25 protein-coding genes (2 of these 25 cut by a window edge) are annotated in these 57,671 nt (G+C 75.0%); 17 read left to right on the plus strand and 8 right to left on the minus strand.

Annotated features, from left to right (window positions below):
• Together IE180_RS20395 and IE180_RS20400 are read left to right on the plus strand one after the other, a co-directional pair.
• A protein-coding gene (locus IE180_RS20395) for a sugar ABC transporter ATP-binding protein (RefSeq protein WP_190158347.1) crosses the window boundary here: on the plus strand, window positions 1-892 show its 3' portion. It extends 713 nt beyond the left edge of the window; 892 of the gene's 1,605 nt are visible here — the last part of the coding sequence; its start codon lies beyond the left edge, outside the window; it ends in the stop codon at window positions 890-892.
• Entirely contained in the window at window positions 889-1,917 is a 1,029-nt protein-coding gene (locus IE180_RS20400; RefSeq protein WP_190158348.1) for an ABC transporter permease, read from the plus strand. Before IE180_RS20395 ends, IE180_RS20400 begins: the two co-directional genes overlap by 4 nt.
• A gap of 542 nt (window positions 1,918-2,459) precedes the next feature.
• Here the strand turns inward: IE180_RS20400 and IE180_RS20405 are convergent.
• The 4 genes from IE180_RS20405 to IE180_RS20420 form a co-directional block, all read right to left on the minus strand.
• Complete coding sequence (locus IE180_RS20405) at window positions 2,460-4,211, minus strand: glycoside hydrolase family 35 protein (RefSeq protein WP_190158349.1); 1,752 nt, start codon at window positions 4,209-4,211, stop codon at window positions 2,460-2,462.
• 147 nt (window positions 4,212-4,358) lie between these two features.
• A complete protein-coding gene (locus IE180_RS20410; protein WP_190158350.1) occupies window positions 4,359-5,699 on the minus strand; it encodes an ABC transporter substrate-binding protein in 1,341 nt (446 codons plus the stop codon).
• Between the two features lie 97 nt (window positions 5,700-5,796).
• Entirely contained in the window at window positions 5,797-6,738 is a 942-nt protein-coding gene (locus IE180_RS20415) for a carbohydrate ABC transporter permease (RefSeq protein ID WP_373302803.1), read from the minus strand.
• 22 nt (window positions 6,739-6,760) lie between these two features.
• Complete coding sequence (locus tag IE180_RS20420) at window positions 6,761-7,687, minus strand: carbohydrate ABC transporter permease (RefSeq protein WP_190158352.1); 927 nt, start codon at window positions 7,685-7,687, stop codon at window positions 6,761-6,763.
• A gap of 275 nt (window positions 7,688-7,962) precedes the next feature.
• Between IE180_RS20420 and IE180_RS20425 the strand changes: the two genes are divergently transcribed.
• The 4 genes from IE180_RS20425 (at window position 7,963) to IE180_RS20440 (ending at window position 14,943) form a co-directional block, all read left to right on the plus strand.
• Window positions 7,963-8,961, plus strand: coding sequence for a LacI family DNA-binding transcriptional regulator (locus IE180_RS20425; protein WP_190158508.1), 999 nt, complete (start codon window positions 7,963-7,965; stop codon window positions 8,959-8,961).
• A gap of 433 nt (window positions 8,962-9,394) precedes the next feature.
• On the plus strand, window positions 9,395-9,991 hold the full coding sequence (locus IE180_RS20430; protein ID WP_190158353.1) for a DUF1349 domain-containing protein: 597 nt from the start codon (window positions 9,395-9,397) through the stop codon (window positions 9,989-9,991).
• Window positions 9,992-10,931: 940 nt separating this feature from the next.
• On the plus strand, window positions 10,932-12,377 hold the full coding sequence (locus IE180_RS20435; protein WP_190158354.1) for an RICIN domain-containing protein: 1,446 nt from the start codon (window positions 10,932-10,934) through the stop codon (window positions 12,375-12,377).
• Window positions 12,378-12,519: 142 nt separating this feature from the next.
• On the plus strand, window positions 12,520-14,943 hold the full coding sequence (locus IE180_RS20440) for an RICIN domain-containing protein (RefSeq protein ID WP_190158355.1): 2,424 nt from the start codon (window positions 12,520-12,522) through the stop codon (window positions 14,941-14,943).
• An 819-nt stretch (window positions 14,944-15,762) separates the two neighbouring features.
• Here the strand turns inward: IE180_RS20440 and IE180_RS20445 are convergent.
• The 3 genes from IE180_RS20445 to IE180_RS20455 form a co-directional block, all read right to left on the minus strand.
• The gene (locus IE180_RS20445; RefSeq protein WP_190158356.1) at window positions 15,763-15,933 is read right to left on the minus strand and encodes an MbtH family protein; all 171 of its coding nucleotides are present in this window, start codon (window positions 15,931-15,933) and stop codon (window positions 15,763-15,765) included.
• A gap of 24 nt (window positions 15,934-15,957) precedes the next feature.
• On the minus strand, window positions 15,958-16,797 hold the full coding sequence (locus IE180_RS20450; RefSeq protein ID WP_190158357.1) for an ABC transporter permease: 840 nt from the start codon (window positions 16,795-16,797) through the stop codon (window positions 15,958-15,960).
• Window positions 16,798-16,947: 150 nt separating this feature from the next.
• Window positions 16,948-17,859, minus strand: a complete 912-nt coding sequence (locus IE180_RS20455; protein WP_229860671.1) for an ABC transporter ATP-binding protein — start codon at window positions 17,857-17,859, stop codon at window positions 16,948-16,950.
• 183 nt (window positions 17,860-18,042) lie between these two features.
• On the opposite strand from IE180_RS20455, the gene IE180_RS20460 reads away from it, so the two are divergent.
• From IE180_RS20460 to IE180_RS20470, 3 genes are all read left to right on the plus strand, one after another.
• On the plus strand, window positions 18,043-20,379 hold the full coding sequence (locus tag IE180_RS20460) for a M20/M25/M40 family metallo-hydrolase (RefSeq protein ID WP_190158359.1): 2,337 nt from the start codon (window positions 18,043-18,045) through the stop codon (window positions 20,377-20,379).
• A gap of 67 nt (window positions 20,380-20,446) precedes the next feature.
• Window positions 20,447-20,947: a GNAT family N-acetyltransferase gene (locus IE180_RS20465; RefSeq protein ID WP_190158360.1), complete on the plus strand. Its 501-nt coding sequence runs from the start codon at window positions 20,447-20,449 to the stop codon at window positions 20,945-20,947.
• Between the two features lie 241 nt (window positions 20,948-21,188).
• On the plus strand, window positions 21,189-28,481 hold the full coding sequence (locus IE180_RS20470) for a non-ribosomal peptide synthetase (protein WP_190158361.1): 7,293 nt from the start codon (window positions 21,189-21,191) through the stop codon (window positions 28,479-28,481).
• A gap of 122 nt (window positions 28,482-28,603) precedes the next feature.
• Here the strand turns inward: IE180_RS20470 and IE180_RS20475 are convergent, their stop codons facing one another.
• The gene (locus IE180_RS20475; protein ID WP_190158362.1) at window positions 28,604-29,380 is read right to left on the minus strand and encodes a thioesterase II family protein; all 777 of its coding nucleotides are present in this window, start codon (window positions 29,378-29,380) and stop codon (window positions 28,604-28,606) included.
• Between the two features lie 222 nt (window positions 29,381-29,602).
• On the opposite strand from IE180_RS20475, the gene asnB reads away from it, so the two are divergent.
• From asnB to IE180_RS20515, 8 genes are all read left to right on the plus strand, one after another.
• Window positions 29,603-31,483 carry an asparagine synthase (glutamine-hydrolyzing) gene (gene asnB, locus IE180_RS20480; protein WP_190158363.1) on the plus strand — a complete coding sequence of 627 codons (1,881 nt, stop codon included), beginning with the start codon at window positions 29,603-29,605 and terminating at the stop codon, window positions 31,481-31,483.
• A complete protein-coding gene (locus tag IE180_RS20485) occupies window positions 31,480-32,232 on the plus strand; it encodes an aspartate/glutamate racemase family protein (protein WP_229860711.1) in 753 nt (250 codons plus the stop codon). Before asnB ends, IE180_RS20485 begins: the two co-directional genes overlap by 4 nt.
• A complete protein-coding gene (locus IE180_RS20490) occupies window positions 32,229-33,962 on the plus strand; it encodes a non-ribosomal peptide synthetase (protein WP_190158365.1) in 1,734 nt (577 codons plus the stop codon). Before IE180_RS20485 ends, IE180_RS20490 begins: the two co-directional genes overlap by 4 nt.
• Window positions 33,959-40,609, plus strand: a complete 6,651-nt coding sequence (locus tag IE180_RS20495; RefSeq protein ID WP_190158366.1) for a non-ribosomal peptide synthetase — start codon at window positions 33,959-33,961, stop codon at window positions 40,607-40,609. The genes IE180_RS20490 and IE180_RS20495 overlap by 4 nt, the downstream gene beginning before the upstream one ends.
• Window position 40,610: 1 nt before the next feature.
• Window positions 40,611-41,348, plus strand: a complete 738-nt coding sequence (locus IE180_RS20500) for an aspartyl/asparaginyl beta-hydroxylase domain-containing protein (RefSeq protein WP_190158367.1) — start codon at window positions 40,611-40,613, stop codon at window positions 41,346-41,348.
• A 282-nt stretch (window positions 41,349-41,630) separates the two neighbouring features.
• Window positions 41,631-46,256, plus strand: a complete 4,626-nt coding sequence (locus tag IE180_RS20505) for a type I polyketide synthase (protein ID WP_190158368.1) — start codon at window positions 41,631-41,633, stop codon at window positions 46,254-46,256.
• Window positions 46,253-55,036: a non-ribosomal peptide synthetase gene (locus tag IE180_RS20510; protein WP_190158369.1), complete on the plus strand. Its 8,784-nt coding sequence runs from the start codon at window positions 46,253-46,255 to the stop codon at window positions 55,034-55,036. The genes IE180_RS20505 and IE180_RS20510 overlap by 4 nt, the downstream gene beginning before the upstream one ends.
• Window positions 55,037-55,130: 94 nt before the next feature.
• Window positions 55,131-57,671 carry the start of a type I polyketide synthase gene (locus IE180_RS20515; protein WP_190158370.1) on the plus strand. It continues 3,240 nt past the right edge of the window, so only the first 2,541 of its 5,781 coding nucleotides appear in the window; it begins with the start codon at window positions 55,131-55,133; its stop codon lies beyond the right edge, outside the window.

The following is a 57,671-nucleotide window of genomic DNA, read 5'->3' on the forward strand; positions in this document are numbered from 1 at the left end:
CGACGCCGCGCACACCACCGAGGGCGAAGTCGTGCGGATGATGGTCGGCCGTGACCTCTCCTCGCTGTTCGTGCGGCAGGACGTCGCCCGGGACGAGGTCGTCCTGGAACTGGACGGCGTCACCACCGACGACGTCACCGACATCAGCCTCCGAGTCAGGGCCGGAGAAGTCGTCGCCCTCGCCGGCCTCATGGGCGCCGGGCGTTCGGAACTGGGCCTCGCCCTCGCCGGCGACCGCCCCCTGCGCTCCGGACGGATCACCCTCGACGGCCGGCCCCTGCGGCTGCGCAGCCCCAAGGACGCCATCGGGGCCGGCATCGGCCTGGCCCCCGAGGAGCGCAAGGCCCAGGCCCTCTTCCTCCAACGCTCCATCCGTGACAACACCTCCCTGGTCAGCCTGGAGCGGCTGCGCCGGATGCGCTTCGTCCGCAGCGGCCAGGAGAAGGCCGTCGCCCAGGACTTCTCCGACCGGCTCAGGGTGCGCACCCCGTCCATCGAGCACGAGGTGCGCAAGCTGTCCGGCGGAAACCAGCAGAAGGTCGTCCTCGCCCGGTGGCTGCTGCGCCGGCCGAAGGTCCTGATCCTCGACGAGCCCACCCGCGGCATCGACATCGGTGCCAAGGCGGAGATCTACCGGATCATCGCCGACCTGGCACGGGACGGCGTCGCCCTGCTCGTGATCTCCTCCGAACTCCCCGAGGTGCTCGGACTCGCCGACCGCGTCGTGGTGATGCAGAACGGCCGCATCACCGGCGAACTCGACCGGACCGAGGCGACCGAGGAGTCGATCCTCAACCTCGCCATGGCCGACGACCTCGCCCCCCTGGACGCCGCCCCCGCCCCGGCCGCCGACCGGCCCCGTACCGACTCCGCCCATGGAGGCCCCCGATGACCACCGCCACCACCTCCCCGGCCGAGACCGGGAAGGCGCCGGAAAAGGCTCACGCGCGTTCGCCGCTGGCCGCCCTCGGCGGACAGAACCTCAGCCTCATCGGCGCGCTCGTCGTGGTCCTCGGGCTGTTCGGCGCCCTCAACGAGAACTACCTGAGCTGGTCCAACATCCAGGTCATCGCGGAGGCCGCCACCATCACCGGCCTTCTCGCCGTCGTCCAGACCGTCGTCATCATCTGCGGCGGCCTCGACATCTCCGTCGGCTCGCAGGCGGGCCTGGCCTCCGTGGTCAGCGCGATGGCCTTCACCTCGGCCGGGTCCGACCCGTACCTCGGCATGGGCGCCGCACTCGTCATAGGAGTGCTCGTCGGCATCGTGAACGGCGTGGCGATCGTCTACGGACGCGTCAACCCCACCATCGCCACCCTCGCCGGACTCGCCGCCTACAAGGGCGTCGCCCAGCTGGTCTCCGACGGCCGCGCGCAGGGATACGTCCTCAACGACCCGGTCTTCGTGTTCCTCGGGCGCGGGAAGGTCGCCGGTCTGCCGGTGATGATCTGGATCCTCATCGCCGTCGCCGTCGCCGTGCACGTGATGCTCAGGTACACGGACATCGGCCGCAACCTCTACGCGATCGGCGGCAACGACACCGCCGCCCGCCTCGCCGGCATCAACATCAACAAGTACCTCGTCGCCGTCTACGCCCTCATCGGCGTCGTCGCCGCCGTCGCCGGCATCCTGCTCACCGCCCGCACCGGCTCCGGACAGCCCGTATCCGGCAGCGAAGGCCTGGAGCTCAAGGCCATCACGGCCGCCGCGCTCGGCGGCTGCGCCCTCAAGGGCGGCAAGGGAGGCGTCGGCGGCACCCTGCTCGCCGTCGCCCTGCTGGGAGCCCTGGAGAACGGCCTCACGGTCCAGGGCATCAACACCTTCTGGCAGAACGTCGCCCAGGGCGCCCTCCTGGTGACCGCCGTGGTGATCCAGCAGCGCCGCAACGGCGAACGGGCCGTCGGACTCCCGCACTGACCGCACCCCCGGACGAGGCCCGCCCCTGAGGGGAGCGGGCCTCTCGGCGTGCCGGCGACCGTCGGGAACGGCTGCCGAGGCGGTGCCGTCCGGCGGGAAGCGGATCGGGTCGGCGGGCCTTCCGCAGGGAGGTGGGTCGCCGGAGCCCGTCGCCGTCCTCGACGGTCGGCCCGTCGTACGGGGCGGCGTACACGGTACGCACCGCGGCGCCCTGGAGCCGTCGGTCCGCGAGCCACTCTCGCGGCGTCGAGAGCCGTGGACCGCCGGTCGCCGCCGCGCACGGGAGGCCCGGCGAAGGCGCGCCCGTGACGGGAGCGCGGCGTGCCGTCGGCGTCCTTCACGAGAAACGTGGCACGACACCCTCCGACCGGCACGACGGCCCTCACGGGCCGCTGGACCCGGCGTACACGTACCGCGCGAACCCGCGGAGACGGCGAAGACCCTCCCCACGGGGTGGGAGGGCCGGGGAGAGGAGGGGAAGGACGGAGCCGGGGCCCGGGCGCACGGGGGACGCGCCCGGGCCCCGGCGTCACCGGGGGTTCCTACTCCTCGGTGGGGCCGAGGTCGGGCGCGTCGCGGAAGTCGACGGTACGGCTCCGGGGGCCGGCGTGGAGTTCCAGGACGACGATCTCGTTCGTGCCGGCACGCAGGACCGGAGCCGGGACGTACAGCGACTTCTGGGGGCCGCGGGACCAGTAGCGGCCGAGCGGGAAGCCGTTGACCCAGGCGTTGCCCTTGGTCCAGCCGTCGAGGTGCAGGAAGGTGTCGGCCGCCTCGGTGACCTCGAAGGCGCCCCGGTGGAAGGCCGGGCCCACGGGAGTCGTCGTGGTCGTCGTGAAGGGCACGTCCTCCAGTGCGGTGAGCGGAAGCGGCCGGTTCGTCCAGGCCGTCGGCTCGACGCCGTCGATGAGGACCTCGCCGAGCAGGCCCTTGCGGTCGTGGATGCCCTCTCCGTAGTTCACCCGGCCCTGGTTCTCCACCAGGATCGAGAGCACGCTGCCGGCCCGGGGAACGGTGAAGGCCAGGGCGTGCTCGTGGTTCTCGCGTTCCAGGACGCCCGCCGGCTGCCCGTCGACGAAGACCTGGGCGCGGTCGCGGACGTGCTCGATCTCCAGCAGCACGGGACCGCGCAGGGGCAGGACGGTCTCGTACAGGACGAAGCCGAAGTCCTGCTCCAGCTCCTCCATGGTCAGCGGCCGTCGGGAGTCGATCCGCGGCGCCAGCCCGGCCGCACTCGGCAGGAGCTCGGCGCTCTCCGTCAACGCGACCGCCGGGACGGCGAGTTTGGCGCCGGGGGAGGGGACGGGGCCGTCCGGCACGGGCGCGTACTTGGCGATGGTGTCGCGGAAGGCGGTGTACTTCTCCGTCGGGTCCCCGGCCTCGTCGAGCGGGGCGTCGTAGTCGTACGACGTCACGGTGGGCCGGTAGGTGTGCTTGTCGTTGGCGCCGTTGGTGAAGCCGAAGTTGGTGCCGCCGTGGAACATGTAGAAGTTGACCGAGGCGCCGGTGGCGAGGAGCTCGTCGAGCTCGCGGGCGGCGTGCTCGGGGTCGCGGACCACGTGGCGCGCGCCCCACCGGTCGAACCAGCCGATCCAGAACTCCGTCGTCATCAGCGGCCCCTCGGGGCGCTGCGCGCGCAGGGCGGTCAGGTGTTCGGCCGAGCGGCTGCCGAAGTTGGCGGTGGCGAGGGCGCCGGGCAGGGCGCCCCGCTCCAGGTCGACCGGCTGGTCGCAGGTGAAGAGGGGGACGTCGACCCCGCGGGCGCGCAGCGAGCCGGCGATGTGCTCCAGATAGGCGGTGTCGTCGCCGTAGGCCCCGTACTCGTTCTCCACCTGCACGGCCAGGACCGGACCGCCCTGTGAGGCGAGGTACGGCCGGAGGGGGGTGAGCAGGCGGTCGAAGAAGTCGTCCACCGCCGCCAGGAACCGGGGGTCGCGGGAGCGCAGCCGGATGTCCGGTTCGGTGAGCAGCCACGAGGGCAGGCCGCCGCCCTCCCACTCCGCGCAGATGTACGGGCCGGGCCGCAGCAGGACGTGCAGTCCTTCGGCGGCGGCGAGGTCGAGGAAGCGGGGCAGGTCGAGTCCGCCGTCCATCACGAAGCGGTCGGGACGCGGCTGGTGCAGGTTCCAGGGGACGTAGGTCTCGACGGTGTTGAGGCCCATGAGCCGGGCCTTGCGGAGCCGGTCCTGCCACTGCTCGGGGTGGACCCGGAAGTAGTGCAGCCCGCCGGACAGGAAGCGGAAGGGCCGGCCGTCGAGGAGGAATCCGGCCTTGTCTATCTGGAGATCGGGCATGCGCTGTGTGCTCCTGTAGGTGAAGGGTCGTGCGGGGCCGAGAAGCCACTCCAGTATGTTTACGCAAACACAAAGGGTGTGGCAAGCCCTTTCGGCAAGCGTGCGGGGGCGGAACCGCGATGCGGCTCCGCCCCCGCGTCGCGTGGGTCACTTGTTGACGGTGAAGCCCTGGTCCTTGCCGTACTTGACGCTGGCGTCCTGCCAGGCCTTCAGGCCGTCGGAGAGCTTCGTCGGGGAGACGTAGGCCTTGCCGACGGTGTCGTTGAAGATCGAGTTCGCGTAGACCTGGAAGGGCAGGTAGGACCAGTCGGCGCCGACGTCGCGGGCGGACTCGGCGAAGATCTGGTTGGCCTGCTGGCCGCCGAAGTACGGGAACTCGGTGTCGAGGAACGCCTTCGACTCCAGGTCCGCGCGGGTCGCGGGGAAGGCCCCCGCGGCGACGCGGGCGCTCGCGCCGGCTCCTGTGGTGGCGTACTCGGTGAAGGCGTAGGCGAGCTCCTTGTTCTTGGCGGCCTTCGGGACGGCGAGGGAGCTGCCGCCGTTCTCGGCGCTGACCTTGTCGCCCTTCGCCCACTGCGGGAGCGGGGCGACGCGCCAGTCGCCGGAGGCGGAGGCGACGCCCGAGGTGAAGTTGGCGGGCATCCAGGCGCCGATGGAGAGGGTGGCGATGGAGCCGTCGGCCAGCCCCTTGTACCAGGCGTCGCTCCAGGAGCTGACGGGCGCGACGAGCTTCTCGTCGAGGAGCTTCTGCCAGGTGGCGGCGTACTTCTGGGTGCCCTCGTCGCCGAAGTCGATGGTGACGTCGGTGCCGTCGCTCTGGTAGGGGCGGCCGCCGGCCTGCCAGATCATGCTGGTGGTGGCCCCGGCGTCGCCGGTGTCGTTGGTGATGAAGATCTTGGGGTCGGCCTTGTGCAGGGCGCGGGCGGCCTCCACGTACTCGTCCCAGGTGGTCGGCACCTTGATGCCGTGCTTGTCGAACACCTTCTTGTTGTAGAAGAGCGCCATCGGGCCGGAGTCCATCGGCAGCGCGTAGATCGCCTTGTCCTCGGTGACCGCGTTCCAGGGGCCGCCGGTGAAGCTGGTGCCGTACTTCTGCGCGCCGTAGGGGGAGAGGTCCGCGACGGCCTTGCCGATGGTGAACTGGCCGAGGGCGTAGTACTCGATCTGGGCGACGTCTGGGGCGCCGGAACCGGCGGCTATCGCGTTCTGCAGGGCGGTGTACTGCTTGTCGCCGGTGCCGGCGTTGACCAGCTCGACGTCGACCTTGGGGTACTTCTTCTCGAAGTCCTCCGCGACCTTCTTGAGCGTGGGTTCCCAGGCCCACACGGTGATCTTGCCGCCCTTCTCCAACGCGGCGTCGACGTCCTTCGGACCGCTGTCGCCGGCCCCCGTGTCCGAGGCGTCGGAGCCGCAGGCGGTGGCGGTCAGCGTGAGCGTGGCGACAGCGGCGATCGCGCCGAGCAGTCTGCGGGTGGTGTGGATGCGCATGGGAGGTGCTCCTGGTCGAGGGTGCGGGTGGGAGGAACTTCCGGGAGAAGGGTGGATCGGGACGGTGCGGTCGTCGCCCGGCGCTTTCGGCGGCCGGTCATTCCTTGACGCTGCCGGCGGCCAGGCCGGACTGCCAGTACCGCTGGAGGAGGAGGAAGACGGCCACGATCGGGACGATCGTGAGCAGGGAGCCGGTGATGATGAGGTCGAAGACGGCCTCGCCGCCGGCGGTCTGGGCCTGGGCGTTCCAGGCGTTGAGCCCGAGGGTCAGCGGGTACCAGTCGGGGTCCTTGATCATGATCAGCGGCAGGAAGTAGTTGTTCCAGGTCGCGACCATGGAGAACAGCAGGACGGTGACGATGCCCGGAGTGAGCAGGGGCAGGGCGATGGTGAAGAAGGTGCGCAGCTCGCCGGAGCCGTCGATGCGGGCGGCCTCCAGGAGTTCGGTGGGGACGGCCTCGGCGGCGAAGACCCACATGAGGTAGAGGCCGAAGGGGGAGATCAGGGAGGGGATGATGACGGCCCAGGGGGTGTTGGTCAGTCCCATGGAGCTGAACATCAGGAAGGTGGGGACGGCGAGCGCGGTGCCGGGCACGGCCACGGCGCCGATGACGACCGCGAAGACGGCCTTGCGGCCGGGGAACTCGTACTTGGCCAGGGCGTAGCCGCCCAGGACGGCGAGGACCGTGGCGCCGCCCGCGCCGGCGGCGACGTACAGCAGGGTGTTGAGGAGCCAGCGGACGAAGACGCCGTCGTCGTAGGTGAGGGTGCGGCCGATGTTGTCCCAGAAGTGGGTGTCGTCGGCGAACCACAGGCCGAAGGAGTCGAGCAGGCCCTTCTGGTCCTTGGTGGCGTTGATGAGCAGCCAGGCCAGCGGGAGCAGGGTGTAGACGAGGACCAGGCCGGTGACGAGCGTCATCGGGACGCTGGGGCGGGGGTTCAGGGGGGTGTGCGGGTGCCGCTTGCGGCGCCGGGGCGCGGCGGGCGTGACGGCCGTGGCCGGCCGGCCGGCCACGGCGGCTTCGGTGTCCGCCGTCATGGTCAGGGAGGTGGTCATCGGCTCAGCCCTTCCGCATGCCGCGCAGCTGGACCGCGTAGGCGATGATCGCGGTGATGACGCCCATCACGATCGCCACGGTCGCCGCGTAGTTGTGCTGCTGGCCCGAGAAGGACAGCGAGTAGGTGTAGAGGTTGGGGGTGAAGTCGCTGGTGATGGCGTTGGGTGCGAGCTTCTGCAGGATGCTGGGCTCGTTGAAGAGCTGGAAGCTGCCGATGATCGAGAAGATCGTGGCGATGACCAGCGCGCTGCGGATGGCCGGGAGCTTGACCGAGCGCACCACCCGCCACTCGCCGGCGCCGTCGATGGCCGCGGCCTCGTAGAGCGAGCGGGGCACGACCTTGAGCGCGGAGTAGAAGATCAGCATGTTGTAGCCGACGAACTCCCAGGTGACGATGTTGCCGATGGAGGCCAGCACCAGGGACGGCGAGAGCGGATCGGGCAGCGAGGTCCCGAAGGCGTCGTTGACGTTCCCGACCAGGCCGAACTGCGTGCCGTACATGAAGCCCCAGATCAGGCCGGCGACGACGGCGGGCACGGCGTACGGCAGGAAGATCGCGACCCTGAAGAAGGTCTTGCCGTAGAGCCGGCCGCTGTCGATGGCCAGGGCGGCGAGGAGGGCGATGCCGAGCATGACCGGCACCTGGACCAGCAGGAAGAGCCCGACGCGGAGCAGTCCGTCCCAGAAGCGGGGGTCGGAGAGCGCCTCACCGTAGTTGTCGAGGCCGACGAACACGGTCCCGCCGACGAGCCGGTCCTGGAACAGGCTCAGGTAGAGGGCGTAACCGATCGGCGCGAGGAACACGAGACCGAAGACCCCGACGAACGGGCCGGCGAAACCCCATCCCACCCAGGCCTCCTTCCGGAGGCGGAAACGGGATCCGCGGCGGGGCGGTGGCACCGCCCGTGCTGACGTCGACAGGAGCGTCATGGCTTGGTCCTAGCGTCGGTGACCGACCGGTCGGGAGACGGGGAGCGAGGTGAAAGGGGCCTGAGGCCGAGAATCGACCCTGTGCGAAGGCTGGCCGATGCGAAATGTTTACGCAATCATCGGTAAGGTGATGGTGACATTCCCGCTGGGGGGCGTCAAGCACGAACTGGCAGCGAATGGGAGGGAATCGGGTGACCGAGCAGAACGCGACCGGCCGGTCGGTGGCCGTGAACGACGGCCGACGGGGAGCGAGGGGCAGGCCGCGCCGTGTCTCCATGGCGGACGTCGCCCAACGGGCAGGGGTCTCCTCGCAGACGGTGTCCCGCGTGTCCAATGGGGACGCGGCCGTCGTCGAGGCGACGCGCAAGAAGGTCCTCGACGCGATGAAGGAGCTGGGATACCGCCCCAACAGCGCGGCTCGCGCCCTCAAGCGGGGGGACTTTCGAGCCATAGGCGTCATCATCAGGGGGCTCACCAGCACCGGCAACGTCCGGACCCTGGACGCCGTCGCCAGCTCGGCGTCCCGCGCCGGCTACGCGGTCACCCTCATCCCGCTCGACGCCCCCACGCAGGACAACGTCAAGGGGGCCTTCACCCGCCTCGACGAGCTGGCCGTCGACGCCGTCGTGCTGATCATGGAGGTGCACCTGCTCGACGCCGCCGCCCTCACCCTGCCGCCGCACGTCAAGGCGGTCGTGGTGGACTCGGACGCCACGGGGCGCTTCCCGGTGGTGGACACGGACCAGCGGCAGGGCGCCCGCTCCGCGGTGCGGCACCTGCTCGACCTCGGCCACTCCACGGTGTGGCACGTCGCGGGGCCCGAGGAGTCCTTCGCCGCGGGCCGTCGTGCCGAGGCGTGGGAGGCGGCGCTGCGCGAGGAGGGGCGCACGGTGCCTCCCGTGCTGCACGGCGACTGGACCCCCGAGTCGGGTTACGAGGCGGGTCTCAGGCTCGCCGACGAGGATTCCTGCACGGCGGTCTTCGTGGCCAACGACCAGATGGCCCTCGGCGTGCTGCGGGCCTTCCACGAACGCGGCGTGCGCGTCCCCGAGGACGTCAGCGTCGTCGGCTTCGACGACATCCCCGAGGCGGCCTCCTTCATCCCGCCCCTGACCACGGTCCACCAGGACTTCGCACAGGTCGGAGCCCTGTGCGTCGACGCCGTCCTGCAGGAGCTGGCCGGCGAGACGGTGACGGGGGTACGGCTCGTGGCGACCACCCTCGTCGAACGGAGCAGCACGGCGCCCCCCGGCGCGCACGGACAGGAGCGCTGAGTGCTGGGACCGCACGCCCGGGGAAGGACCGGCCCGGGGAAGAAGAGGGGCGCCGGGAGAGCCGCGTCGGCCGGGTGCCACGGAAAAGGGCCGGCAGGAGGGCCGGACGGGCCGGGGGCGAAAGGGGCGCGGGCGGGAGAAGCGCGCGCGGACCTCAGGGCTTGACGGCCGGACGCGGCGGAGCCGCGCTCGGACCACCACGAGGGCGGGTGCCACCGCCTTGCGTCGAGGCCCGCTCGTACGGCTTTCGGTCCGGGGCGAGCGGCAGTGCTCGCCGAACGCCTCGAAGCCCTGGCGCAGGGCCGTCAGGGGCGGGCCAGGGAGGCGTGGCCGGGCCGGACCGACGGGGCCGCCACCCGGACTTTCGGATCACCTCTCGGATCTTCCCGGTCGCTTCTCGAACGGGCTCGCCGTCGACATCGGAGTGAACGACATGACCTTGGAACCCATCCTCGCCCACCCCCGGCACTGGCCGGTCCGCCCCGCTTCGCTGACGCTCGACGGCGAGGTGCTGACGGTGGGAGCAGGCGCCGGCACCGACGTCTTCGCCGATCCCTTGACCGGTGGGATCAGAAACGACGCGGCCCGTGCCCTCCTCGTCCCTCCCGAGGGGGACTGGCAGTTCTCGGCCCGCGTCAGCGTCGGCTTCCAGGCGCCCTGGGACGCCGGAGCCGTGGTCATCTGGTCCGCATCGGACACCTGGGCCAAACTCAATCTCGAACAGTCGCCCGACGGCCGGCCCACCGTGTATTCCGTGGTCACCCGGGGACTCTCGGACGACGCGGTGGGGTGGACCCTCGACAGCGGTTCGGCATGGCTGCGCATCAGCCGCATCGACGACGGCTTCGCCTTCCACGTGTCGCTCGACGGAAGTTCCTGGCGATTGGCGCGCCAGTTCGGTCTGGGACCCGTGACGGATCTGCGCGTCGGCATCGAAGTCCAGTCTCCGGTGGGGCAGGGCTGCACTGTCCGATTCGACCGCATGAGGCTGACCTCGACACGGTTGGCGCACCTCTTCGACGGGCGCTGATCGCGGCGCGGCGACCGCCCCGTTGCGGCGGGGCCCGGGGAGTGCGGCGCCGCGCCCTGCCGCGACGACCACGAGCGCGGTTCGTGCCTGCCGTCCGGCAGCACCGTGGATGACGGGTCCGGGTGGGCCGGCTTCTCGCGCTGGTACCCGTCGGACCCGGCTGCCGTCGGCCGGGCGAGGCCGCCACGGCGGCGCCGAGTGCGTGATCACGGGTCGGGCCCGGCCGCGTGCCCCTCCTCTCGGCTCCGGCCGCATGTCGGCGGCTCAGGGTGTGGGTCCCGGCGCCACCGACGGACCGGGTCGGCCGGCGTGAACGAGGGGAGGCGCGGCGAGGGACGCCGAGCAGCCGCGACCCGACCGGCACGGCGCCGTCGACGACCGCGGCGCCGGGCGCTGGAGCGCCGGGCGCGCAGCAGCCTCGGTCCGAGCGCGTACGCCCGTGAAGCTCACCGAGAAGCCGGCCTTGCGAGCGGTGTCGGCGATCGCGCCGGACGCGCGGGTGCCGTCGAGCGTTCGGCCGTCGGGGCGGACCGGGCGATGGCGTTCTGTCGTCCGTGACCATGCGTGCGAACTCCCGCCGGGAGACGTCGAGGGACGCCTGCAGGAAGAGGTCGCCCAACGGCATGTTGGCGTAAACATCGCCGATCGGTCAACTTCGCCGAGTCTTGTCCGAATCCTTGACAGTCCCCGTCGCCCTCCTCAAACTCTCGTCCCGAGCGCTCAAGTTAACGTGAACACGGCAAGGTGACATCTCGCTGTAACGCGGCGGTCACCTTCCGTCGGTGGCGCCGGACCCCACCCGGCGGCCACCTTCCGCCCGGCACGCGGTCTCGCCGGCACACCCCGCATCCGCAGGCGCCCCGCACCGGAGGTGCGTCCACGCCTGCCCCATTCGCCACACCAGACATTTCACTCCCCCCAGATCACGAGGTACGCGATCATGCGACGCACATCCTCGGGGACGGCCACCGTGCTCACCGCACTCTGTGCCGTTCTCCTGTCCTTCTTCGGTGCCACGGGCACGGCTCATGCCGTGTCGGTGACCATCGACAACGCCACCCGGTTCACCGATCCGGCGGGCAATCCCGTCCACGCCCACGGCGGTGGGGTGGTGAAGGTGGGCTCCTACTACTACTGGTTCGGTGAGGACCGCAACGCCGACAACAGCTTCCGGTACGTGTCGGCCTACCGTTCCACCGATCTGAAGACGTGGGAGTTCCGCAACCACGTGCTGAGCCAGGCGACGGATCCGGAGCTGCAGGGCGCGAACATCGAGCGGCCGAAGGTCATGTACAACGCCTCGACCGGGCAGTTCGTGATGTGGATGCACAAGGAGGGAAGCGCCACGGACTACTCCGAGGCGCGGGCCGCGGTGGCGGTCTCCTCGACCGTGGACGGGAACTACTCCTGGCGGGGCAGCTTCCGTCCGCTGGGGCACATGTCGCGGGACATCACCACGTTCGTCGACACCGACGGCACCGGTTACATGATCTCCGCGGCCAATGAGAACGCCGACCTGCACGTCTACCGCCTCACCGCCGACTACACGAACGTCGCCGCGCAGGTGCAGAAGCTGTGGGCGGGTCAGTCGCGGGAAGCCCCGGCGATGTTCAAGCGCAACGGCGTCTACTTCCTGCTGACCTCCGGCGCGACCGGCTGGGCGCCCAACCAGCAGATGTACGGCACCGCCACCAGCGTCACCGGCACCTGGAGCGGTCTGAAGAACGTCGGTGACTGGAACACCTACGGCTCGCAGACGGCCTACGTCCTGCCGGTGCAGGGCACCAGCGGGACGAGTTACCTCTACATGGGCGACCGCTGGGGCAACTCCATGGGCGGCATGGTGCAGGACTCCCAGTACGTCTGGCTCCCGCTGAAGTTCCCCACCAAGACCACCATGACCATGGACTACTACCCGCAGATCACCGTGGACACGGCTGCCGGGACGGTGCAGGGCCTCGGAACGTGGGAGACGCTGACCGCCTCGCACAGCGGCAAGTGCGCGGACGTGGCGGACCGCTCCACCGCGGACGGCGCCGCCCTCATCCAGTGGACCTGCGGCAACCGCAGCGTCAACCAGGAGTTCTGGCTCAAGTCCGCCGGCAACGGCCAGGCGCAGATCGTGGCCCGCTACAGCGGCAAGTGCCTGGCCGCACGGGACGGGTCGACCGCCGACGGCGCCGCGATCGTCCAGTACACCTGTGACGGCACGACCGCCCAGCGGTGGAACGTGATCGGCACCAGCAGCACCGTGCAGCTGGCCGCCGTCCAGAGCGGCAAGTGCCTCGACGTCACCAACACGTCCACGAGCGACGGCACGCCGCTCATCCAGTGGACCTGCAACACCGGCGCCGCCAACCAGAAGTGGCTCCGCACGGCTGTCTGACCGCCGCCCGGACCGCACGGGGCAGGCCCCGCCCCCCTCGGGGCCTGCCCCCTCCATGACCACGCGTCCCGCACCACCAGCCACGCCGGCCCGGCGCCCGCGGCACTCTCGGCGACCGGCGACCACCTCAGGGAGACCGACCATGCGCCCCACTCGTGAACGCCCCCCGACCCGTACGCCCAGAAGCGGCGCGCTCCTGGGCGCCGCCGCCGTGGCCGCGCTCCTCACGACCGGCCTCACGCCCCTGGCCTCCGTGGCGGCGGCCGAGAGCACCGAGCAGGCGGTGACCGTCCGCCCCGACCCCAGCTACCAGCAGCAGCCGTTCCAGGGCTGGGGCACCGCCCTCGCCTGGTTCGCCAACGTGACCGGCGGCTGGCCCGACGCCCAGCGCAACGCGCTCGCGGACGCCCTCTACGGCGCCGACGGCCTCGGCTTCACCATCGCCCGCTACAACATCGGCGGCGGCGACAGCCCCGAGACCGCTCCCTACATGCGGCCCGGCGCGGCCGTCCCCGGCTGGTGGAACCGGCCCGGGCCCGAGTCCCCCGACTGGTGGGACCCGAACGACCCCACGCACTGGAACCCGAACGCCGACGCCAACCAGCGCTGGTGGCTCACCGCCGCCAAGGCGCACGGCGCCACCACCTTCGAGGCCTTCTCCAATTCCGCGCCGTACTTCATGACCAACAGCGGCCTGGTCTCGGGCGCGACCAACGGCTGGCAGGACAACCTCCGCTCCGACCAGTACGACCGGTTCGCCGCGTACCTCTCCGGCGCCCTCCAGCGGGTGCAGAGCACCACCGGCGTCACCTTCGACTCCCTTTCCCCGATCAACGAACCGGGCACCGACTACTGGCACGCCGGCGGACGGCAGGAGGGCTCGCACTGGGACCCCGCCTCCCAGGCGCGCATGCTCACCACCATGCGGGCCCGGCTGAACGCCGACGGCATCACCACTCCCCTCGCCGCCATGGACGAGACCAACCCCGACGTCTTCCGCAGCAACTGGGACACCTACGATCCGGCGGTCAAGTCCGCGATCGGCAGGCTCAACACCCACACGTACGGCACCAACGGCCGCACCGGTGTCCGTGACATCGCCAAGGGAGCGGCCACCCCGCTGTGGATGTCCGAGGTGGACCTCGGCGGAAGCGTCGGACAGAGCTTCACCGACATGAGCCCCGCCCTCGACCTCACCCAGCACGTCAACGAGGACTTCCGCGAACTGGAGCCCCGTGCCTGGGTCCTGTGGCAGGCCGTCGAGGACTACGAGAACATGACCCCGGCGCACGAGAACTCCAACTGGGGCCTCATCCAGACCGACTTCACCCCGGCCGACGCGGCCACCGAGCCCCTGCGCAAGAACAAGAAGTACTGGGCGATGGCGAACTACACCCGGTTCGTCCGCCCGGGGGCCCGCGTCATCAACACCGACGACGCCGACACCTTCGCCGCCCTGCGACCGGCCGGTCAGGGCGCGGTCGTCGTCCACACCAACCCCACCGGTGCGCCCCAGCGGCTCACCCTGAACCTCGCCGGATTCCAGAACGTGGGCACGGGGGCCGTCGAGCGCTACACCACCGACGGCACCAAGAACCTGCAGCGCGAGAGCGACCTGACCCCGGCCGGCAAGACGCTCACCGCGACCGTGGGCGCGGGCTCCGTCACCACCTTCGTCCTGCCCGGCGCGACGGGCGTGAACGTCTCCGACACCACGGCTCCCACCGGCGCCGCGCGTCAGCTGCTCAACGACAACAGCGGCAAGGCCCTGGCCGTCTCCACGAGCAACGGCCAGAGCACGCTGGTCCAGCGCACTTCCAGCCCCGGCACCGCGGCGCAGCAGTGGAAGTTCACCAAGCTCGCCACGGCCGACTGGGGCAACACCGCGACCTACCGCATCACGAGCGTCGCCAACGGCAAGGCGCTCGCGGCCCAGGGCGACGCCCTCGCCCTGGTGACCCCGGGCACCTCCGCCGAGCAGACCTGGATGCTGTCCACCACGGGGGAGGGGCACCACACCCTCGTCAACAGCGCGAGCGGCAAGCTCCTGGACGTCGGCGGCCGGTCCACCAGCGACGGCGCGCCCGTGGGCGTCTACCGTCCGACGACCGGGTCCAACCAGTCCTGGACCTTCCGTTCCGTGGCCGCGGACACCTGGACGCCCCTGCGCATGCGCCACAGCGGCAAGTGCCTGGACGTGAGCGGCGCCTCCACGGCGGACGGCGCCCAGGTCGTCCAGTACACCTGTGGCGGCGCGACCAACCAGCAGTGGTCCATGCGTCCTGTGGGTGGTGGCTACGTAAACGTCGTCGCCCGGCACAGCGGCAAGTGCCTCGACGTCACCAACGAGTCGACGTCCGACGGCGCGGTCGTCTTCCAGTACGGCTGCAACGGCGGCAGCAACCAGCAGTGGTCGGTGCTCAGGTCGGCCGACGGCTTCATCACCCTGCTGGCCCGCCACAGCGGCAAGTGCCTGGACGTGAGCGGCGCCTCCACGGCGAACGGCGCCCAGGTCGTCCAGTACGCCTGCGGCACGGTGGCGAACCAGCAGCTGACCACCTCCTGACGGCCCTCGGCCGGCCCGGAAGCCGCTCGGCTTCCGGGCCGGCCGACCCCGTGCGGCCCGGTCCCGGCCGGGGCGCCGGATTCACCGAGCGCGACTGATCCGCCCCGGACGGCGACCTCGGCGACGGTACCCGCCCGGCTGAATCGCGGGGCGGGGAACCGGTCCTGGCCGACGCGCCGAGGGTCTGACGCTTCCGGAGCCCGGATCGCCACCTCCCCGTGCTTGCCAGATGCGAATCGGAAAGGAGTAAATATGGAACATGAGCGGAGAAACGGACCATAAGGTTGGGGAACATGCCGAAAGCCCCATCGAGGGCCCGCGGCGCCTCAGGTCCTGGCTGACCGGACGCAGCGTCCGCGGTCACCGTCGTGGTGGCGGTGCTGCCGCTCGCCGCCTCCGCCCACGCTGCGGGCGGCAAGGCGGTGTCCTCCGGCGCCACTGCGGTCACCGAGCGGCCAAGTCGCTGGTGACCGGCATCACCGCCGACCACGGCCACACGCCCGGCGGAGGTCACGGCGGAAACATCCCGCCGAGCGCCAGACGTTCGTCATCGCCAAGGGCACCGGCTTCGCCCCGGGTTCGGTCCGCTACGACGCCGAGGTCACCGACATCGCCCCGACGGTCCTCTGCCACCGGGGGAGTACCCCCGCCCCGGCCTGGCAGCTCGACGGCAAGCCGATCGGCACCCTCACGCCCGACGCCTTCGACGCCTTGCGTCCCTCCCTGAGCACCCGGGCCGATGAACTCGCCTTGCCCTCAAGAGCCCCGTCTCCGGGTGCCCACGGTGAAGGGGCGGCTTCACCGTGGGCCGACGCGCGTTCAGGACGCGTGTGCCTCGATCCAGGTGAGGCAGGACGCGCGGGAGTCCTCCTCGTGGACGACCCTCCAGCCGTCCGGGACCTCGATGCCGACCGGCCACAGGGAGTGCTCGGCGCGGTCGTTGCGGAGGACGGCATACGTGCGGTCCTCGCTGTCGAAGGGGTTGGTCATCGTGCGCTCCTGTCGGTGGCTCGGTCAGTCGAAGAGGCGGCGGCTCATCCCGCGTACGGCGAGGAACCACGCGGCGACGGTGAAGGCGGCGAGTACCGCCAGGTGCAGCAGGTCCACGGCGCCGAGCGTGCCGAACGCGGCGTGCCGGACGAGCTGCATGCAGTGGTGGATGGGGTTGACCGCCGCGACGACCTGCACCCAGCCGGCCAGCCCCGTCAGCGGGAAGAAGACCCCGGCGGCCATCACCAGCGGGGTGAGCACGCCCGACACGACGAGCCGCAACCAGTCGATGGCCGGGACCAGGGTGGAGACCCACATCCCGCACAGGGCGAACGCCAGCCCCGCCATCAGCGTGATCAGCGGCACGAGCAGCAGCGACGGGGTGAACGGCAGACCGATCGCGACCGTGACGAGCAGCGGTACCGAGCTGTACGCGGACGACTTGACGGCGATCCACGACGCCTCGGCCGTGACCAGCTCCCACACGTCGACGGGGCGGCTCAGCACCGCGTCGTACAGGTGCTGGTAGCAGCGCCTGTTGTAGCTCTCGAACATGCCCGCGAAGGCGGAGGCGAAGAGGACCGAGGTCACCACCATGCCGATGCCCAGGAACTGCGGGTACGGGCGGCCCTCGGCGGAGTCGACCAGGCGGCCGAAGCCCAGCCCGAAACCGGCCATGTAGACCAGGGGTTCGACCAGCGAGCCGAAGGTGATCGCCGGCCAGTAGCGTTTGAACAGCAGGAGTTCCCGCAGCCACACGGCGCGCAGCGACGGCATCAGCGCCGGGGCGGCCGGTGGGCCGCCCTCGGACACGGGCGCGCCGGCCGGCGGCCGCGCGGGTGGAGCCGGTGCGGCCCTCGACATGGAGTGGGTCCCTTCTGGTCGGCCAGGATCGGCGAACGGCTGCCGCCGCGTGGAGGAGGACAGGGCGCCCGCCGGCACCGGGGCCGGAACGGCGCCGCGCACCGGCGGGGTGCCGGTGGAGCGCCGCGGGAGGAGCGGCGGGCCTCCGGGTCAGACGAACAGCTCGCCCGTCAGCATCACGAAGACGTCCTCCAGGGTCGTCGGCCGCAGCACGTCCGGCGCGCCCAGCTCGGCGCGCAGCGACTCGGGCATCGTCTCGGCGCGGAGCACCGACACCGACAGGCCGGTGCGCCTGCTGGTGAGCCCCGCCCCCGTCACGAGCGCCTCCACCTCCGTACGGCGGGAGGCGTCCCCGCGGTACTCGGCGGCCTGCGCCCCGGCGTGGGCGCGCAGCAACTCGGCCGGGGTGCCCCGGGCGATCAGCCGGCCCGCGAAGACGATGGCGACCTCGTCGGCGAGGCGCTCCGCCTCCTCGATGTAGTGCGTGGACATCAGCACCGTCGTGCCGGTCTCGCGCAGCGCCTCGATGACGTCCCACAGGTCCTGGCGGATCTGCGGGTCCAGGCCCACGGTCGGCTCGTCGAGGAGCAGCAGCCGCGGGGACGTGAGGATGCCCCGCGCGAGGAGCAGTCTGCGCCGCATGCCGCCGGACAGCGCCTCGACGCGGCTGTCCGCCCGGTCCGTGAGGCGCACCGCCGCCAGTGCCCGGTCCACCGCCGCGCCGCACTCGGCGGGCGGCAGGGCGCTGAAACGGGCGAACACCTCCAGGTTCTGACGGACGGTCAGCTCGATGTCGAGGTTGTCCTCCTGCGGAACGACGCCGAGCAGCGAGCGGACCCGCCGTGACGCCGCGGGCATGGCGTGCCCCAGCACCTCGACCGTGCCGCCGGTGGCCCGGCTCTGCCCGGTGATCAGGCGCATGGTGGTGGACTTGCCGGCGCCGTTCGGTCCCAGCAGTCCGAAGAACCGGCCCGGGAGAACCTCCAGATCGAGCCCGTCGAGGGCGTTCGCCGTGCCGTAGGTCTTCACGACGTCCTGGAAATGGACTACGGGGATGCTCACCCGTGAATTCCCCCTTTGAAAACGTGGTGCGGCCCCGGGGCGCAGTGGCGTCATCCCAGGTGCATCGGCCATCCAACCGCAGGTGAAGCCCTTTTGTGAACCCCTTTCAACTCCCTTTGATCACTGATAGGTTTCGAATCGATCAAGCCCCCACGAGGGCGCTTCGTCGATTCCGGGGGCTTCATGAGGTCGCGCGTATACGCGCTCGTCGCTGTTCTGCTGCTCGTACTGACCGCCGTCGGCAGCGCGATTCTCGTGTCCGCCGTCCCGGCGCCCGTACGCGCCGATGCGGCACCCTCCGACTTCTCCGCCGAACGCGCCCGGGTCCACGTTCCGCATTTCGCGCGGGCCCCGCATCCCTCCGGAACGCCGGAAGCCGAAGCCGTAAGGGCTTATGTGCGGGGGCAGTTGACGCGCCTGGGACTGACACCCGTGCAGAGCGAGGCGACGGAGGTGCTGCCCGGCCGGAACTCCTCGCACCTCGCCGGGCGCGTCCACAACATCACCGCCACCATCAAGGGGACCTCCTCCACGGGCGGGCTGCTGCTGGTCGCCCACACCGACTCCGTCCCCACCGGTCCCGGCGCCTCCGACGACGGCCTCGGCGTGGCGTCCCTGCTGGAGATCGCCCGCGTCCTGACCGAGGGGCCCCGCCCCCGCAACGACGTGGTGGTGCTCCTCACCGACATGGAGGAGACCGGCCAGCTCGGCGCCCGCTCCTACCTGCGGAGCCTCGGAGCGGCCGCCCGGGAGCCGCACGTCGTCGTCAACCTGGAGGCCCGGGGCACCAGCGGACGCGCCGTCATGTTCGAGACGGGCGCCCACAGCGCGGCCCTGGCCGACGCCCTCGCCGACGCCCCGCCCGTGGCCACCTCCCTGTCCGACGAGGTCTACCGGCTGCTGCCGCACGACACCGACCTGACCCCGCTGCGCGCCGCCGGCATGACCGGGCTGAACTTCGCCGTCATCGGCGGCAGCGCCCGCTACCACGGGCCCGGCGACGACGCCGCCCACCTCGACCCGGGCAGCCTCCAGGACCTCGGCGACACCACCCTGTCCGCGGTGCGCGCCCTGTCCGCGGCGGACCTCCGGGAGGTCACCGAGGCACCCGAGGCGACCTGGTTCAACGTGGGCCCGCTGCTCGTCCGCTACCCCGCCGGGGCGGTGCTGCCGCTGGCCCTGCTGGCGCCCGCCGCGCTCGCCGCGGCCGCCTGGTACGCCCGCCGTCGCCGCGCCCTGCGCGTCCGTGCCGTCGTACGGACCGCGCTGACCTTCCCGCTCACCCTCGCCGCGGCCGCCGCGCTCGGCTGGGCCGCCTGGCAGGGCCTGCTGCTGCTCCGCCCCGACTACGCCCTGTTCCACCTCGGCGACCCGTACCGCACCGGCCCGGCCGTCGCCGGACTGCTGCTGCTCACCGCCACGGTGACCGGGCTGTGGGCCGTGTGGACGGCGCGGCCGGCCCGGGGCTCCGCGACGGAGGCGGCCGTCGGCGTCCTCGTGTGGCCCGCGCTGCTGGCCGTGCCCGTCGCCGTGCTGCTGCCCGGCGCCGCGTACGTGTTCACGTGGACGGCCCTCGGCGGGGCCGCCGGTCTGCTCCTCGCCGTCCGCGCCCCGCAGGACTCGCCGTGGGGAGCGGCCGCCCTCGCGCTGGGCGGGCTGCCCGGCGTCGCGGTCACCGCCCCGCTGGTCGTGCTGCTCTTCCCGACCCTCGGGCTGGCCTCCGCCGCGGCGCCGCTCGTCCTGGCGGCCCTCGGCCTCGCCGTACCGGCCCTCCTCGCGGCCCTGCTGCTGCGGACCGCCCCGCGCCGGAGGGTCGTCGCGGTCGGCGCGGCCGTCGCGGTCACCGGGACGGCGCTCGTCGGCGCCAACGCCCTCACCGGCCGCGCCGACGCCGAGCACCCCCGGCCCGTCAGCCTCATGTACGCGCTCGACGCCGACCGGGGCCGCGCCTACTGGGTGTCCGAGGACGCCGACGCGCACCCGTGGGTCACCGCCCACACCGGCACCTCCCGCACCGACGCGCTGGAGGCGTGGTCGCCCGCCCTCGCCGCCCCGCCCGGCGGCCTCCTGGCGGGCGAGGCGCCGGTCGCCCCCGTCTCCCGGCCGGAGGTCACGACCGTCTCCGACACGCGCAGCGGCGCCACCCGGACCGTACGCCTCTCCGTGAAGGCCGCGAACGGCACGCCCGTCCTGCTCGCCCTGTACGTCGACACCTCCGCCACCGAGGTCGTCGGCGCCCGCCTGAACGACGCGCCCGCCGGGACGCAGGACCTGCCCGGCGGGGAGAACCGTCCGCACGCCGGCTCGCCGTGGAAGTGGGGGCTGCTGTTCGCCGCACCCTCGCCGGGCGGCCACGAGGTGACCCTCACCGTCCGGGGCGGCAAGCCCCTGCGGGTGCTCGTCATGACGCAGGACGCGGGGCTCCCCGAGCGGGCGCTGAGACGGCCGCGCCCCGAGGACCTCACCTGGCTCCCCGACGCGGCGGGACTCTCCTTCGCGAGCCGCGTCCACACCGTCTGAGCACCGGCTGCCCGCTCCCGCACCACCGACGACACCCCTTTGCCCGCCACGACAGAAACGAGTCCCCATGACCTCCTCCGTCCCGCACGGCGCCGACCGGGTCGAGAAGCCGGAGACCCCGCGCATCCGCCGGGCGACCGCCGCCGACGGCGAGGCCGTCACCGCGGTCTTCCTCGCCTCCCGGACCGCCACCATGCCGTACCTGCCGCGCCTCTACAGCGACGAGCAGACCCGCGCGTGGATCGAGGCCGTCGTCCTGCCCGACACCACCGTCTGGGTGGCCGAACTGGGCGACCCGACGGAGATCGTCGGCTTCGCCTCCCTCGACGGCACCGTCCTCGACCACCTGTACCTGCACCCCGACGTACGGCGCCGGGGCATCGGCACGGCACTGCTGGAGACCGTGCGGGAGGCGTCACCGGAGAAGCTGTCCCTCCACGTCTTCCAGCGGAACACCGAGGCCCGCGCCTTCTACGAGCGGCACGGCTTCACCGCGGGCGAGCTGAACGACGGCAGCCGCAACGAGGAGAACGAGCCCGACGTGACGTACCACTGGACCGCCGGCTGACCGCTCCCCGGCCCGCCCCGGCGCCGCCGAGCACCACGGGGGCGCCAGGGCACCACCCGCATCACGGCACCACCCGCGCCACCAAGCATCACCAGCGCCACGTGTTACCAGCAAGCACCACGCACCACGCGCCACGCACCACCAGCACCACGCACCACGCACCACCACGACGCAGACCCATCGCAACGGCCTGACGCGGCAGCCCCCAGGGGCCGTCCGCGTCCACGGGGAGGAACAGCAAGTGCAGGGCGAAGGCACCGTGCCGGGCGAGATCCCGCTGTCCTACGCACAGCTCGCGCTGTGGTTCAACGACCGGCTCCAGGAGGGTGACGCCTCCTACAACATGCCGGTGGCGCTCCGCCTCAGGGGCCCACTCGACGTCGACGCCCTGCGCGACGCGCTCGGGGACGTCATCGACCGGCACGCCGCCCTGCGGACCGTCTTCCCGGAACGCGACGGCACCCCGTACCAGCGCGTCCTGGACCCCCGGGACGTTCCCGTGCCGCTGACGGTCCGGCCCGCCGACGAGGCGGACCTCCCGGAGCTGATCGCCGCCGCCTGCCGCGAGTGCTTCGACCTGGCCGCCGAACCGCCCCTGCGCATGCGGGTCTTCGTCCTCGGACCCCAGGACCACCTGGTCCTGATGCTCCAGCACCACATCGCGGGCGACGGCTGGTCGATGGCGCCGCTCGCCCGCGACCTGAGCGCCGCCTACACGGCCCGCTCCGAGGGGCGCGCGCCCGCATGGGCGCCGCTTCCCGCGGACTTCGCCGCGTACGCGACCGCACAGCACGCCGGCCTCGGCAGCCTGGACGACCCCGACAGCGGCATCAGCCACCAGCTGGCGTACTGGAAGGACGCGCTCGCCGGGATACCCGACTGCCTGCCGCTGCCCACCGACCGGCCGCGCCCCGCCGTCATGTCCCACGAGGGCGACTACTTCCCCTGGGAGATCCCCGCCGCCCTCCACCGTGACCTGCTCGCCCTCGCCCGGTCGTGCCGGGTCAGCCTGTTCATGGTCGTCCAGGCCGCGCTCGCCACCGTCCTCAGCCGGTCCGGCGCGGGCGACGACCTGCCCATCGCCAGCCCCACCGCCGGACGCGGCGACTCCCGCTACGACGACGTCGTCGGCTACTTCGTCAACCCGCTCGTCCTGCGCATCGACACCTCCGGCGACCCCACCTTCCGCGAACTGCTCAAGCGGGTGCGCCGTACCGACCTCCAGGGCTTCGCCCACCAGGACATGCCCATCGAGCGGCTCATCACCGCCCTCAACCCGCCGCGCTCCCTCGCCTGGCACCCGCTGTTCCAGGTCATGCTGGCCTTCCAGAACCTGCCCGAGGCCGCCCTCGCCCTGCCCGGCGTCACCTGCGAGGTCGTCGAGGCCGACCCGGGCGGCGCCAAGTTCGACCTGTCGTTCAACGTCATGGAGCGCCGCGGCGCAGACGGCGAACCGGCCGGGCTGACCTGCTTCGTCGAGTACAGCAGCGACCTGTTCGACCGGGCCGGGGCCGAAGCCCTCACCCGGCGGCTCGCCCTGCTCCTCGAACGGGTCGCCGACGACCCCGACCAGCTCATCGGCGCCGTCGACCTGCTCGCCGCCGACGAGCGCGACACCCTCGCCGCGCTGTGGGACGGACCCGCGCTCGACGTGCCCGCCCTCGCCTACCACCAGGCGTTCGAGGAGCGCGCCGCCGCCGAACCCGGCACGCCCGCCCTCGTCGCCGGAGCCGACCGGCTCACCTTCGGCGAGCTCAACGCCCGCGCCAACCGGCTCGCCCGCGAACTGGTCCGCCGCGGCGCCGCGCCCGACCGGCCCGTGCTCGTCGTCCTCGACCGCACCGCCGAGCTGGTCGTCTCCCTGCTCGCCGTCCTCAAGTCCGGCGCGGCCTTCGCCCCGCTCACCCCCGACACGCCCGCCGAGCGGATCGCCGCCGTCGCCGCGACCGCCCGCCCGGTCTGCGCCGTCACCACCACCGCCACCTCCGGGCAGCTGCCCGCCGGGGTCCCCGTGCTCGCGCTGGACGACCCGGACGTCCGCGCGGCGCTCGCCGCCCAACCGGACACCGACCTCTCCGAGGCCGACCGCGCCGCCCCCACCGGCCCGTCCGACACGGCCTACGTCATCCACACCTCCGGCTCCACCGGCACCCCCAAGGGCGTCGCCGTCGAGCACCGGGCGCTCGCCCACCTCGCGGAGCACCACCGCGTCCGCATGGTCGGCCGGTACGCGCCCGCCGACGGCACGCGGCTGCGCGTCGGGCTGGTCGCCTCCATCACCTTCGACACCGCCTGGGAGCCCTTCTTCTGGCTCCTCGAAGGGCACTGCCTGCACCTCCTCACCGACGAGGTCCGCCTCGACCCCGAGGCGCTCGTCGCCCACGTGCGGCGCGAACGGCTCGACTTCCTCGACCTCACGCCGACCTACGCGCAGGCCCTGCTGACGGCCGGGCTGCTGGACGACGGCGACCACCACCGGCCGCGCGCCCTGATGCTCGGCGGCGAGGCCGTCGGCCCCGAGCTGTGGGAGCGGCTCTCCGCCGTCCCCGGGACCGACGTCCACAACTACTACGGGCCCACCGAGTTCACCGTCGACGCGCTCTGCTGCGAACTGGGCGACAGCCCCACCCCGGTCATCGGCCGGCCCCTCGACAACGTCCGCGCGTACGTCCTCGACGAGCGGCTGCGGCCCGCCCCGCTCGGCGTGCCCGGCGAGCTGTACCTGGCAGGACCCCAGCTCGCCCGCGGCTACCTCGGTGCCCCCGCCCTCACGGCGGAACGATTCGTCGCCGACCCGTACGGCCCTCCCGGCAGCCGCATGTACCGCACGGGCGACCTCGCCCGGATCCGCCGCGACGGCCACGTCGAATACCTCGGCCGCGCCGACGAGCAGGTCAAGATCCGCGGCTTCCGCATCGAACCCGGCGAGATCGAGGCACAGCTCACCGGCCACCCCGCCGTCGCCCAGGCAGCCGTCACCGTGCGCGGCGAGGAGGACGGCGACCCGTACCTCGCCGCCCACGTCGTCACGGCGCCCGGCCGGCAGGCACCCGGCGCCGCCGAGCTCCACGAGCACCTGGCCGCCCGACTCCCCGCCTACATGCTGCCCGCCGCCTACGCCCACGTGGACCGGCTGCCGCTCACCGCCAGCGGCAAGCTCGACCGGCGCGCCCTGCCCGAACCGGACCTGCGCCTCACCGGCGGCCCCGGCCGTCCGCCCGCCGACGAGCGCGAGGCAGCCCTGTGCCGCCTGTTCGCCGAGGTGCTGCGACTGCCCGAGGCCGGCCCGGACGACGACTTCTTCCGGCTGGGCGGCCACTCACTGCTCGCCATGCAGCTGGTCAGCCGGGTCCGCGCGGCCACCGGCGCCGAACTGCCCATCCGCGCCGTCTTCGAAGCCCGCACCCCCGCCGGACTCGCCCGCCGCCTCGACGCGCCCGGCGGACGCCGCCCCGCGCTCGCCCCGGCGCGGCGCCCCGCCGAGACGCCCCTGTCGCACGCCCAGCGCCGGCTGTGGTTCCTCCAGCGCCTGGAGACCGACAGCCCCGCCTACCACATCCCGCTGCCGCTGCGCCTCGACGGCCCGCTCGACATCGGCGCCCTGAGCGCCGCCCTGCACGACGTCGTCGTCCGCCACGAGGCGCTGCGCACCGTCTTCCCCGACCGGGACGGCGTGCCCCACCAGCGCGTCCTCGACCCGGCGGAACTGCCGTCCCTGCTGGACATCGCCCCGCTGGACCCCGCCCGAGCCGAGGGCGCCGCCCTGGAGGCGGAGCTGCGCTCCGCCGCCTCCGCCCCGTTCGACCTCGCGTCCCGGCCGCCGCTGCGCGCCCGCCTCTACCTGCTCGGCCCCGGCCGGCACGTCCTGCTGCTGACCGTCCACCACATCGCCTGCGACGGCTGGTCCCTCCAGCCGCTCGCCGCCGACCTGAGCGCCGCCTACCGGGCCCGCGCCGGGGGCGGCGCCCCCGACTGGGCGCCCCTGCCCGTCCAGTACGCCGACTACACCCTCTGGCAGCACGACCTGCTCGGCGACGCCCGCACCCCGGGCACGCTCGCCGCCGCCCAGTGGGACCACTGGCGGGCCGTGCTCGACGGACTGCCCGACGAGATACCGTTGCCCGCCGACCGCCGCCGCACCCCCGAGACCGGCCACGAGGGCCGCACCGTGCCCGTCGAGATCGGCGCGGACACCCACCAGGCGCTCGCCGCGCTCGCGCGGGAGAGCGGCGCGAGCCTCTTCATGGCCGTGCAGGCGGGCCTGGCCGCGCTGCTGACCCGCCTCGGCGCCGGGACGGACATCCCCCTCGGCGCCCCGGTCGCCGGCCGCACCGACGCCGCCCTGGAGGACCTGGTCGGCTTCTTCGTCAACACGCTGGTGCTGCGCACCGACACGGCCGGCGACCCGACGTTCCGGGAGCTGCTGGACCGGGTCCGCGACCTCGACGTGGCCGCCTACGCCCACCAGGACCTGCCGTTCGAGCAGCTCGTGGACCTCGTCGGTCCCGAACGGCAGCCCGGCCGGCACCCGCTGTTCCAGGTGGCCCTCGTGGTGGACCAGGGCGCCGACGTGCGGCTCGACATCCCCGGCGTCACCGCCGGACGGCTCACCGTGCAGCTCGCGCCCGCCAAGTTCGACCTGACGGTCACACTTGCCGCCGAACGCGCCGACGACGGCACGGAGGGCCCGCTGCGGGGCACCGTCGAGTACCGCACCGACCTGTTCGACGACGCCACGGCCGCGTCCCTCGCCGAACGGCTCACCCGGCTGCTCACCGCCGCCGCCGCCGAACCGGACCTGCGCATCGGCCGGATCGGGCTCCTCTCGGACGACGAGCGGCGCCTCGTCCTCGACAAGTGGAACGACACCCGCCGCGAACTGGAGCCCACCACGCTCACCGCGTCCGTCAAGGAGCAGTTCGCCCGCACCCCCGACGCCACGGCCGTCGTCTTCGAGGGCTGCGAGACCACGTACGCCGAACTCGACGCGCTCGTCGACGAACTGGCCGGTCGGCTCGCCGCGCTCGGCGCCGGACCCGGCGCGGTCGTCGCCGTCGCCGTGCCCCGCTCCGTGGACCTGGTGGCCGCCGTGTGCGCCGTGCACCGGACGGGCGCCGCCTACGTGCCGCTCGACCCCGACTACCCGGCCGACCGGCTGGCGTTCATGCTGGAGGACGCCCGCCCCGCGGCCGTGATCGCCGCGCCCGGCGAGGCGGAGCGGCTGCGCGTCCCGGACGGCGTCGCCCTCCTCGCGCCGCGCCCCGCCGCTGACGGCGGCGAACGGGGGACGCCCACCGCACCGGCCCCGGACGACCCCGCGTACGTGATCTACACCTCCGGGTCGACGGGCCGCCCCAAGGGCGTCGTCGTCCCGCACGGCGCCGTCACCAACCGGCTCCGCTGGGGTCAGGAGCAGTACCTGCTCACCGACCGGGACCGGGTGCTCCACAAGACGCCGTCCAGCTTCGACGTGTCCGTGTGGGAGATCTTCTGGCCCCTGACGACCGGCGCCACCCTGGTCGTCGCCCGCCCGGAGGGACACCGCGACCCGGCGTACCTGTGCGACCTCATCCGCTCCGAGCGGGTCACCGTCGCCCAGTTCGTCCCCTCCATGCTCGACGCCTTCCTCCAGCACCCCGACGCGGGCCGCTGCGACTCGCTGCGGCTGGTCATCGTCGGCGGCGAGGCCCTGACGACGGCCACCGCCCGCCGCTTCCACCAGGTGCTGCCCGGCGTCCGGCTGGTCGACCAGTACGGGCCCACCGAGGCCGCCATCGAGGTGACCGCGTGGACCTGCCGTCCCGAGGACGACGACGGCCGCCCCGTGCCCATCGGCCGCCCCGTGTGGAACACCCGCGTCCACATCCTCGACGCGGAACTCCAGCTCGTCCCGCCCGGCGTCGTCGGCGAGCTGTACCTCGACGGCGTCCAGCTCGCCCACGGCTACCTGGGCCGCCCCGCGCTCACCGCCGAGCGGTTCGTCGCCAACCCGTACGGCCCGCCCGGTTCCCGCATGTACCGCACGGGCGACCTCGCCCGCTGGCGGCCCGACGGCGCGGTCGAGTACCTCGGCCGTGTCGACGGCCAGGTCAAGGTCCGCGGCTTCCGCATCGAACTGGGCGAGATCGAGGCGGCGCTGGGCGAGCACCCGGCCGTCGCCGCCGGGGTCGTCCTGGTCCGCGAGGACCGGCACGGCGCGCCCCGCATCGTCGCCTACGTGGTGCCCGCGGGCACCGCACCCGCCACCGAGGAGCTCCGCGAGCACCTGCGGGGCCGGCTCCCCGAGCACATGGTGCCCACCGGGTACGTCACGCTCGACGCGCTGCCCGTCACGCCCAACGGCAAGCTGGACCGGGCGGCGCTGCCCGAGCCGGACGACGCCCCCGCCTCGGCCGGGGGCGGCGCCCGGCAGCCCGCCACGCCGCTGGAACGCACCCTGACGGAGCTGTTCGCCGAGATCCTGGACGTGCCCGGCGCCGGACCCGACGACGACTTCTTCCTGCTGGGCGGCCACTCGCTGATGATGGTCCGGCTCGTGGAGCGGATCCGCGCGGAGACCGGGGTGGACCTCGCCGTCCGTACCCTCTTCGACCACCCGACCGCCGCCGCGCTGGCCGCCCGGATCACCGGGGACCCGGCTCTGCACAGCCGGTTCGCCGAGGGCCCCGGCAGCGGCGCCGGACCGGACGACGGCCCGGCGCCGTGGGAACCGGTGCTGCCGCTGCGAGCCCACGGCACCCGCGCCCCGCTCTTCTGCGTCCACCCGGTCGTCGGTGACGGCTTCGGATACGTGGGGCTGCTGCGAGCCCTCGGCCCGGACCAGCCGGTCTACGCCCTCCAGGGCGCCGGACCGGCCTGCGGACGGCCCCGCCCCGCCACGCTCGGCGACCTCGCCGCCGAGTACACGGCGCGGATCCGGGAGATCCAGCCGCACGGCCCGTACCGGCTCCTCGGCTGGTCCTTCGGCGGCGTCGTCGTCCACGAGATGGCCGTCCAGCTCCGCGAACAGGGCGAGCGGGTCGACCTGGTCGCCCTGATGGACAGCGTGCCGCCGACCGAGCACGACCGGCGCGCCCACGCGGCGCCGGTCGGCGAGACGGACGTGGTGAGCGCCCTGCTCGACGCGGTGGGCGCGCCGGAGGAGGACATCGCCGCCGTCTCCGACGGCACCCGCGTCCCGGAACCGGAGGAGCTGCTGCGGCTGCTCGCCCCGGCGATGGGCGCCTCCGCCCCGGCGGCCCCGGCCGAGCTCGCCGCGATGATCGACACCTGCCGCTACCACGGCGAGCTGATGGTGCGCTGGACGCCCCGCACGTACGACGGCGGGCTGCTCACCTTCACGGCCACCGCGGAGGTGCGGCGGGAGGCCGCCGTGGGCCGCGCGACCACCCCCGAGCTGTGGGCGCCGTACCTCACCGGGCCGGTCGCCGACCACCCCGTGGACGCCCAGCACCTCCAGCTCGTGGAGCCCGGCCACATCGATGCCATCGGCCGGGTCCTCGCGGCCGAACTGTCCCGCCTGGACGCCCGGTGACCCGCCGCCGCGCCGCCCGCCCCGGCCGCCCGGCCGGTCCCCGGGGCGTCCCGCGCCCGGCGCCCGGAGGCACCGCGCCCCGGGCGGGAGGCGCGGCGGCCGCCGGGCGCCGGGCGACCGGCTCAGCCGGCCGCGCCGGCGTGCTCCTCCGCGGCACCGGCGATCTCCTCCATGACCGCGTCGACCTCGTCGTGGAGGAAGAAGTGGTCGCCGGGGAGTATCCGCCGGCGGAACCCGCCCGCGGTCACCGAGCGCCAGCCGTCGATCCACTCCGGTCCGGAGAGCCGGTCGCCGTCACCGCCGAGCGCCACCACGGGGCACGGCAGCACCGTCGGCCGGACCGCCTCCATGTACCGGGAGAGCAGCCCCAGGTCCGCACGCATCACGGGCAGCAGCATCGCGAGCAACTCCCGGTGCTCCAGGATCTCGGCGGGCGTGCCGCCGAGTTCGACGATGCCCTTCAGCAGTTCGTCGTCGTCGCGGTCGTGCAGGGGCATCGCCACGGGCGAGCCGGGGGGACGGCACCCGGACACCACCAGGGTGCGCGGCAGCGGACGGCCCCCGGCCACCAGGCGGCGGGTCGTCTCGTACGCGATCTGGGCGCCCATGCTGTGCCCGAACAGCAGGAACGGCTCCCGCTCCGGCCGCGCCTCCAGCACCGACAGGACGCCGTCCACCACCTCCTCCATGGAGGCGGGCAGCGGCTCGGCCATGCGGGTGCCGCGGCCCGGCAGCTCCACCGGCACGAAGTCGAGCCCCGGCACCTGCCGGGAGCGCGCCCAGGCCAGGTACGAGCCCGCCGAGCCGCCGGCGTGCGGGAGGCAGTAGACCCGCACCGCTCCCATGCCGCCGTCGGTGACGGGGTCGGAGTCCCAAGGGGTCCATCGGTTGCGCGTCACTGCGTTCTGCCCTTCTGTCCTGGAGGAGTTTCCGAGCCGTCTCGGGGCTCGTATGGAGACCTTATTCAGGAATTCGTCCGGCGGACCAGTCCGACGGCCCGTCAAAGCCCCTGACCACGAAGGATGATGAATAAATTTCTGTTGACCCGATCATTTTGGTGGGCTAGCGTGGCACTCGCGTCCGGAAGTGCCGTGCGGATGTGAAACGGGGATTTTTCCAACGTGTGCGGAATTACGGGTGTGTTCTCCCTCGACGGGGCGCGTCCGATAGAAACTCGTGTCCTCTCGGAAATGATTTCCGAACTTGTCCACCGAGGCCCGGACGACGCCGGACGACATGTCGGCGAAGGAATCGCGCTGGGATTTCGACGACTTGCCCTGAACGATCTGGAACGGGGCAATCAGCCGCATTTCTCGGAGGACCGCGACCTCGTCTCCGTCTGCAACGGTGAGATCTACAACCACCGTGCCCTGCGCGAGGAACTGGCCCGCGCCGGGCACCGGTTCCGCACGGACTGCGACACGGAGGTGCTGGTCCACCTCTACCGCCGTCACGGCACCGGCCTCACCGCCCGCCTCGACGGCCAGTTCGCCTTCGCCCTGTACGACGCGACAGCCCGGCGGCTGCTCCTCGCCCGCGACCACGCGGGGATCGTGCCGCTGTTCTACACCGTCGTGGACGGCCTGCTCGTCTTCGGCTCCGAGATCAAGGCGATCCTGCGCCACCCGGCGGTGCGGCCCCGCGTCGACCTGCGCGGCCTCGACCAGGTCCTCACCCTCCCCGGACTCGTCAGCCCCCGCACCATGTTCGAGGGCATCCACTCCCTGCGCCCCGGCGAGCGGCTCGTCGCCGACGCCTCCGGCGTCACCGTGGAGCGGTACTGGGACCTCGACTACCCCGACGCGGGAGACCTCCCCCCGCTCGGCGGCGACCTCGACGCCGAACTCGGCGACGCGGCCGACCGCGTGGCCGCCCTCCTCGACGGCGCGGTCCGCGACCGGCTCGTCGCGGACGTGCCCGTCGGCCTGTACCTGAGCGGCGGACTCGACTCCAGCCTCCTCGCCGCGCTCGCCGCCAGGGCCCACCCCGGCCGCACCTGGCCCAGCTACTCCGTCGTCTTCCCCGGGCACGACTTCGACGAGAGCCCCCACCAGCGGCTCGTCGCCGCGAAACTCGGCACCCGCCACCACGAGGTGCCCGTCCACGACGCCGACGTCGCCGACCGGCTGCGGGCCATGGTCCGCCACGCCGAGACGCCCGTCCGCGAGTCGTACAACGTCTGCTCGCTCAAGCTGTCCGAGGCGGTCCGCGCCGACGGCACCGTCGCCGTCCTCACCGGCGAGGGCGCCGACGAGCTGTTCGGCGGCTACCCCGGATACCGGTACGACGCCGCCGGGCTCGGCGGCAGCCGCCTCACCGGCCTCGACGCCCATCTGGAGCGGGAGATCCGGGAGCGCATGTGGGGCCTCGACATCGGCTACGAACAGGACCAGATCACCACCCAGGAGATCCGCCGCGACCTGTACTCCGCCGACCTCGCCCCGTCCTTCGACGCGTTCGCCGTCACCTCCCAGCGACTCGTCGACGCCGACCGGCTCAAAGGCCGCCACCCCCTGCACCAGCGCTCCTACCTCGACTTCCACCTGCGCCTCGCCGACCACCTCCTCGGCGACCACGGGGACCGCATGGCCCTCGCCAACGCCGTGGAACCCCGCTTCCCCTTCCTCGCCCGGCCCGTCGTGGACCAGGCCGTCGCCCTCCACCCCGCGCTGATGGTGGCCGGCGGCGCCGAGAAGGCCGTCCTGCGCCGGGTCGCCGGGCCGCTCGTCCCCGGCGAGGTCCTCGCCCGGCCCAAGTTCGGCTTCCGCGGCCAGACCAGCGGGCACCTCCTGAACACGGGCGCCGACTGGTTCGAGGAGCTGCTCTCCCCGTCCCTCGTGCGGCGGCAGGGCTACTTCGACCCGGACACCGTCTCCGCGCTCGTACGCCACCACCGCGACCGGGGCGACCGGGTGCACGCGCACCTCGACACCGACTACCTGATGGTCATCGCGACCTTCGCGCTCTTCGTCGAGGAGTTCGGGCTGCCGTGCCTCGGATGACGCCCCTCGCCGCCCCCGCGCCCCGCACCGGCCCGGCGACGGCCGGCACCGCCCGGCCCGGCCTGCCCCTGGTCGGCGTCGTCGGCGGCATGGGCCCCCTCGCCTCCACCGAACTGCTCCGCAGCGTCTACCTGCCCGCCGACGGCCGCCCCGAACAGGAGTCGCCGCGCGTCCTGCTGTGGTCCGACCCCGCCGTCGTGGACCGCACCGAGGCCATCGGCACCGGCCGTCTCGATGCGCTCCGCGAAGCCGTCGAGCGGGCCGTGCGCGGCCTCGTCGCCGCGGGCGCCGAACGGGTCGTCGTCGCCTGCGTCACCGCCCACCGCGTCCTCGGCGACCTCCCCGCGGACCTCCTCGACCGCTGCGTCTCCCTCGTGGACGTCGTCCACGCGGAACTCGCCCGCACCGCCCGCCCCCACCTTCTGCTGTGCACCGAGGGCACCGCCCGCGCCGGGCTCCTCACCACCGGCCCGCAGGACGCCGTCCGCCACCTCGTCCTCCTCAGCCCCGACGACCAGCAGGCCCTGCACCGCGAGGTGTACCGCCTCAAGGCCGGCGGCGACCCGCTGCACGCCGTCGCCTTCCTGCGCACGGCCCTGCCCCGCTACGGCGTACGGGACTTCGTCGCCGCCTGCACCGAACTTCACCTCGTCACCCAGGCCATCACCGCCGCGGGCCTGTCCGCGGAGTTCCCGGCCATCGACCCCCTGGCCGTCGTGGCCGGGCGGATCAAGAACGGAGAGCTGTGAGCCACACCACGACCCTGCGCCACTGGGCCGACCACGTGGAGAAGGAGCCGGAGGCGGTCGCCCTCACCACGCCCTCCGGTGACTGGACCCGGCAGCGGCTCGCCGCCCACGCCGCCGGAGTGCGCGAACGCCTCGCCGACGGCGAGGGACCGGTGCTCGTCGCCTGCGCCGAGCCCGCCCCGGTGATCGCCACCCTCCTGGCCTGCGCCGCCACCGGCCGTGCCTTCGCCCCCGTCGACACCCGCCAGCCCGCCGCCCGCTGGACCGCCATCGTCGAGGACCTCCGCCCCACCGCCGTCGTCGCCGACCGCGCCGGACGCGCCGCCCTCGCCGCGGGCGGTCCCCATGACGACACCATCCGGTACATCGACGCCGAGGACACCGAGCACGGCACCTGGCACGCCGACGACTGGCGCGACCCCGGCACCCCCGACGCCGGATACGTCTACTTCACCTCCGGCACCACCGGCCGGCCCAAGGGCATCAAGGGCAGCCTGGAGGCCGTCGAGCACTTCCTCGACTGGGAGACCGCCGAGTTCGGCGTCGGACCGGGCACCCGCGTGTCCCTGCTCACCTCGCCCGGCTTCGACGCGTTCCTCCGCGACACGCTCCTGCCGCTCCGCGCCGGGGGCAGCGTCCACGCCGCCCCGCCCGGCGCCGTCCCCGTCGGCGCCGGACTCGCCGCGTGGCTCGACGCCCGGCGGATCGAGGTGCTGCACTGCGTGCCCACCGTCTTCCGCACCCTGCGCGCCGCCGGCCTCACCGCCGGGTCCCTGCCCGCGCTGCGGACCGTGCTCCTCGCCGGGGAACCCGTACGCCCCTCCGACGTCGCCTGGTGGCGCGGCCTGTTCGCCGACGACAAGACCCTGGTCAACCTGTACGGCCCGTCCGAGACCACCATGACGAAGGTGTACCGGCGCCTCGGGGCCGAGGACGCGGACGCCGGGACCGTTCCCGCCGGCCTTCCCCTGCCCGGCGTCGAGGTCCGCGTCCTCGCCGCGGGCGCGCCGGTCACCGGCACCATCGGCGAGATCGAGATCCACACGCCGTTCCCCCTCCGCGGCTACCTCGACGGCCGCCCCGGCGGGTTCACCGGCACCCACGCCTACCGCACCGGCGACCTCGGGCGGCTCCGCGACGACGGCGTCCTGGAGGTACTCGGCCGCCGCGACCAGCAGGTCAAGGTCAACGGCGTACGCGTGGAACTCGGCGAGGTCGAGGACGTCCTGCGCCGCCATCCCGGCGTCCGCGACGCCTGCGCCGCCGCCGTCTCCGAGGACGGCGACACCGACCCCGTGCTGTGCGCCTACGTCGTCGCCGACGACACCGTCACCGACGAGGAGCTGCGCGCCCACACCGCCGCCGGGCTCCACCCCGGCAGCCGCCCCTCCCTGTACGCGCGGCTCGCCGCGATCCCCCGGACCCTCAACGGCAAGGTCGACCGGCGCGCCCTGCCCGTGCCGTCCGCGGTGCGGGCGGCCACCGCCGACGACGCCCCCCGCGACGGCGCCGAAGCGGAGATCGCCGCGCTCTGGTGCGACCTGCTGCACCTGTCCGCCGTCGGCCGCCGCGACAGCTTCACGCTCCTGGGCGGCGACTCCCTCGCCATCGCCCGGCTCCTGGACCGGCTCCGCTCGCGGTTCGGCGTCGACGTGCCGCTGCGGGTCTTCGCCGAGGACCCCACCGTCGCCGGGCTCGCCGCCGCCGTCACCGGCGGGAGCAGCCGATGACCGCGCCCCTGCCGCCGCGCCCGCGCCGGGACCGCGCCCCCCTGTCGTACGCCCAGCGCGCCATCTGGCGGGCCGAACAGCTGCTGCCCGGCAGCGCCCTGCACAACGAGACCGCGGCGTTCCGCCTGACCGGGCCCGTCGACGCCGACGCCCTGGAGCGGGCCCTCGCCGTCCTCGCCGCCCGCCACGAGGCGATGCGGTGCGCCGTCCTCACCGACGACGACGGCGAGCCGTACCAGCACATCACCGACCGCACCCGCCCGGCCGTCGACCTCACCGACCTCACCGGCCTGTCCGAGGACGCGCGCGAGGACCGCCTGGCCGAACTCGTCGCCCGGGCGGCCACCGAGCCGCTCGACCTGGCGCGCCCGCCGCTCATGCGCACCCGCCTGTTCCGGCTCGGCGACGACCGCCACCTGCTGCTGTTCGTCGCCCACCACATCGTCGTGGACGCCTGGGCGTTCGGCGTGTTCCTGGAGGAACTGGCCGCCCAGTACGCCGCCGAGACGGGCGGCGGTCCTGCCCTGCCCGAACTTCCGGACGGACGAAGGGACTTCGGCGACTACGCCGCCTGGCAGCGCACCGACCCGTCCGCCGGGAGCGGCCTCGCCCACTGGCGGGAGCGGCTCGGCGGCGAGCTGCCCGTGCTGAGCCTCCCCGCCGAACCGGCGCCGTCCGGCGCGGCCCGCCCCGACGAGACCTCGGGCGCCGTCCACCACTTCACGCTCCCCGCCGACCTCGTCACCCGCCTCGCCGCGCTCGCCCGCAGCCGCGTCGCCACCCTGCCCGCGACGCTCCTCACCGCGTTCTGCGCGGTCGTCCAGCGCTTCACCGGCCAGGACGACCTGGTCGTCGGCATGCCCGTCGCCACCCGCAACCGGCCCGCGCTCGGCGCGATGGTCGGCCCGCTCCTCAACGTCATCGCCCACCGCGCCGACCTCTCCGGTGCCCCCACCTTCGACGAGGCCCTGGCCCGCACCAGGCGCGACCTGAAGGCGGACCTCGCCCACCGGGACACCCCCTTCGACCTGGTCGTCGAGGACCTCGCCCCGGCGGCGGGCGGCCGCTCCCCGCTGTTCCAGCTCATGTACGCGTTCCACAGCGGCCCCACCACGACCCTCACCCTGCCCGGCGTCGCAACCGAGCCCGCGCCCTCGCACAGCGGGACCGCCAAGTACGACCTCTCGCTGTTCCTGCGACCGAGGCCGTCCGGCGACCTCGACGCCGGACTGGAGTACCGGGCCGCCGCGCTCGCCCCGCACACCGTCGCCGCGATCGCCGAGGGACTGCTGTGCCTGCTGGAGGCGGCCGTCGCCGACCCCGGCCGTCCGCTCGCCGACCTGCCGGTCGCCGCCCCGGAGGCGTACGACCGCGTCGTGACCGGCTTCAACACGGCCGACCGCACCCCCGCCCCGTGGCCCACCGCCCCGCACGCGCTGCGCGCCCTCGCCGCCCTGCGGGGCGACGCGCCCGCCGTCGGGCACGGCGACGACGTCCTCACCCGCGCCGACGTGGACCGGGCGGCCGACCGCGTGGCAGCCCGGCTGGCCGGCCGGCACGGCGTGCGCCCCGGCGACCGGGTCGCCCTCCTCGCGCCCCGTGACAGCTCCCTCGTCCCGCTCGTCACCGGGATATGGCGGGCCGGGGCCGTCCTCGTGCCGCTCGACGACACGATGCCCGAGGAGCGGGCCGCGCACGTCCTCGCGGACAGCGGCGCCCGGCTGCTCGTCACCGGCCACCCGGACCGGCCCGCCCCCGACGGGGGCCCCGCCCTCGCCGCGTGCGCCGACCTGCTGGCGGAGACCGGGCCCGCCGGGACGGTCCCCTTCCCCGACGGCCCGCCTCCGGGCTCCCTCGCGTACCTCATGTACACCTCCGGCTCCACCGGCCGCCCCAAGGGCGTGGCCGTGCCGCACGACCGGGTCGCCAACCTGCTGCACTCCGTCGTCCGCGAACCCGGCATGGGCACCGACGACGTGCTGGTCGCCGTCACCGCCCTGACGTTCGACATCTCCGTACTGGAGCTGTTCGCGCCCCTCGTCGCGGGCGGCCGCGTCGTCGTCGCCCCGCACGACACGGTCCGCGACCCCGCCCGCCTCGCCGCGCTGCTGCGCGGCTCCGGCGCCACGCTCGTGCAGGCCACGCCGTCGCTGTGGCGGGCCCTCGTGGACAGCGGCTGGCAGGGCCTGCCCGGCCTGCGGATCCTCAGCGGCGGCGAACCCCTCGACCCCGCGCTCGCCGCCCGCCTCCTGGAGCGCGGCGCCGAACTGTGGAACCTGTACGGCCCCACCGAGACGACCATCTGGTCCACGGCCGGGCGCGTCCTGCCCGGTGAACCGGTGACCGTCGGCCGCCCGCTGGCCCGCACGTACTGCCACGTCCTCGACCGGCACGACCGGCCCGTCCCGCTCGGCGCCACCGGAGAACTCGTCATCGGCGGGTCCGGCGTCGCCGCCGGCTACTGGAACCGGCCCGACCTCACCGCGGCCGCCTTCGTCCCCGACCCGGTCGGTGCCGACCCGCTCGGCACCGGCGACCCCGCCGCGCCCGTCTACCGGACCGGCGACCTGGCGCGCTACCTGCCCGACGGGCGGATCGTCGTCCTCGGACGCGCCGACCAGCAGGTCAAGATCCTCGGCCACCGCGTGGAACTCGGCGAGATCGAGGCGCACCTGACGGCCCACCCGCTGGTGCGCGCCGCCGCCGTCGTGGTCGACGGGCAACGCACGGCCGCGCCCCGGCTCGTCGCGTTCGTCGTCCCGGACGGGGCGCCGGACGGTGCGGAGGACGTCGCGGACGGCGGTGGCGACGAGACGCCGGGCGCCGTGCTCCGCCGCCACCTGCGGGGCCTGCTGCCCGCCGCCGTCGTCCCGGCGGTCATCGCGACCGTCGGCGAACTGCCGCTCAACACCAGCGGCAAGGTCGACCGCCCCGCCCTGACCCGCCGGGCGCACGACCTCACCTCGGCCACCGCGCCCACGGCCCCCGCCGACGACGACGAACGGGCCGTCGTCGCCCTCTGGGCCGACCTCCTGGGCGCCGCGCCGGACACGGTCGGCACCACCGACGACTTCTTCGCCGCGGGCGGCAACTCCATCGTCGCCACCCGCCTCCTCGGGCGGATCCGCGACGCCCTCGGCCGCGCACCGTCGCTCGCCGCCTTCTACGCGGACCCGACCCCCAGGGGCCTCGCCCGCGCCGCGCGGGAGGCCGCCGGGCCCGGTACCGCGACGGCCGGCACGCCCGCCGCGCCCGACGGCGCGGAGTTCCGCCCCGACGGGCCCGTACCCCTCACGGACCAGCAGCGCCAGCTGTGGCTGACGCAGCGCCTGGCACCCGAGTCGGCCGCCTACAACCTGGCCGCGGCCGTCCGCCTCGACCGGCCCGTCGACACCGGTGCGCTGGGGCGCGCCTTGCGGGACCTGGCCGGACGGCACCGGGTGCTCGCGGCGCGCTGCGCGCTCACCGATGACGGCCCCGTCCTGCTGCCGCTCCCCGCCGAGTCGGTGCGCCCCACGGTCCTGCGCGCCCCCGAGGAGGTGCGCGGCCGGGGCGCGGAGGCGGTCGAGGAGTGGCGGGACGGCGTCCTGCGCGCCGAGGCCACCCGGCCCTTCGACCTGGCCGACGGCCCCCTCCTGCGCGTCGCCCTGCTGCACGCGGACGCGGAGGACACGGCGACCCGCGACGCGGAAGGGGCGTCCGGGCCGGTGCTGCTGCTGACCGCCCATCACCTCGCGGTCGACGGCTGGTCCATCGGCGTCGCCGTCCGCGAACTGGCGGCGCTCCACGCCCACCACACCGGCACCGGGCCGCTCCCCGCCCCGCCCCCGCTGGACTTCGCCCGCCACGCCGCCGCCCTGGCGGCCCCCGCCGCCGAGGCGACCCGCGACGCGCACCTCGCGTACTGGCGCGCCCGCCTCGACGGCCACCCCGGCGTGCTGGACCTGCCCGCCGACCCCGACGCCGCTCCCCGGCCGGCCGGCGAGGGCGCCACCGTGCCGTTCCGGCTGACGCCCGGCGACACCGCCCGGCTCCGCGCGGCGGCGGCCCGGCTGCGGGTCACCCCGTTCACGCTGCTGCTCAGCGTGTACGCGTCGCTGCTCGGCCGGTACGGCGGCACCGACGACGTGCTGGTCGGCGTGCCCGCCGCCAACCGGGGCGCCCCCGGCCTCGACGGCCTGATCGGCTCCCTCGTCACCACCCTGCCGGTCCGCGTGGACCTGCGCGGCGACGTGTCGTTCGCCGCGCTCGCCCGGCGCACGGGGCAGCGCCTGGCGGACGACCTCGACCGCTCCCTGGTACCGCTCGACCGCCTGGTGGACGCCCTCGGCCTGCCCCGCGACCCGGCACGGCCCGCCCTCGTGCAGGCCACGCTCGTCCTCCAGGACGCGATACCGGCCCGGGTGCGGCTCGGCGACGCCTCCGGCGAGCTGCTGCCGGTCCCGACGGGCACCGCCAAGTACGACCTCACCCTGGCGCTGGAGGAGCACCCCGACCGGATCGACGGCGTACTGGAGTTCGCGACCGGCCGGTTCACGCCCGCGTGGGTGGCCCGCTTCACCGGCCACCTGGAGACCCTGCTGCGCGCGGCCCTCGACGACCCGGACGCCGAGGCGGCCGCGGCCCCCGTCGACCCGCACCACACCGAGGTCCCGTCGCCCCGCCCCGCCTCTCCCGCCGGCACCTGGCGCGAGGCCTGTGCCACCCCCGTCCACGAACTGTTCCGGGCCCGCGCCGCGGAGCACCCCGACGCGGTCGCCGTCCGCCACGACGGGCGGGCCGTCACGTACGGGGAGCTGGACGCCTGGAGCGACCGGATCGCCGGCCGGCTCCTCGGCCGGGGCGCGCGGCCGGGCCGGTTCGTGTCCGTGCTGCTGCCCACCGGGCCCGCGCAGACGGCGGCCGTCCTCGGCGTGGCGAAGGCCGGTTCGGCGTTCGCCGTACTCGACGCCGACTCGCCGCGGGCGCGCCTGCGGGCCGTCCTGGACGACGCCGAACCGCTGTGCGTGCTCGCCGCCGAGTCCTCCCTCGCCGCGCTGCCGGACCTGTGGGACGCGGCCGCAGGGACGTTCGGCGGTGTCCCCGTGGAGCCGCTCGACCCGGAGCTTCCCGAGCCCGGCGCCCAACCGGCCGCGCCCGCACCGGAGTCCGCCGCCCGGCCCGCGCACGAGGCGACCGGCGACGACCCGCTGTGCCTGGTGTACACCTCCGGCTCCACCGGCAGCCCCAAGGGCATCGTCCTGCCCCACGCGACGCTCGCCCAGTTCGCCCACTGGCAGGGCGAGACCTTCGGGGTGCGGCCCGGCAGCCGCGTCGCCCAGTGGGCCCCGTTCACGTACGACGCCGCCTACACCGAGGTGTTCGCCGCGCTCTGCCACGGCGCCGCCCTGTGCGTCCCGGCCGACCACGTACGGCGCGACCCGGTGGCCCTGGCGTCCTGGCTGCGCGCCGAACGCGTCACGCAGATCCAGACCGTGCCCGGCTTCCTCGCCGTGCTCACCGAAGCCCTCGACCGCGACGGCGCCGCGCTCCCGGACCTGGAGCACCTGCTGCTCGCCGGGGAGGTGCTGCCCCCGTCACTCGCCGACGCCTGGGCGGACCGCCCCGTACGGCCCCGTCTGCACAACCTGTACGGGCCCACCGAGTGCGTGCTGGCCACCCACCGGGAGCTGGCGCCGGGGGAGCGCTTCCCGTCGTCCGTGCCGATCGGGCGGCCCATCCCCGGCCGGGAGGCGCTGGTACTGGACCACCGGGGCCGCCCCTGCCCGGTCGGCGTCGTCGGCGAGATCCACCTGCGCAGCGACCTCCTCGCCGGCTCGTACCACCGCAGGCCCGAGGAGAGCCGCCGCGCGTACGTCCCCGACCCGTGGCGGCCCGGCGGCACGCTGTACCGGACCGGTGACCTCGGCCGGGTGCTGCCCGACGGCGAACTCGCCTTCACCGGCCGCACCGGGGGCCTGGTGAAGATCCACGGCAACCGCGTGGAGCTGGAGGAGATCGAGGCGATCCTGGAGTCCCACCCGGACGTGCGGGAGGCCGCTGCCGCCCTCCACGGAACCCCGTCCGCGCCCCGCCTCGTCGGGTACGCGGTCGTCACCGCAGACGTGTCCCCCGCCGCGCTGCGGGCGCTGCTCGCCGCCCGGCTGCCCGCCCCGGTCGTCCCGGAACGCGTGGTGCTGCTCGACGCCCTGCCCCGCACCCGCACCAACAAGCGGGACCGGGCCCGGCTGCCCGTACCGGAGGCGGCCGTCCCCGACGCGTCGGCGCCACCGGCGGAAGGCCCCGAACAGCTCGTCGCCGACGCCTGGCGCCGCGTGCTGGGCGCCGACCGGGCCGTGGGCCGCCACACCAACTTCTTCGAGGCGGGCGGCAACTCGCTGCTCGCCGCCCGGTTGCAACTCGACCTCGCCGACCGGCTCGGCCGACCCGTACGGCTCGTGGACATCTTCGCCCGCCCCACCGTCGCCGAGTTCGTCGCCGGCCTCGACGCGCCGGGCGGCACCTCGGACGCCACCCCGCACGGCGACCCGGCCGGTGCACGGGCGGACGACGCGGCCGCGCGCGGCAACCGCCGCCGCGCCGCCGCGCGGGCCCGCACCCGGGGACGCGCCGCCGGCCGGACCGACCCAACGACAAGGAGTAACTGACATGGACGTACGAAGCGTGATGACGGAGCTGCGCGACGCCGTGGGCTCCGACGGGCTGGAGCGGGTCGAGGAGTGTTTGGCGATCCTCGTCGGCGAGAAGGCCCCCGAGTACCTCCACGACGACCAGGAGCCGACCCGCCTGTTCTTCCCCGGCATCAGCGCCCTGCCGTGGCACGACACGGCCGACCGGCCGTGGGTGGCGGGGATGGAGGCCGCGTTCGAGGAGATCCGCGCGGAGTTCCTGGCGCTGCGCGAGGCGGAGGCCCGCTTCGCCCCGTACGAGGACCTCTACACCAAGGAACTCGGCTGGCAGGGCTGGGACACGTACCAGATCTACCGCGACGGGACCTGGCGCGACGAGGCCCGCGGGCGCTGCCCGAAGACGGTCGAGGCGCTGTCCGCGACCCCGCACGGGCCGCGCGACGGCATGTTCACCGTCCTCAACCCGGGCGTCCACATCACCCCGCACACGGGCGGCGTGAACCTGCTCCTCACCGCGCACCTCCCGCTGATCGTCCCGCCCGGCTGCTCCATCAAGGTCGGCGACGACGAGCGCGGCTGGGAGGAGGGCAAGGTCATCCTCTTCGACGACAGCTTCATCCACGAGGCGTGGAACCGGGGCACGCAGCAGCGCGCGGTCCTCCTGTGGGACGTCTGGCACCCCGACCTGACGGAGACCGAGGTCCGCGCCCTCGAACACCTCATGCCCCGCTTCCAGGGCTACCTGATGGCGGTCTGACCCGACCGCCGCCGGACGGCCGGCCCGTCCGCCGCGGACCGCGACCCGGTCCGCCTCCGGACGCGGCCCCGTCCCCGGGGCCGCCCCTTCCGCCCGCCGAGGCGGCGCCCGGGCCGCCCCTTCCGCCCGCCGGCGGGACGCCCTCCGCCTCCCGCCGAACGCCCCGGCGGCCCCGCGCCCGTCCGCCGACGGGCCGGAACGCCCGCCGGCCGGGGACGGCGCGCCGTCCCACCGCCCCGCCGCCGCGCGGTGCCCGCACCGAGCCACCAAACGGAGACCAACGTGTACGCAGAGCCAGTCCGGCCCGACCGGGACGACGACACCGACGGCCGTATCGCCGTCATCGGCATGGCGGGGCGCTTCCCCGGAGCCGGTTCCCCCGACGAACTGTGGAGCCTGCTGGTGGCGGGGGAGGACGCCGTCACCCGCTTCACGCCGGAGGAGCTGACCGCCGCGGGCGTGCCCGCCGCCGAGGCGACCGCGCCGGGGTACGTACCCGCCAAGGGCGTCCTCGACGACATCGCGGGCTTCGACTCCCGGCTGTTCGGCTACAACGCGCTGGAGGCGTCGGTCATCGACCCGCAGCAGCGGATCTTCCTGGAGTGCGCGTGGGCCGCGCTGGAGGACGCGGGCTGCGACCCGGACCGCTCCGCCGGTCCCGTCGCCGTCTACGCCGGGTCGCTGCTGAGCACGTATCTGGTCCACAACCTGCTGCCCCGCGCCGACCTGCGTGCCACCCTCGGCGTGCCGCTGCTTTTCCAGAGCAACCAGCCCGACCAGCTCGCCACCCGCGCCGCGTACAAGCTGAACCTGCGCGGGCCCGCCGTCACCGTGCAGACCGCGTGCTCCACCTCCCTCGTCGCCGTGCACATGGCCGTGCAGAGCCTGCTCGGCCAGGAGTGCGACGTGGCCCTCGCGGGCGGCGTCACCGTCACCGTGCCGCACCGGACCGGATACCTGCCCGTCGCGGGCGGCATCGAGTCGCCGGAGGGACGCTGCCGCCCGTACAGCGCACAGGCCGACGGCACCGTCTTCGGCAACGGCGCGGGTGTCGTCGTCCTCAAGCGGCTCGCCGACGCCCTCGCGGACGGCGACCGGGTGCACGCCGTGCTCCTCGGCTCGGCGGTCAACAACGACGGCGCCGCCAAGGCCGGTTACACCGCGCCGGGCGTCGCCGGGCAGACGGCCGTGATCCGCGAGGCGCTGTCCGTCGCGGGAGTGTCGCCGCGCACCGTCGGCTACGTCCAGGGCCACGGCACGGGCACCGCGCTGGGCGACCCCATCGAGGTCGAGGCGCTCACCCGCGCCTACCGGGCCGCCGAGGCCGACGAAGCCGCCGAGGCCGACGAGGCCGGGGCCGCCGGAACCGGGGGCGCCGCCGCGGCCCCCTGGTGCGCCCTCGGATCGGTCAAGTCGGCCGTCGGCCACCTCGACACGGCCGCCGGGGTCACCGGCCTGATCGCCGCCGTGCAGGCGCTGCGCCACGGCACGATCCCCGCCACCCTGCGCGGCGACGGCACGACCGCCGCCGACGCCCTGGCCGGCACCCCGTTCCACGCGCCCGCCGCGCCCGTCGACTGGCCCCGCGGCGACACGCCCCGCAGGGCGGCCGTCAGCGCCTTCGGCATCGGCGGCACCAACGCCCACGTCATCCTCGAGGAGGCCCCGCGCCGGCCCGCCGAGGACGCCCCTGCCGGCGGCACGCCCGCCGTGCCGGTCGCGCTGCCCCTCTCGGCCCGCACCGCCACCGCGCTCGACACCGCCGCCCAGCGGCTCGCCGCGCACCTGGAGGCCCACCCCGGCGTGCCGCTCGCGGACGTCGCCCGCACCCTGCGCACCGGCCGCCGCCTGCTGGACCACCGCCGGGCCGTCCTGGCCCGGGACACCGCCGGAGCCGTCGCCGCCCTGCGCGGAGGCGGCCGGCGCGACGCCGTCGCCGCCCGCACCGACCGGGTCGACGCCCCCGTGGCGTTCCTGCTGCCCGGCCAGGGCGCACAGCTGCCCCGCATGGCGCTCGGCCTGTACGACGCGCACCCCGTCTTCCGAGCCGCGCTGGAGGAGTGCGCCGCGCTGTTGCGCCCCCTGCTCGACCGCGACCTGATCGCACTGCTGCGCGACGGCACGGAGGAGGAGCTGCGCCGCACCGACCTGCTCCAGCCCGCCGTCGTCGCAGTGGGCCACGCCCTGGCCCGGCTGTGGGAGCACTGGGGCGTACGGCCCGCCGCGCTCCTCGGACACAGCCTGGGCGAGTTCACCGCCGCCGCCCTGTCCGGCGTCTTCGACCTGCCCGACGCGCTGCGGCTCGCCGCCGTGCGCGGCCGCCTCATGGCGGAGACGGCGCCCGGCGCCATGCTCGCCGTGCCGCTCGCGGAGGACGCCGCCGCCGCGGAGGCCGCCGCCCACGGACTGGACCTCGCCGCCGTCAACGGACCCGGGGCCGCCGTGCTGTCCGGCCCGGCCGACGCCGTCGAGCGGGCCGCCGGCGCCTTCGAGGAGCGTGGCCTGCGGGCCCTGCGGCTCCCCGTCGACCGGGCCTTCCACAGCGCCCTGTGCGACGAGGCCGCCGCGCGGTTCGCCGACGAGGTCGCCAGGACCGCCCGCCACGCGCCCCGCGTACCGTTCGTGTCCGGTGTGACCGGCGACTGGATCACCGCCGAACAGGCCGCCGACCCCGGCTACTGGGCCCGCCAGATGCGCGCCCCGGTCCGCTTCGACCAGGGGCTGCGCACCCTGACCGCCCTCGACGAGGGCCTGGTGCTGGTCGAGAACGGCCCCGGCAGCGTCCTCACCGACCTGGTGCGGTCCGCGCGGCCCGGCGCCGACGCCCCGCGCACCGCCCCGGCGCCGCTCCCCTCACGCGGCCGCCGCGGCCCGGAGGACGAGCCCGCGAGCGCCGCCCTGTCGCTGGCCGGACTGTGGGCGCACGGCGCCTCCGTCACCTGGGAGCCGGCCGCGCCCGGGGCCCGTGTCACCGGCCTGCCCGGCTACCCGTTCGAGCGACTCCACCACTGGATCGACCCCGGCACGGCGGCCGCCCCCGGTGGCGCCGCCCCCGCGGGCGCCGCCACGGAACAGGACCTCGCCGACGCCCTGCACGCCACGCCCGTCTGGCGCCCCCTCGACACGGGCACCGGGACGGCACCCGGCGCGGACGGCGAGGCCGCCGACCCGCTGCGCGGCCGCCGCCAGACCTGGCTCGTCCTCATGGACCGCGAGGGCGCCGCGCAGCCCGCCGTCGACCTGCTGACGGCGCGCGGCCAGATCGTCACCGTCGTACAACCGGGCCCCGAGTACCGGCGCGTCCGGCGCGGCGTGTACGAACTCGACCCGGCCGACCCCGCCCAGTACGCCAAGCTCCTCGCCGACCTGCGGGCCCTCGTCCGCACCCCGACCGCGATCCTCTACGCCTGGGGCCTCGACAGCGGCGACGACGCGCGGGAGAGCGGTCCCGACGAGACCGCCTGCTACTTCGGGCTGGTCCGGCTGGCCCGCGCCCTGGCCGAGGAGAGCGTCGTCAACGAGGTCCGCCTCGGCGTGCTCACCGCCGGCGCGTTCCGGACCACCCCGTCCGAACGCCCCGACCCGGCCGCCGCGATGCTCAGCGGCCCCGTCCAGGTGCTGCCCGAGGAGTACGCCAACCTCCGCTGCGCCCAGATCGACCTGGCGGCCGGCGCCGCCCTCGACGAGACCGCCGCGCAGGCCGTGCTCGGTGCCGTCCTCACCGCACCCGCGCGCCTCCTCGCCCTGCGCGACAGCACGCTCCTCACCCGTACCGTCAGCACCGCCGAGCGCCCCGTCCCGGCGGCGCCCGTCCGGCTCGCCGACGGCGCCACCTGGGTCGTCACCGGCGGCCTCGGCGGCATCGGCCGCACCCTCGCCGCCGACCTGGCCCGCACCCGCGGCGCCCGCCTCGCGCTGCTCTCCCGCACCGCCCCTGAGACGGACGACGGGAGCGGGGCGGGGGACGGCGGCGGACACGCCGCGTTCCTGCGGGAGCTGCGTGACGCGGGCGCCGAGGTCGTCGCCGTACGCGCCGACGTCACCGACGCCGCGTCGCTCGCCGCCGCCCTCGACCGGGTCCGCGCCCGGTTCGGCCGCATCGACGGCGTCGTCCACGCCGCGGGCCTGCCCGGCGGCGGTTCCGTCGCCCTGCGCGGCGACGACGAGGCCCGCGCCGTGTTCGCCCCCAAGGTCGACGGCACACGCCACCTGCTCGCCGCGCTCCGCCCCGACGAGGCGGACGTCCTGGTGGTCTGCTCCTCCCTCGCCACCCTCGTCCCCACCTACGGGCAGGCCGACTACGCCGCCGCCAACGCCTACCTGGCGGCCGCCGCGGAGGCCGAAGCCGCCGCGGGCACCCGCCACGCGATCGCCGTGGACTGGGACATGTGGGCCGGGGTCGGCATGGCCGCCGACGCGGAGGTCCCCGCCGACCTGCGCACCCTCCAGGAGCGCATGCTCGCCGGTGCCCTCACCGCCCGTCAGGGCGCCCGCGCGTTCGCCGCGCTCCTCGACGGACCCGCCGGACGCCACGTGGTGGCCCGTCCGACGGCGGTCGTCGCCGACGGCACGCTCAGCCTGGCCGCGGACGAGCCGTCCGCCGCGCGGCCCGCCGCCGTCGCGCTGCCCCGCCCGGACCTCGCCACCCCGTACGCCGCGCCGGGCACCCCGACCGAGGAGCGCCTCGCCGAGATCTACGGCGAGATGCTCGGCATCGACCGGGTCGGCGTCCACGACGACTTCCTCGACCTCGGCGGGCACTCCCTGCTCGCCGCGCAGATCGTGGCCCGCCTCCGCGCCGAGTTCGACGTCGAGGTGCCCGCCCGCGCGTTCTTCGAGGGCGGCCGCGTGGCCGACCTCGCCGAACTGATCGAGGACCGCATCCTCGCCGAACTGGAGAACCAGTGACCAAGCCCACCGGCCGGGAGGACCGACTCGCCCGGCTCACGCCCGCACAGCGGGCCGCGTTCGAGGCCCGCGCCCGCGGCCGCGCCGCCGCGACCGGCACCGACACGCCCGCCGCCCCCGGAACCCCGGACGGCGCCCCCGACCGGGGCGCCGTCACCCCGGCCCCGCGCCCCGCGCCGCTCTCCTTCGGGCAGGAGCGCCTGTGGTTCCTGGAGCAGCTCGCCCCCGGGCTCGGCGTCCACAACGAGTACGTCGGTCTGCGGCTCACCGGCCCGCTCGACCTGGCCGCGCTCGACGGCGCCCTCACCCGGCTCGCCGACCGCCACGAGGCGCTCCGCACGGTCGTCGACACCGTCGACGGCACCCCGCTCCAGCGGGTCCTGCCGCCCGGCCGCTCCGTCCTGGAGGTCGTGGACGTGGAGCCCGGCGCGGAGGCGGCGCGGGCCGAGGAGGAGGCCGCCCGCCCGTTCGACCTGGCGCGCGGTCCCCTGTTCCGGGCCGTGCTGCTCCGCTCGGCGTCCGACCGCGCCCTGCTGGTCGTCGTCAACCACCACATGGTCGGCGACGCCTGGTCCCGCGCGGTCCTCGTCGACGAACTGTGCGCCGGCTACCGCGCCCACCTCGACGGCACCGGCGCCGACACCCCGGCGCCGCCCGTCCAGTACGGAGACTTCGCCGCCTGGCAGCGCCGCGAGCTGACCGACGAGAACCTCGCCGGGCACCTCACCTACTGGCGGGAGCGGCTCGCGGGCGCCCCGCCGCTGCTCCACCTCGCCGCCGACCGGCCCCGCCCCGCCGTGCCCACCCACCGGGGCGGCCGGGTCCGCTTCACCCTGGACGCGGCGCTCACGGAGTCCGTCGAGGCGGCGGCGCGGCAGGCCCGCGCCACCCCGTTCATGGTGACGCTCGCCGCCTGGCAGGCCGTCCTCATGCGCCACTCCGGCCAGGAGGACATCGTCGTCGGCGTCCCCACTGCCGGACGCGACCGGCCCGAACTGGCCGGCCTCACCGGTATGTTCGTCAACAGTCTGGTGCTGCGCGCCGACCTGTCCGGCGACCCGTCGTTCGGCGAGCTGCTCGGCCGGGTGCGGGAGGCCTCCCTCGGCGCGTTCGCCCACGCCCAGGTGCCCTTCGAGCGGCTCGTCCGCGAGCTGAGCCCCGACCGGGACCTCGGCCACGCGCCGCTCTACCAGGTGCAGTTCGGCTACCGGAACGTCCCCGAGCGGGCCCTGTCCCTGCCCGGCGTCGACGTCGAACCCGCCGACCTCGACAACGGCCTGTGCCGCATCGACCTGAGCCTCGAACTGGCCCGGCACGGCGACGTCACCGAGGGCATCTGCGAGTACAGCCGCGACCTCTTCGACGAGCCGACCGCGCGGACCCTCACCGAGGCGCTCGCGCGCGTCCTGCGCCGCGCCGCCGCCGACCCGGATCTGCGCCTGTCCGAACTGCTCGCCCTCACCCCGGCCGAGCAGGCGCTCCTCGACGCGGCCGGCGACGGCGGGCCCCTGCCGGACGACGCCCCCGACGTACTCGCCGCGTTCGCCCGGGCCGTACGGGCCCGGCCCGACGCCGAGGCCGTGACCTGCGGGGGCGAGACCCTCACCTTCCGCGCCCTGCGCGCCCGCACCGAGGGCGTCGCCGCCCGGCTGCGGGACGCGGGCGTCCGCCCCGGCGACCGGGTCGGCGTGGCCCTGCGCCGCTGCGCCGACCTGCCGGCCGCGCTGCTCGGCGTCCTCACGGCGGGCGCCGCGTACGTGCCGCTCGACCCGGACTACCCGGCGGAGCGGCTGCGGTACGTGTGCGAGGACGCGGCGCCCGCCGCCGTCCTGGTCCACGCCGCGACCCGTGGCACCTTCGCGGACGGCGTCGTCCCGGCCGGTGTACCCCTGCTGGACACCGACACCGACACCGACACCGGCACCGGCACCGGCACCGGCACCGGCACCGGCACCGGCACCGGCACCGACACCGGCACCGACACGGCCGCCCGCTCCGCCACGGCCGCCGGGGCGGGGGAGGGGGACGGCGGCAGCCCGGAGCCGGAGTCCGCCGCGTACGTCATCCACACCTCCGGGTCCACGGGCCGCCCCAAGGGCGTGGTGGTCCGCCACCGCAACCTGACGGCGTTCCTCGCTGCGATGGACCGTGTGGTGGAGACCGGCGGGGAGCCGGTCACCTGGCTCGCCGTCACCAGCGTGTCGTTCGACATCTCCGTGCTCGAACTGCTGTGGACGCTCAGCCGGGGCCACCGCGTGGTCCTCGCCCCCGACAAGGACCACGCCCCCGCCCCGGCTCCCGCGGCCGAGGAGCGGGTGCGCGAACGGGCTCCGGAATTCAGCCTGTTCTACTTCGCCAGCGACACCGGCGGCACCCCGCCCGGCCCCGGCCAGTACCGGCTCCTCATGGACGGCGCGCGGTTCGCCGACGAGCACGGCTTCAGCGCCGTGTGGATGCCGGAGCGCCACTTCCACGCGTTCGGCGGGCCGTTCCCCGCCCCGTCCGTGCTCGCCGCCGCCGTCGCCACCGCCACCCGGCGCGTCGGCATCCGCGCGGGCAGCGTCGTCATGCCGCTGCACCACCCGGTCCGCGTCGCGGAGGAGTGGTCCGTCGTCGACAACCTGTCCGGCGGCCGCGTCGGCGTCTCCTTCGCGTCCGGCTGGCACGTGGACGACTTCGTCCTCGCCAAGGACGCCTACGACGACCGGCAGGCCCGCACCCTCACCGGCATCGACCAGGTGCGGCGGCTGTGGCGCGGCGAGCGCGTCCCGTTCGAGGGACCCGGTGGCCGCACCGTCGAGACCGCCGTCCTGCCCCGCCCCGTCCAGCCCGAACTGCCGTTCTGGCTCACCTCGTCCGGCAACCCGGAGACCTGTCGCGCCGCCGGCGAGGCCGGCGCCCGGCTGCTCACCCACCTGCTGGGGCAGAGCGTCGAGGAGCTCGCGGAGAAGATCGCCGTCTACCGCGAGGCGTGGCACCGCGCCGGACACGCGGGGGCGCCGCACGTCACGCTGATGCTGCACACCTTCGTGGGCGCCGACGCCGACGACGTGCGCTCCCACGCCTGGGAGCCGTTCCGCTCGTACCTGCGCTCCTCCGTCGGGCTCATCCAGAACATGGCCCGCGCGCTGGGCGTCGACGTCACCGCCGACGACTTCACCGAGGACGACCAGGAGGCCCTCCTCGACCACGCCTGCGCCCGCTACCTCGCGGACAGCTCGCTGATCGGCACCGTCGAGGACCGGCTGCCGCTCGTCCGCCGGCTCACCGAGGCCGGGGTGGACGAGATCGCCTGCCTGATCGACTTCGGCGTGGACGAGGAGGCCGCGCTCGGCGCGCTGCCCGCGCTGGCCGCCCTCGGCGACCGCGCGGCCACCGCCGCCGCGCCGGCCACGGCCGCGCGGGACGGGAGCGGCGACGCCGTCTCGCCGACCGCCCTGATCCGCGCCCACGGCGTGACCCACCTCCAGTGCACGCCGTCCCACGCCCGCGCCCTCCTCGACGAGGAGGACGCGGCGGCGCTCGGCACCCTGCGCGAACTGCTCCTCGGCGGCGAACCCCTCGACGCCGGCCTCGTCGGCGCGCTCGCCCGGCACGTGCGCGGCACGATCCGCAACATGTACGGACCGACCGAGACCACCGTCTGGTCGACGACCGACACGGTCGACCCCGCCGCCGGCGCCGTCACCATCGGACGGCCCATCGCCGGCACCACCGTCCGCGTCCTCGACCCGCACGGCCGCCGCGTCCCGGCCGGCGTCCCCGGTGAGCTGTACATCGGCGGGGCCGGGGTGACCGCCGGCTACCTCGGCCGCCCGGAACTGACCGGCGAACGCTTCGTCCCCGCCGACCCCGCCACGACCGGAACGGGCGAGGACACCGCGGGGCGAGGGCGCCTGTACCGCACCGGCGACCTCGTCCGCGTACGCCCCGACGGCCGCCTCCAGTACCTGTCCCGCAACGACAACCAGCTCAAGATCCGGGGCTTCCGCGTCGAGGCCGGTGAGGTCGAGGCCGCGCTGACCGCCCTGCCGTCCGTGCGACAGTGCGTGGTCACCGCGTACGAGCCGGGCACCTCCCGCGCCGCCCTCGCCGCCTACCTGGTCCCGGCCGCGCCGGACGCCCCGCCCGCCCCGGCGGAGCTGCGCGCCGAACTGGCCCGCCGCCTGCCGTCGTTCCTGGTCCCCTCGCACTACGTGGTCCTCGACGCCCTGCCGCTCACCGGCAACGGCAAGGTGGACCGGGGCGCACTGCCCGCGCCGGTGCCCGAGCGGACCGGGGCCGGGGAGTTCACCGCGCCCCGCACCCCGACCGAGGAGACCGTCGCCCGGGTGTGGGCCGACGCCCTGCGCACCGAACGGGTCGGCGTCCACGACGACTTCTTCGCGCTCGGCGGACACTCGCTGCTCGCCACCCAGGTCGTCGCCGGGATACGCCGCGCGCTCGGCGTGCGGCTGTCGCTGCGCACCCTGTTCGAGGCGCCCACCGTCGCCGCCCTGGCCGCCGCCGTGGACGCCCTCGACGGCGCCGCCCAGGACGTCCCGGAGCAGGAGGCGGCCCCGGCCGAGCTCCGCCCCGACCCGGCCCGCCGGCACGACCCGTTCCCCCTCACCGACGTGCAGCGGGCCTACTGGATCGGCCGCAGCGGCACCGTCGGCGGCGACGTCTCCTGCCACCTCTACGTCGAACTCGACGTGGACGACGTGGACCTGCCCCGCCTCGAACGCGCCTGGCAGGCCCTGGTGCGACGCCACGACGCCCTGCGCATCGTCGTCGACGAGAACGGCGAGCAGCGCGTCCTCGCCGACGTGCCGGACTACCGCATCGCCGCCGAGGACCTGCGCGGCCTCGACGCGGCGGAACGCGAGAGCCGGCTGGAGGGCATCCGCCAGGACATGTCCCACCAGGTACTGCCCTCCGAGGTGTGGCCGCTGTTCGACCTGCGCGCCAGCCGCACCACCGGCACCGGCGCCCGCCTCCACTTCGGCATCGACACCCTCATCGCGGACGGCGGCAGCACCCAGATCCTGCTGCGCGAACTCCTCGCCGTGTACCGGGGCGAACTCGACCCGCGCCCGCTGGAGCTGTCGTTCCGCGACTACGTCCTGGCCGAGCAGGCCCGCCGCGAAGGACCGCGGCGGGAACGCGACCTCGTCTACTGGCGGGACCGGCTCGACACGCTGCCGCCCGCGCCGCCGCTGCCGCTGGTGCGCCGCCCCGACGAGCTGGCCGAGACCCGGTTCGGGCGCCGTGAGGCGTACCTCCCGGCCGACGTGTGGGCCCGGCTGAAGGAACGGGCCGCCGCCGCGCGGATCACCCCGTCCGCGCTCGCCCTGTCCGCGTACGCCACCGTCCTCGGCGCGTGGTCCGGCGCGGGCCGCTTCAGCCTGAACCTCACCCTCTTCAACCGGGTGGGCGACCACCCCGACCTGCCCGCGCTCGTCGGCGACTTCACCGCGCTGACGATGCTGGAGGTCGACGGCGCCACCGACGGGGCGTTCGAGGCGCGGGCGCGCCGCATCCAGGACCGCCTCTGGGAGGACCTGGACCACCAGCTCGTCAGCGGCGTGTGGGTGGCGGGCGAGCTGGCCCGCCGCCGGGGCGTCGCCGAGGCCGTCATGCCGGTCGTCTTCACCAGCGAGCTCGGTGCCGACACCGGCGGCGGCGCACTCGCCGCCGGGCCGGGCGCGCGGGTCGCGTACACCATCACGCAGACCCCACAGGTGTGGCTCGACCACCAGATCGCCGAGCACGAGGGCCGCCTCCGCCTCACGTGGGACGCCGTGGAGGCGCTGTTCGCGCCCGGCACGCTGGACGACATGTTCGGCGCGTACACGACGCTGCTCACCGCGCTCGCCGACGAACCGGCCGCCTGGGACGACCCGCACCGCGAGCTCCTCCCGGCCGGCCAGATCGCCCGGTACACGGCGCTCAACGCCACCGACGGGCCGCTGCCGGACGGGCTGCTGCACGAGCCGTTCCTGGCGCGCGCCGCACGCGAACCGGACCGCACCGCCGTCGTCTCGGCCACCGGCACCGTCACCTACGGCGAACTGGACCGGGCCTCCCTGGCCGTCGCCCGCGCCCTGGGCGACGCCGGGGTGCGGGACGGCGACCTCGTCGGCGTCCTCGCCCACCGGGGCTGGGAGCAGGTCGCCTCCGCGATCGGCGTCCTGCGGGCGGGCGGTGCCTACCTGCCGCTCGACAGCGGGCTGCCCGCCGACCGCGTGGCCCGCTCCCTCGCCCACGCCGGGGCCGTCGCGCTGCTGCTCCCGGACACCCTCCCGGACGGCCATCCGGCCGGGGAGGCGGCGCCCGAGGGCGTGACGGTCCTGCGGTTCGGCGACGCCGTCGACCGCGGCACCGACCTGGGCCCCGGCCGGGACCCGCGGCCCGCGACCGCTCCCGGCGACCTGGCGTACGTCATCTACACCTCCGGCTCCACCGGCGAGCCGAAGGGCGTGATGACCGACCACCGGGGCGCCCTCAACACCGTCACCGACATCAACGAACGGTTCGGCGTCCACGCCGAGGACCGCGTGTTCGGCCTGTCGTCGCTCGGCTTCGACCTGTCCGTGTACGACGTCTTCGGCACCCTCGCGGCCGGCGCGGCGCTCGTGCTGCCCGGCCCCGGCGAGGAGCGCGACCCGGTCCGCTGGGCGCGGCTCGTCGCCGAGCACGCGGTCACCGTCTGGAACTCCGTACCGGCCCTCATGGAGATGCTGCTCGTCCACGCCTCCGGCAACCCGGCGGTGGACGTCGAGACCCTGCGCCTGGTCATGCTGAGCGGCGACTGGATCCCGGTCGGCATGCCCGGCCACATCCGACGGACCGCCCCGAAGGCCGAGGTGATCAGCCTGGGCGGCGCCACCGAGGCGTCGATCTGGTCGGTGCTCCATCCGGTCGGCACCGTCGACCCGGACCGGCCGAGCATCCCGTACGGGCGGCCCATGCGGAACCAGCGGATGTACGTCCTCGACGACGCGTTCCGGCTGCGGCCCGCCGGCGTGCCGGGCGCCCTGTTCATCGGCGGCGTCGGCCTGGCCACCGGCTACCGCAACGCGCCCGCGCTGACCGCCCGCGCCTTCCCCGAGCACCCGGTGACGGGCGAGCGCCTCTACCGCACCGGTGACCTGGCCCGCCTCCACCCGGACGGCGAACTGGAGTTCCTCGGCCGGGAGGACTCGCAGGTCAAGGTGCGCGGCATGCGGATCGAGCTGGGCGAGATCGAGGCCGCGCTCGTCCGGACGGACGGCGTCCGCGAGGCCGCCGCCCTCGTCGAGGGCTCCGGCATGGCGGCGCAGCTCGCCGCGTACGTGGTGCGCGAGGCCGCACCGGCGGCAGAGGTCCGTGCCGGGGAGGCGGACGCGGAAGCGGCGGACACCGCGGGCGGTGCGGCGCTGGACGCCGAGCGGGTGCGCCGACTGGAGACCCGGCTGAGCCAGCCGGGGCGGCGCCGTGACCTCGCGGGCCGCGAGATCGTCCCGTTCGCCCTGCCCGCCGACACCCGCGAACTGCGGGCCGCGTCCGCCGCGCGCGGCGCCGCGACCCGCTTCGGCCGCGGACCGGTCCCGGCCTCCGGCCTGTACGGGCTGCTCACCGTGCTCGCCCGGCAGGACGACGACGGCGTGCCGCGCTACGCGTACGGTTCGGCCGGCGGCCTCTACCCGGTGCAGACGTACGTCGCGGTGGCACCGGGCGGTGTCGACGGGATCGGCGCCGGAACGTACTACCTGGACCCGGCGGGCCCGGCCCTGGTGGCGCTCGACGGACCGGAGAGCGCCGGACGGGCCCTCGACCCGGCGCTGTTCGGGGAGTTCAACCGGCCGCTGGCCGGGGCTGCCGGCTTCGCCGTGTACCTGGTGGCCAGGAACGCTGCCGTGGCGCCCGTCTACGGCGAACTCGCCCGTCCCTTCACGCTGCTGGAGGCCGGCGCGATGGCGCAGCTGCTGCGGCAGCGCGCCGCCGACTGCCGGATCGGGCTGTGCCCGGTCGGCGACGTGTACGCCGAACCGCTGCACCACGTCCTGCGTCTGGAAGACGACCAGACCGTGCTGCACACGCTGCTGGGCGGCCTGCCCGACGGGGCCGCCGCCGGTTCCGGCGACCCGGAGGCGTGGGCGGCGGAGCTCCGCGCCGAACTGGCGCGCAGGCTCCCCGCGTACATGGTGCCCCGGCACGTGCGGGCCGTGGACGCGCTGCCGCTGTCGGCCAACGGCAAGGTCGACCGCAAGGCGCTGGCCCGGCTGGGCGAGGCGCGGGAACCGTCCGCCGCGTCGTCGGCCGCGCCGGTCGCCGCCGCGCCGGTCGCCACCGCCCCGGCCGCCCCGGCGGTGCCGGTCGCGGCCGACGACCGGGGCCCGCTGCCCGGATCCACCGTCGAACGGGTCTCCGCGCTGTGGCGGGAGGTGCTGGACGGCCAGGAGGTCGCCGTCGACACGAACTTCTTCGACGCGGGGGCGACCTCCATCCACCTGGTGCGCGTCCAGCGCCGGATCACCGAGGAGTTCGGCACGGAACTGTCGGTCGTCGACATGTTCGACCGCCCGACGGTACGGCTCCTGGCCGAACTGCTCGACCGGCCCCCGGTGCCCGCACCGGCCCCCGCCGCGCCGGTGCCCGCCGTCCGGTCCGGTGCCGCCGACGCGGCCCCGTCCGCCGAGCCGGACGTCCCGGCCGGCGAGGACGGCGCCGAACCCCCCGCCGGACGGCGTCGGCACCACGAACGGCGGCGGGCCGCCCGCCGCGCCCAGGGCCCCGGCAGCCCGGCCGCCGACTGAGGCGGCCCGCGCGGACGGGGCTCCCCGCCCGGAGCCCCGTCCGCGCCGCGCCCCCCGCGCTCGCGTCTCGTACCGCCCTAAGGAGAAGGACCTCATGACCAGTCAGGACACCGGCAGCGCCCTCGACGGCCCACCGGACCTGCCGGACGCGATCGCCGTGACCGGACTCGCGTGCCGGTTCCCCGGCGCGCCCGACGCCGGGGCCTTCTGGGAGAACCTGCTCGCGGGCCGCGACACCGTCACCTTCCGCGGCCGCGACGAGCTGGCCGCCCTCGGCGTGCCCGCCGACCGGCTGGACGACCCCCGGTTCGTGCCGGCCGGCGGCGTCCTGGAGGGCATCGACGAGTTCGACGCCGAGTACTTCGGGATCACCCCCGCCGACGCCGCGCTCATGGACCCCCAACAGCGGCTGTTCCTCCAGTGCGCGGTGGCGGCGCTGGAGGACGCGGGCCAGCGCGTGCGGGACGCGGCAGGCGGCGTGGGCGTCTACGCGTCGGCCGGGTTCAACTCGTACCTCACCCACCATCTGCTGCCGCACGCCGCCGAGCTGGGCCACCGCGCCGACGTGCAGTGGCTGGCGGCGGGCGACAAGGACTACCTGGCCACACAGACCTCGTACCGGCTCGGCCTGACCGGACCCAGCCTGAGCGTGCAGACCGCCTGCTCGTCCGCCCTGGTGGCGGTCCACCTGGCGGGCGAGGCGCTGCTCAGCGGCGAGTGCGACGTCGCCCTCGCCGGGGCCGTCTCGGCCGGCGTCGGGCAGGGCCTCGGCTATCTGCACACCGAGGGCGGCATCCTGTCGGAGGACGGCCACTGCCGGCCGTTCGACGCCTCCGCCACCGGCACCGTGTTCGGCAGCGGCGTGGGCGTCGTCGTCCTGAAGCGGCTCGCCGACGCCGTCGCGGACGGCGACACCGTACGGGCCGTGCTCCTCGGCTCGGCCGTCAACAACGACGGCGACCGGAAGGTCGGCTTCACCGCGCCCGGGCTGGACGGGCAGGTACGGGTCATCACCGCCGCGCAGGCCGTCGCCGGGGTGGGCCCCGAGGACGTCTCCTCCGTCGAGGCCCACGGCACCGGCACCGCCCTCGGCGACCGCATCGAACTGACCGCCCTGAACCGGGTGTTCGCCGGGGCGCCGGACGCGAACCGGGTCCTCGGCGCGGTCAAGTCCAACGTCGGGCACCTCGACACCTGCGCGGGCATGGCCGGCTTCGTCAAGACGGTCCTCGCCCTCCAGCACGGCACGCTGCTGCCCACCGCGCACTTCACGCGCCCCTCGCCCGACCTCGACCCGGAGCGCTTCCGGGTGCTCACCGCCCCCGAGCCGTGGCCCGGCGCCGACGGCACCCGTACGGCGGGCGTCAGCTCCTTCGGCATCGGCGGCACCAACGCCCACGTGGTCCTCCAGGACCCGCCGCCCGCCGCCCGCCGCCCCGCCGCCGGGGCGGACGACGCCTGGCAGGTGCTGCCGCTGTCCGCCCGCGGCCCCGAGGCGCTGGACCGCCTCGCCGGACGGCTGGGGGAGGCGCTCGCCGCGCCCGGCGCCCCGGCGCTCGCCGACGCGGCCCACACCCTCCAGACGGGCCGCGATCCGCACCCGTGGCGGCGCGCCGTCACCGTCGCTCCCGGCCGCACCGCCGCCCTCGGCACCGCCGGGTCACGGTCCGGCGCGTCCGCCGAGCCCGTGCGCGCCGGGGGCGGCTTTCCCGGGGCGGCGTTCCTCTATCCCGGCCAGGGCGCCGGGACGCCCGGCATGGCCGCCGAGCCGTACGCCCGCGAACCCGCCTTCCGGGACGCCCTCGACCGCTGCCTCGACGCCCTGAGCCCGTGGACCGACGCGCCCCTGCGCGCCCTCCTCCTCGACCCGGCCCACCCGGGCGGCCTGGACCGCACGGAGGTGGCCCAGCCCGCGCTGTTCGCCGTCGGGTACGCCCTGACGCAGTGGTGGGCCGCGCTCGGCGTCCGCCCCGTCGCGGTCGCCGGACACAGCGTCGGCGAACTGGGCGCCGCCTGCGCCGCCGGGGTGTTCACCCTGCCGGACGCCGCCCGTCTCGTCGTGCGGCGCGGCGCGCTGATGGGCGGGATGCCGGAGGGCGCGATGCTCGCCGTGCCGCTGCCCGAGGCCGAGCTGCGCGCCCTCATCGCGGACTCCGGCCCCTGGCCCGGCGACGGCCCCTGGCCCGGCGCGCCGGAGATCGCCGCCGTCAACGCGCCCGACCGGACCGTCGCCGCCGGTCCGCCCGGCGCGGTGTCCCGCCTCGCGGAACTGCTGGAGGCCCGGGGCGTGCCGGTCCGGCGGCTGGCCGTGCGGCACGCCTTCCACACCCGTCACGCGGACGGGCTCCTCGACGACTTCGCCGCACTCGTCGCCGCCACCCCGGCGCGCACGCCCTCCGTTCCGGTGATCTCCTCCCTGACCGGGCGGCCGCTCACCGCCGAGGAGGCCGCGTCGCCCGCGTACTGGTCGCGGCAGCTGCGGCAGCCCGTCCGGTTCGCCGACGCGCTGCGCACCCTGCCCGACGGCGTCACCCTGCTGGAGGCCGGACCGGGAACGGCGCTCACCGGGTTCGCCCGCCGCACGCTCGGCGCCGGCCGGACCGTGCTGCCGGTGCTCGGCGCGCCCCGCGGCGAC

This window comes from Streptomyces litmocidini (assembly GCF_014649755.1).
Classification (GTDB): Bacteria; Actinomycetota; Actinomycetes; order Streptomycetales; family Streptomycetaceae; genus Streptomyces; species Streptomyces litmocidini.

Coding starts and splice junctions, on each gene's coding strand:
- IE180_RS20440 (WP_190158355.1), top strand. CDS start 12,520: ATGCGCCCCACTCGTGAACGCCCCCCGACCCGTACGCCCAGAAGCGGC.
- IE180_RS20430 (WP_190158353.1), top strand. CDS start 9,395: ATGACCTTGGAACCCATCCTCGCCCACCCCCGGCACTGGCCGGTCCGC.
- IE180_RS20410 (WP_190158350.1), bottom strand. CDS start 5,699: ATGCGCATCCACACCACCCGCAGACTGCTCGGCGCGATCGCCGCTGTC.
- IE180_RS20425 (WP_190158508.1), top strand. CDS start 7,963: ATGGCGGACGTCGCCCAACGGGCAGGGGTCTCCTCGCAGACGGTGTCC.
- IE180_RS20435 (WP_190158354.1), top strand. CDS start 10,932: ATGCGACGCACATCCTCGGGGACGGCCACCGTGCTCACCGCACTCTGT.
- IE180_RS20465 (WP_190158360.1), top strand. CDS start 20,447: ATGACCTCCTCCGTCCCGCACGGCGCCGACCGGGTCGAGAAGCCGGAG.
- IE180_RS20420 (WP_190158352.1), bottom strand. CDS start 7,687: ATGACGCTCCTGTCGACGTCAGCACGGGCGGTGCCACCGCCCCGCCGC.
- IE180_RS20495 (WP_190158366.1), top strand. CDS start 33,959: ATGACCGCGCCCCTGCCGCCGCGCCCGCGCCGGGACCGCGCCCCCCTG.
- IE180_RS20450 (WP_190158357.1), bottom strand. CDS start 16,797: ATGTCGAGGGCCGCACCGGCTCCACCCGCGCGGCCGCCGGCCGGCGCG.
- IE180_RS20415 (WP_373302803.1), bottom strand. CDS start 6,738: ATGACGGCGGACACCGAAGCCGCCGTGGCCGGCCGGCCGGCCACGGCC.
- IE180_RS20500 (WP_190158367.1), top strand. CDS start 40,611: ATGGACGTACGAAGCGTGATGACGGAGCTGCGCGACGCCGTGGGCTCC.
- IE180_RS20460 (WP_190158359.1), top strand. CDS start 18,043: ATGAGGTCGCGCGTATACGCGCTCGTCGCTGTTCTGCTGCTCGTACTG.
- IE180_RS20445 (WP_190158356.1), bottom strand. CDS start 15,933: ATGACCAACCCCTTCGACAGCGAGGACCGCACGTATGCCGTCCTCCGC.
- IE180_RS20485 (WP_229860711.1), top strand. CDS start 31,480: ATGACGCCCCTCGCCGCCCCCGCGCCCCGCACCGGCCCGGCGACGGCC.
- IE180_RS20405 (WP_190158349.1), bottom strand. CDS start 4,211: ATGCCCGATCTCCAGATAGACAAGGCCGGATTCCTCCTCGACGGCCGG.
- IE180_RS20400 (WP_190158348.1), top strand. CDS start 889: ATGACCACCGCCACCACCTCCCCGGCCGAGACCGGGAAGGCGCCGGAA.